Source organism: Phocaeicola sp. HCN-40430, assembly GCF_037890285.1.
Classification (GTDB): Bacteria; Bacteroidota; Bacteroidia; order Bacteroidales; family Bacteroidaceae; genus Phocaeicola; species Phocaeicola acetigenes.
This window is the reverse complement of record NZ_JBBKBS010000014.1, coordinates 1-57,671: the sequence shown is the minus strand read 5'-3', so window position 1 is coordinate 57,671 and position 57,671 is coordinate 1. Positions and strand designations below refer to the sequence as shown.

Annotated in this window: 37 protein-coding genes, 1 tRNA gene and 2 pseudogenes (1 of these 40 running past the window's edge); 11 read left to right on the top strand and 29 right to left on the bottom strand. The window is 38.8% G+C overall.

The window, feature by feature from the left end:
• Together WKU26_RS07815 and WKU26_RS07810 are read left to right on the top strand one after the other, a co-directional pair.
• Positions 1-303 carry the final stretch of a corrinoid protein gene (locus WKU26_RS07815; protein ID WP_340321545.1) on the top strand. The gene continues 366 nt to the left of window position 1, outside the view, so 303 of the gene's 669 nt are visible here — the last part of the coding sequence; its start codon lies off the left edge, out of view; its stop codon occupies positions 301-303.
• A gap of 26 nt (positions 304-329) precedes the next feature.
• Complete coding sequence (locus WKU26_RS07810) at positions 330-1,322, top strand: uroporphyrinogen decarboxylase family protein (protein WP_340321544.1); 993 nt, start codon at positions 330-332, stop codon at positions 1,320-1,322.
• A gap of 156 nt (positions 1,323-1,478) precedes the next feature.
• Here the strand turns inward: WKU26_RS07810 and WKU26_RS07805 are convergent.
• From WKU26_RS07805 to WKU26_RS07755, 11 genes and pseudogenes are all read right to left on the bottom strand, one after another.
• Positions 1,479-2,699, bottom strand: a pseudogene (locus tag WKU26_RS07805) (IS256 family transposase).
• A gap of 117 nt (positions 2,700-2,816) precedes the next feature.
• Positions 2,817-3,929 carry a glycoside hydrolase family 76 protein gene (locus WKU26_RS07800; RefSeq protein WP_340321543.1) on the bottom strand — a complete coding sequence of 371 codons (1,113 nt, stop codon included), beginning with the start codon at positions 3,927-3,929 and terminating at the stop codon, positions 2,817-2,819.
• Positions 3,930-3,934: 5 nt separating this feature from the next.
• A complete protein-coding gene (locus tag WKU26_RS07795) occupies positions 3,935-5,395 on the bottom strand; it encodes a glycoside hydrolase family 125 protein (protein ID WP_340321542.1) in 1,461 nt (486 codons plus the stop codon).
• Positions 5,392-7,707 carry a GH92 family glycosyl hydrolase gene (locus WKU26_RS07790; protein ID WP_340321541.1) on the bottom strand — a complete coding sequence of 772 codons (2,316 nt, stop codon included), beginning with the start codon at positions 7,705-7,707 and terminating at the stop codon, positions 5,392-5,394. Before WKU26_RS07790 ends, WKU26_RS07795 begins: the two co-directional genes overlap by 4 nt.
• 7 nt (positions 7,708-7,714) lie before the next feature.
• Positions 7,715-8,689 carry a metallophosphoesterase family protein gene (locus WKU26_RS07785; protein WP_340321540.1) on the bottom strand — a complete coding sequence of 325 codons (975 nt, stop codon included), beginning with the start codon at positions 8,687-8,689 and terminating at the stop codon, positions 7,715-7,717.
• A 74-nt stretch (positions 8,690-8,763) separates the two neighbouring features.
• On the bottom strand, positions 8,764-11,628 hold the full coding sequence (locus WKU26_RS07780; protein WP_340321539.1) for a glycoside hydrolase family 2 TIM barrel-domain containing protein: 2,865 nt from the start codon (positions 11,626-11,628) through the stop codon (positions 8,764-8,766).
• A 16-nt stretch (positions 11,629-11,644) separates the two neighbouring features.
• Positions 11,645-12,988: an alpha-L-fucosidase gene (locus WKU26_RS07775; protein ID WP_340321537.1), complete on the bottom strand. Its 1,344-nt coding sequence runs from the start codon at positions 12,986-12,988 to the stop codon at positions 11,645-11,647.
• A 20-nt stretch (positions 12,989-13,008) separates the two neighbouring features.
• Entirely contained in the window at positions 13,009-15,297 is a 2,289-nt protein-coding gene (locus tag WKU26_RS07770; RefSeq protein ID WP_340321536.1) for a GH92 family glycosyl hydrolase, read from the bottom strand.
• A gap of 60 nt (positions 15,298-15,357) precedes the next feature.
• Positions 15,358-17,358 (bottom strand): RagB/SusD family nutrient uptake outer membrane protein, encoded by a 2,001-nt coding sequence (locus tag WKU26_RS07765; RefSeq protein WP_340321535.1) that lies wholly within the window; start codon positions 17,356-17,358, stop codon positions 15,358-15,360.
• 21 nt (positions 17,359-17,379) lie between these two features.
• The gene (locus WKU26_RS07760; protein ID WP_340321534.1) at positions 17,380-20,643 is read right to left on the bottom strand and encodes a SusC/RagA family TonB-linked outer membrane protein; all 3,264 of its coding nucleotides are present in this window, start codon (positions 20,641-20,643) and stop codon (positions 17,380-17,382) included.
• A 23-nt stretch (positions 20,644-20,666) separates the two neighbouring features.
• Positions 20,667-21,629 (bottom strand): uroporphyrinogen decarboxylase family protein, encoded by a 963-nt coding sequence (locus WKU26_RS07755; RefSeq protein WP_340321533.1) that lies wholly within the window; start codon positions 21,627-21,629, stop codon positions 20,667-20,669.
• Between the two features lie 252 nt (positions 21,630-21,881).
• Between WKU26_RS07755 and WKU26_RS07750 the strand changes: the two genes are divergently transcribed.
• On the top strand, positions 21,882-22,757 hold the full coding sequence (locus tag WKU26_RS07750; protein WP_340321532.1) for an AraC family transcriptional regulator: 876 nt from the start codon (positions 21,882-21,884) through the stop codon (positions 22,755-22,757).
• On the opposite strand, the gene WKU26_RS07745 is transcribed toward WKU26_RS07750, so the two are convergent.
• Both WKU26_RS07745 and WKU26_RS07740 read right to left on the bottom strand, forming a co-directional pair.
• Positions 22,754-24,268, bottom strand: a complete 1,515-nt coding sequence (locus WKU26_RS07745) for an ASKHA domain-containing protein (RefSeq protein ID WP_340321531.1) — start codon at positions 24,266-24,268, stop codon at positions 22,754-22,756. The genes WKU26_RS07750 and WKU26_RS07745 overlap by 4 nt on opposite strands.
• 19 nt (positions 24,269-24,287) lie before the next feature.
• Positions 24,288-24,935 carry a vitamin B12 dependent-methionine synthase activation domain-containing protein gene (locus WKU26_RS07740; RefSeq protein WP_340321530.1) on the bottom strand — a complete coding sequence of 216 codons (648 nt, stop codon included), beginning with the start codon at positions 24,933-24,935 and terminating at the stop codon, positions 24,288-24,290.
• A gap of 211 nt (positions 24,936-25,146) precedes the next feature.
• Here WKU26_RS07740 and WKU26_RS07735 point away from each other — a divergent pair.
• Positions 25,147-25,841, top strand: a pseudogene (locus WKU26_RS07735) (transposase); the annotation flags it as partial.
• Between the two features lie 249 nt (positions 25,842-26,090).
• Here WKU26_RS07735 and WKU26_RS07730 read toward each other — a convergent pair.
• Positions 26,091-26,162, bottom strand: a tRNA-Arg gene (locus tag WKU26_RS07730).
• Between the two features lie 225 nt (positions 26,163-26,387).
• Between WKU26_RS07730 and asnA the strand changes: the two genes are divergently transcribed.
• The gene (gene asnA, locus WKU26_RS07725; protein WP_340321529.1) at positions 26,388-27,428 is read left to right on the top strand and encodes an aspartate--ammonia ligase; all 1,041 of its coding nucleotides are present in this window, start codon (positions 26,388-26,390) and stop codon (positions 27,426-27,428) included.
• A gap of 54 nt (positions 27,429-27,482) precedes the next feature.
• Positions 27,483-28,145: a uracil-DNA glycosylase gene (locus WKU26_RS07720; RefSeq protein WP_340321528.1), complete on the top strand. Its 663-nt coding sequence runs from the start codon at positions 27,483-27,485 to the stop codon at positions 28,143-28,145.
• A 90-nt stretch (positions 28,146-28,235) separates the two neighbouring features.
• On the opposite strand, the gene WKU26_RS07715 is transcribed toward WKU26_RS07720, so the two are convergent.
• Both WKU26_RS07715 and WKU26_RS07710 read right to left on the bottom strand, forming a co-directional pair.
• Positions 28,236-31,016, bottom strand: a complete 2,781-nt coding sequence (locus WKU26_RS07715; RefSeq protein WP_445323227.1) for a putative LPS assembly protein LptD — start codon at positions 31,014-31,016, stop codon at positions 28,236-28,238.
• An 85-nt stretch (positions 31,017-31,101) separates the two neighbouring features.
• Positions 31,102-31,638, bottom strand: coding sequence for an HD domain-containing protein (locus WKU26_RS07710; protein ID WP_178265636.1), 537 nt, complete (start codon positions 31,636-31,638; stop codon positions 31,102-31,104).
• A 60-nt stretch (positions 31,639-31,698) separates the two neighbouring features.
• On the opposite strand from WKU26_RS07710, the gene WKU26_RS07705 reads away from it, so the two are divergent.
• Positions 31,699-32,880 (top strand): exo-beta-N-acetylmuramidase NamZ family protein, encoded by a 1,182-nt coding sequence (locus WKU26_RS07705; RefSeq protein WP_340321527.1) that lies wholly within the window; start codon positions 31,699-31,701, stop codon positions 32,878-32,880.
• Between the two features lie 99 nt (positions 32,881-32,979).
• On the opposite strand, the gene ffh is transcribed toward WKU26_RS07705, so the two are convergent.
• Both ffh and WKU26_RS07695 read right to left on the bottom strand, forming a co-directional pair.
• Positions 32,980-34,305 carry a signal recognition particle protein gene (gene ffh, locus WKU26_RS07700; RefSeq protein ID WP_340321526.1) on the bottom strand — a complete coding sequence of 442 codons (1,326 nt, stop codon included), beginning with the start codon at positions 34,303-34,305 and terminating at the stop codon, positions 32,980-32,982.
• Positions 34,306-34,370: 65 nt separating this feature from the next.
• Positions 34,371-35,693 (bottom strand): MATE family efflux transporter, encoded by a 1,323-nt coding sequence (locus WKU26_RS07695; protein WP_340321570.1) that lies wholly within the window; start codon positions 35,691-35,693, stop codon positions 34,371-34,373.
• Between the two features lie 343 nt (positions 35,694-36,036).
• Here WKU26_RS07695 and WKU26_RS07690 point away from each other — a divergent pair, with 343 nt between their 5' ends.
• Complete coding sequence (locus WKU26_RS07690; protein WP_340321525.1) at positions 36,037-37,389, top strand: OmpP1/FadL family transporter; 1,353 nt, start codon at positions 36,037-36,039, stop codon at positions 37,387-37,389.
• An 89-nt stretch (positions 37,390-37,478) separates the two neighbouring features.
• On the opposite strand, the gene ettA is transcribed toward WKU26_RS07690, so the two are convergent.
• The 5 genes from ettA to WKU26_RS07665 form a co-directional block, all read right to left on the bottom strand.
• Positions 37,479-39,167 (bottom strand): energy-dependent translational throttle protein EttA, encoded by a 1,689-nt coding sequence (gene ettA / locus WKU26_RS07685; RefSeq protein ID WP_340321524.1) that lies wholly within the window; start codon positions 39,165-39,167, stop codon positions 37,479-37,481.
• Between the two features lie 21 nt (positions 39,168-39,188).
• Positions 39,189-40,352: an MFS transporter gene (locus tag WKU26_RS07680; RefSeq protein WP_340321523.1), complete on the bottom strand. Its 1,164-nt coding sequence runs from the start codon at positions 40,350-40,352 to the stop codon at positions 39,189-39,191.
• 83 nt (positions 40,353-40,435) lie between these two features.
• Positions 40,436-41,257, bottom strand: coding sequence for a 3-methyl-2-oxobutanoate hydroxymethyltransferase (panB, locus tag WKU26_RS07675; protein ID WP_340321522.1), 822 nt, complete (start codon positions 41,255-41,257; stop codon positions 40,436-40,438).
• Between the two features lie 68 nt (positions 41,258-41,325).
• On the bottom strand, positions 41,326-42,579 hold the full coding sequence (locus tag WKU26_RS07670; protein ID WP_269877784.1) for an Nramp family divalent metal transporter: 1,254 nt from the start codon (positions 42,577-42,579) through the stop codon (positions 41,326-41,328).
• Positions 42,580-42,758: 179 nt separating this feature from the next.
• A complete protein-coding gene (locus tag WKU26_RS07665) occupies positions 42,759-44,021 on the bottom strand; it encodes a putative DNA modification/repair radical SAM protein (protein ID WP_269877783.1) in 1,263 nt (420 codons plus the stop codon).
• A 112-nt stretch (positions 44,022-44,133) separates the two neighbouring features.
• Between WKU26_RS07665 and WKU26_RS07660 the strand changes: the two genes are divergently transcribed.
• The gene (locus tag WKU26_RS07660; RefSeq protein ID WP_340321521.1) at positions 44,134-45,033 is read left to right on the top strand and encodes a DMT family transporter; all 900 of its coding nucleotides are present in this window, start codon (positions 44,134-44,136) and stop codon (positions 45,031-45,033) included.
• A 748-nt stretch (positions 45,034-45,781) separates the two neighbouring features.
• Here the strand turns inward: WKU26_RS07660 and WKU26_RS07655 are convergent.
• Entirely contained in the window at positions 45,782-47,425 is a 1,644-nt protein-coding gene (locus WKU26_RS07655) for a fumarate hydratase (RefSeq protein ID WP_340321520.1), read from the bottom strand.
• A 201-nt stretch (positions 47,426-47,626) separates the two neighbouring features.
• Between WKU26_RS07655 and nagA (WKU26_RS07650) the strand changes: the two genes are divergently transcribed.
• Both nagA (WKU26_RS07650) and nagA (WKU26_RS07645) read left to right on the top strand, forming a co-directional pair.
• Positions 47,627-48,793 (top strand): N-acetylglucosamine-6-phosphate deacetylase, encoded by a 1,167-nt coding sequence (nagA, locus tag WKU26_RS07650; RefSeq protein ID WP_340321519.1) that lies wholly within the window; start codon positions 47,627-47,629, stop codon positions 48,791-48,793.
• Between the two features lie 24 nt (positions 48,794-48,817).
• Positions 48,818-49,987 carry an N-acetylglucosamine-6-phosphate deacetylase gene (nagA, locus tag WKU26_RS07645; protein WP_340321518.1) on the top strand — a complete coding sequence of 390 codons (1,170 nt, stop codon included), beginning with the start codon at positions 48,818-48,820 and terminating at the stop codon, positions 49,985-49,987.
• A gap of 106 nt (positions 49,988-50,093) precedes the next feature.
• Here nagA (WKU26_RS07645) and WKU26_RS07640 read toward each other — a convergent pair whose 3' ends face one another.
• The 5 genes from WKU26_RS07640 to WKU26_RS07620 form a co-directional block, all read right to left on the bottom strand.
• Positions 50,094-50,300, bottom strand: a complete 207-nt coding sequence (locus tag WKU26_RS07640; RefSeq protein ID WP_178265624.1) for a twin-arginine translocase TatA/TatE family subunit — start codon at positions 50,298-50,300, stop codon at positions 50,094-50,096.
• A gap of 190 nt (positions 50,301-50,490) precedes the next feature.
• A complete protein-coding gene (locus tag WKU26_RS07635; protein ID WP_178265623.1) occupies positions 50,491-51,699 on the bottom strand; it encodes an ROK family transcriptional regulator in 1,209 nt (402 codons plus the stop codon).
• Between the two features lie 459 nt (positions 51,700-52,158).
• On the bottom strand, positions 52,159-53,598 hold the full coding sequence (locus WKU26_RS07630) for a sugar porter family MFS transporter (protein ID WP_340321517.1): 1,440 nt from the start codon (positions 53,596-53,598) through the stop codon (positions 52,159-52,161).
• 14 nt (positions 53,599-53,612) lie between these two features.
• Entirely contained in the window at positions 53,613-54,725 is a 1,113-nt protein-coding gene (locus tag WKU26_RS07625; RefSeq protein ID WP_340321516.1) for a DUF4434 domain-containing protein, read from the bottom strand.
• A 24-nt stretch (positions 54,726-54,749) separates the two neighbouring features.
• Positions 54,750-56,621 carry an FAD-dependent oxidoreductase gene (locus tag WKU26_RS07620; protein WP_445323228.1) on the bottom strand — a complete coding sequence of 624 codons (1,872 nt, stop codon included), beginning with the start codon at positions 56,619-56,621 and terminating at the stop codon, positions 54,750-54,752.
• Positions 56,622-57,671: the final 1,050 nt, after the last annotated feature.

Sequence of the window (57,671 nt, the reverse complement as noted above, 5' to 3'; positions counted from 1 at the left end):
TCTATGATGGTGGAAGGCAATGGATATGAAGTGATAGATTTGGGAGTGGATGTAAAGGCCGAAAAGTTTGTAGAGGCTCTTGAGAATCATCCGGATGCATTCGTTTGTATGTCGGCATTGCTGACCACAACAATGACTAATATGGAGCAGATAAATGCTTTATTGAAGGCGAAAAAACCAGATGTGAAGACATTTATCGGAGGAGCTCCTGTAACAGCAGAGTTTGCAAAACAGATTGGTGTTGACTATTATACCGACGGTCCTCAAGAACTGGTTGAGATATTGAATAAATTGAGTGCTTGATATTAAATTAAAACGAAGATAATATTATGAGTCAATGGACAGATGAAATATTTGCAACATCTCAAAGAGTAGCCATTCCGGTAATGACACATCCGGGAATAGAAGCCTTGGGCTACAAGGTAATTGATGCGGTAAAGAGTGGTGAGGTACACTATCAAGCTATTAAGTATCTGGCAGACCATTATTCCTCTGCTGCTTGTTCTACAATTATGGATTTGACGGTGGAAGCTGAGGCTTTTGGTTGCCAAATTGAGTTTCCTGAAAATGATATGCCACATGTTTTAGGCAGATTGGTATATGATGAAACTTCAGTAGAGGCTTTACAAGTTCCGAATTTGCATATGGGGCGTGTGCCTGAATATTTAAAAGCAACTCGAATGGCAGTAGAAACAATTACTGATAAACCAGTATTGGCCGGTTGTATAGGTCCTTTCTCTCTAGCAGGAAGATTGTATGATATGTCTGAAATAATGGTTGCCATTTATACTGAACCTGAAGTGATTTTGACTCTCTTAAGGAAATGTAATGAGTTTATCATTAGTTATTGTCGTGAGTTGAAAAACTTGGGTGCTTCGGGAGTGTTCATCGCTGAACCTGCAGCAGGGTTATTATCAAATGATGATTGTATGATATATTCAACAGTATTCATACAAGAACTAGTAAAAGAATTACAAGATGATAAATTTGCTGTAATTTTGCATAACTGTGGAAATACGGGACAATGTACGCAAGCAATGATTGAAAGTGGAGCTGCTGCCTTACATTTTGGAAATGCAGTAGATATGATGGAGGCATTAAAGGTTTGTCCTGCTAATATAGTTGTGATGGGTAATGTTGATCCTGTGGGAGTCATAAAACAAGCTTCTCCAGAGAAAGTGAAAGAAGTGACATTAGGATTGTTACATAAAACATCTGATTATAAAAATTTTGTATTGTCTTCAGGATGTGATATTCCTCCACATGTATCGCTGGAGAATATAAATGCATTTTTTAAAGCTTTGGAAGAATATAATAGGTAACAGATAATATATATATGATTGTTCAATAGGTATTTTTATATGATAAAAGCAGGGCAATTTTTCTATTTTTGAAATTGGGAAATTGTACCCTGCTTAAATTAGACATTGTCCAAAATTTTGTGTAAATGGAAACAGGATTCAGTTGTAAGTTTGTTCTTATATCTGGATTCTGTTTTCAAACATAAGCATAAATTGATTCATAATCAAACCCCAGTTTGAAATAGGCATTGTCCATTTCTTTTCAATCTCCATAAGCGAAAGAAATACGGTCTTTTTTACAGCATCATCCGAAGGGAATGAAAGCTTTGATTTGGTGTACTTTCTGATTTTTCCGTTTAGATTCTCAATGAGATTGGTTGTGTAGATTATTTTTCTGATTTCCAGCGAGAACTGGAAGAAAACAGCCAAATCATCCAAGTTGTTTCTCCATGAAAGTATAGCATAAGGATGCTTTCATACCCATTTCTTTTCCAGATTGTCAAATTCTGTGGCTGCAACCTCTTTGTTGGGTGCATTATAGATATTCTTCATATCCGCTGTAAACTCTTTTTTGTCCTTATAAACAACATATTTACAGGAGTTTCTGATCTGATGCACCACACAGATTTGAGTGGATGACTGAGGGAATACGGTACGGATGGTATCCGTAAATCCATTCAGGTTATCGGTACAGGTAATCAGTATATCCTGCACTCTACGGGCCTTTAAATCGGTCAGGACACCCATCCAGAAAGAAGAACTTTCCGATTTGCCAACCCACATGCCAAGGACTTCCTTCAGACCGTTCTGTTTCAGTCCGACGCAAAGGTAAACGGTCTTGTTTATGATTTTGCCGTTATCCCGTACCTTGAAGACGATACCATCCATCCAGACTATCAGATAAACAGGATCCAGAGGGCGGTTCTGCCATTCCTGGGCTGCCTGATTGACTTTGTTGGTAATGATGGAAATGGCCGATGTAGAGAGCTCTATTTCATAAATCTCACGCATTTCTTCTTCTATATCAGAAACACTCATTCCTTTGGCGTATAAGGAGATAACAAGCTTCTCTATCGAAAGTCCACGGCTTTCATGTTTGGGCACGGCTATCGGCTCAAATTGACCGTTACGATCACCGGGTATAGAGATGACAGCTTCTCCATGTTCGGTCTGGATTTTCTTCGGATAACTTCCATTACGGGAGTTACCGGTGTTATTTCCTGCCACAGAATTCTTTTCATAGCCCAAATGGGCATCCATTTCGCCTTCAAGCATCTTCTCCAGCACTTGGGCATGCAACTGCTTCAGAAACTTACTCACATCGGCTTCTGTTTTAAACTGCCTAAGGAACTCCTTGCTCAACACCTCATCGGGCACTACTTGATTCTTTTCTTTCATAATCTTCTTCATTTTGCAAATCTATAAAATAAAAAATACGAGACTCATTTCTGAATCCCGTATTTCCATTTACACAAAATATTTTATAGTGCCTTTTTATCAGACAGCAATAAATTTTTAATCAGATAAATTGAAAGCCTCTATAATACATTCTAATGCGCTTGAGTTTGCTGCAACTCCTTTTTCTTTAAACGGACCTTCCCAATGACAACCAAAACTTCGAGAAACCAAGTTATAGTTATTATTTAAAATGGAATCAGCATTAGTTAAAATAAACTGTTTATACTCTTCATTTTTAGTAACACTATATAAAAAAGCCAGATGACGAATAAAAATTCCTTTAAATTGAACTCCATCATTACCTTCTGCTATATCAATTCGCTTCTCTGATAAAACGCCATTTACTGTTACAAATTCCTTTTTTATTGCAGAATCGGCCAGCCTCACCGCAATGTCTAAAAACTTTTGTTCTTTTGAATATAAATACATTTCTGTAAATACAGCAATAGCTACTCCTTGATTATATGTATAATGACCCTCTCTATTGGGAGAACCATCTTTACTTAGTCCATCTTCTATAATCTGCTTATCTTCATTGTATAAACCAGTAGAAAGGTACCAATCGACTTCTTTTAAAAACCAATGAAGATACACATCTTCTTCTGTCAACTTATATAAACGAATAGCAGTCAACGCAAATAAATTATTAGCTATTGAATTTTTATATTCCAACGGATTCTTTTTCCAATAAATACCACCTCCTAAAGTATCATCCCAACCAGTTGTCATATCTGCAAATATAACTTTGGCCATTTCCAGATATTCTGCATTACCGAACACTTCAAAAGCCTTAATCCAAGCGAGAGCCCACCAACCTTCATCATCATAAAAATCATTTATAAAGGAATCAAAATAACAAATAAATTTTCCATCACTCCCTTTAAGTTCATAATGCGACGCTCTCTGATAAACATCATCAACCACAGTCAAAATTTTATCATATTCTCCTGAAACTTCTGCATATCGGATTAAAGCAGTCAAGACATTAGCTGAATTCCACCAGCCAGCAGTATTCCAAACACTACTTGAATCATTTCTATGTTTTAAAGAATACTCAACACCTTCATTCATTTTTTCTTGATAAACATAACTCTGCTTTTCTGTACATGCAAAAAAAACAACAGCAAGTAAAAATACTCCCCAAAATTTTATTCCAATAATATTTTTCATCTTTATCATTTTAATTCATTCAACAATTCCAATTTTCCATCCTTTATTAATTTTAAAACCAACTCTCCAAACAATGTATTTTGCCATGCAAACCAAGCCCGAGTAAAGTTTGCCGGATTATCCTTGTGAAAAGATTCATGCATAAATCCTGTATTATTATCAGTATCAATCAACATTTGCATACAATGTTTAATTTCTTCATCACACTGACTTGTAAATGCCTTCATCATAATACTCATTGGCCAAATCATATCATAGCCAATATGGGGACCACCAATTCCTTCACCAGCAGACCCCTTAAAGAAATATGGATTATCCTTACTCCATACATACTTTCTAGTATTTTGATAAATAGGATCATTAATATCTACATCCCCCAAGTAAGGTAAAGCCAGCAAACTTGGCACATTTGCGTCATCCATCAGCAAATGATTTCCAAAGCCATCAACTTCAAAAGCATAAATAGTACCATATTTAGGATGGTTATAAGTAGCATATTTTTTCAGAGCTTCTTCTACTTCAGTAGCCAGATTTCTGCACTCTTTTGCCAGTTCATTTTTATGATTCACTTTTTCCAAAATTTCAGCAGCTTTCCGCAAGGATGTTACAGCAAAGAAATTAGATGGAATTAAAAACTGAAGTGTAGTAGCATCATCAGAAGGTCTAAAGGAGGAAACAATCAAACCGACAGGATTCACTGGAGCCCCCAGTCCATTATTGTTCAATGTGTCAAGAGCTCTTTCAGTTTTTCTTTGAAAGCTGTAATTTCCAACTCCATCCTTACGCTGTTGTTCTTTGAATGTCTTTAAAATATTTTCAATAGCCATGATCCAGTCAGCATCAAAGACACTATCATCTCCTGTGATTATCCAATAATGATAAGCCAGTCGTAACGGATAACACAACGAGTCTATCTCCCATTTACGCTCATGAAGTTCTGGTTTCATATCTGTCATATCAGTATCCCATCCACCTCCGGTTGCTCCATCATTAAACGCATTGGCATAAGGATCAATATTAATACATTTAAACTGGCGACGTATAACACCTTCAATCATTGATTTTAACTTTGGGTCTTCATTTGCAAACTGCACATATGGCCAAACTTGAGCCCCAGAATCTCTAAGCCACATAGCATGAATATCACCTGTATAAACAAATGTATCCGGTTTTCCATTCTGAACTCTATAATGAACTGTTGTTTCAAGAGTGTTTGGAAAGCAGTTTTCAAACATCCAGATCAACTTAGGGTTTGTCAGCATCTTTTTTACTTCTTGAATTTTTTGTTCTATTACTTCAGAAGTAAATAACCTTTTATTTACAGGAGGACGTTGACTCACATATATTTTATCAGACTGAATCTTATCCACTCTAATATTATCATTCAACATAGTAAAACCAGCAGCATACACACCTTGCCCAACTAAAGTTGCTGCAATAAAACCTAAACAATGTAACTTTTTCATAACTGATTAATTTTAAAATTCATAACATTTTTTTCTCCTTTATAAGGCTTCATTACAAAACGCAAAACTCCTCCATTCATAATATCTGAATGAGAAATATAGTTTTTATCCCAAACTTCTCCATTCAAATAAACTTTATCTACTAAAATATTTTGTTTTGAGTAATTTTCTACTTCTATGTAAAAAGACTTCCCATTAGACAGTTTAATTTGTGCAGACTCTATCTGAGGAGCCCCTAATATATACTCACCATTACAAGGATTCACAGGATAAAAGCCTAAAACCGAAAAAGCATACCAAGCAGACATTTGTCCACAATCATCATTCCCCTGAAGTCCATCTGGTGCATTCCTATAAAATTTATCAACAATTAAATTAATAATCAGATCAGTTTTAAAGCCATCTGAGGTATATTTATACAAATACGGTACATGGTGACAAGGTTCATTTCCATGCCAATACTCTCCCAAACAACCTGTAGCAACTTCTGTTGCAGAAAAATACGGATGAGTTTTTGCATAAAACATTGAATCTAATTTTTCTTTAAATGGCTCTTCTCCCCCCATTAAATCAATCAATCCTAAAATATCTTGTTGTACATGAAATAAATAATGCCAAGGATTACCTTCGGTATAATCAGAAAAAGGAACCCATTCGCCTACAGCAAGAGAGAAATCATCTATTTTTCTAAATTCACCAGAAGCATATCTTCCACACATGAATCCAATTGATTTATCATAGACATTCCTATACAACTGAGAGCGTTTACTAAAATATTTATAATCCTCTTCTTTTCCAAAAAGTTTTGCACATTGCGACAATGCATAATCATTCAATGTACCCTCTAATAGGCGAGATACAGTTTCTCTATTATCATCAATAGCTGATAATTTTACATCCAAAGGAATGTATCCATATTGATTTATTACCTCTACATGATTACGATAATGAGACTGTTTCAATGTTGTTTTCATCGCACTATAAAGCTCATCATCAGAATAGTTACAAGGTTTTATTCCTTTTAGGCGAGCATCAGCCAGCACACTTACAGCATGATTGGCAATCATCGTATGGACTTCTTTTCCCCATAGCCCCCAGCGTGGTAAGTATGGATGTGCCTCATTGGGATTATTTTTATCAACAGGTTTATGATAATAGGCCTCCAATAAAGAAGCACCCATTTCAGAAACCTTCTCAGGAGTCAGTATTGTATACAATGGATGTGCTGCACGATATGTGTCCCAAAGTGAAAAGGTTGAATGAAATTTTCCACTTCTTGCTGTATAAACAGAGTCATTTTCAGCACGATATTTTCCATCTACATCTGCTAAATTATTAGGCTGTATATACAAGTGATAAATGGAAGTATAAAAAGATATTTTCTTTTCATCATCAACCGTAATATCCACACTTGAAAGTATATCGTTCCATTCTTTTTCAGCAGCCTCTTTTATAGAAGTAAATGTAGTTGTTTCTGGCACTTCCTGCTCTAAATTATTCAAGGCTCCTTCGATACTAGTTGTAGACAATGCGACCTTCACCAATAAATCTTTATTGCCACTCATATCAAACTGCAAAAGATACCGCGGAGCTTTCTCTTCTTTTCCATCTGGAGCATCGAGCATCTTTTTTGAAATAATAGGACGACTAAATTTTATAACATAAAACAATTTACGATCAGTCCACTGTTCCGCTTTTCTATAGCCTACTAAAGTATGCTCATCAATAAATTCTTGAGAAGCTTCCAACACATTGTCACAAATAGTTCTTATATCCCATTTCACCCCGTATTGCAAATCTATCAAAAGATTTGCAGATTCTGGCTCCTCAAACAAATACTCATGAATTCCCACATGGGGAGTAGCAGTTAGGGAAACATCAACTCCATGATCTTTCAAATATACATGATAAAAACCTGGTGAGGCCTGTTCTGAAGATTTATCATATTTTGATTTAAAATCTGATCGCTTAGTACCTATAGAATCCTTCATACAAAAAGGCATTAATAAAATATCTGCCAAAGAAGGACATCCCGTACCATTTAAATGAGTATGAGTAAATCCTATTAAATATGGATCATTATATTGATATCCAGCAACACGAGCGTTTTCATATCGAAAATAATAATCAGTATATGATTCAGGACTTAGCTGTACCATTCCCATTGGAACTGTTGCTCCCGGGAAACAATGTCCCTCACCTTGAGTTCCAATAAAAGGGTTTACATACTGAGTATAATCTTTCTCTTCTACCAAGTTTGAAGTACAAGCACACAATAAAAAGGCAATAACTGAAATTAATATTTTCTTCATCTTTTTTTTATCTTATAAGATCTATTGGATAAATAACTGTATTTACTTTTTGAAGATTAGCTAAACGAATCCATGTAGTAAACTTTCTTTCACCCTCTTTTAACTCTATAATTCTAGCGCCAGCTCCTTCTGGTATATCACAATAAGTGCTACTACCACCTGTAAAACGCCCATAAGCCAATGCTATACCATTCCACACAGTAATAAAATCATTTACATGATCATGCCCGGCAAATACCCCCATCATATCACCACACTGTATCATGGCTGCAAATAGTCCTGTATTCATTTCCGGAGCACATACAGGTTCTCTACGAACACCTATTAATGGAGATTTTTCATTGGCTGCTGCATATTTATATTCTGGCAATGGTATATGTAAAAAAGCCAAAGAAGGCAAACGCAAAGGATTGTAAAACTTACTACTTTTCAGATACCATTCTACCTGTTCTGGCTTAATCCACCCATAAGAATTAAAGTTTTCTATATCAGAGTATGAATGGCTATCAAAAAAATAAAGAAAAGCACCCTCTTTGTCAGATCCGGATTCTATCACTGGCAAAACATAATTACTCATACCAGGCACACCTTCTACTGTAGTTGTCAAATTTCCTGGAATGGTTTTCAGATGCTCTAAAATTTCTTCTTTAGTTTTTCCGTATTCACTGTCATGATTACCAAAGATTGTTGCAAAAGGGATTTTGCGCAATACAATAGGTTCAAAAACTTCATCAATACCCTTCATCACAGGAGTACCATGTATATAGTCACCTGTTATGACTACAAGATCTGGTTTCTCTGTATCAAGTATTCTCTCCATTCCTCTTTTTATCATAGGTGTACTTTCATGCCCGGGAGTCCAATGAATATCAGTAAACTGTACTATCTTGAATTTCCCGTCCTTTCCAAACTTCAAATTATTCTGAGCACACAAAAATATCACATTAATAAAAAAAAATAAAAGAATAAAAATGTTTCTCATACTATGAAGGAATTAAAAAGAGATGCTGAAACTCATATTATACTCCAGCATCTCTTCAAAATCAATTACTTAAATCAATAATTTCTAAACAATATACTTCCAGATACTATATCACCTTTTTTCAGATGACGATATTCTTTCTCTGCAAAAGGAACGATAAAGCCTTCTTTACCTGGATTTACATAATCTGCTACCAAAACTCTTATTTGACCATTTTCTCTCCATGTTCTTACTGACTGATTTCCGTCAGAAACAACTTTCCAACATTTTGAATCATTTTCAGAGGAGGTTAAAGACGCCTCATAAATGTTCTCCTTGGTCGATCTGAATATATTTGATCCGGCCTCAGTCTGATCCTTACCCCAATCCACTACAGGTTGTACAGAAGGACCAGCCAATCCACTTACAGAAATTGATGAATCAAAAGCTTTGGCAGAACCTTCAAGAGCTCCAATATGATCAACAGGATATACATTCCAGTATCCCTCACGCTTCCATTTTAACACATCATAATCACCAGGTAAAGTAAAAACAATACCTATCTGACGAGGTGAAACCGGTTCTTTAGCTACAAATTTATAATCAACCTTTACAGAACCATCTGAAAGGAATGAATATGTATACTTTCCTTTTGCTTCCTTATAATACCCAGATACCTCAATAACCACTGATTCTTTAGATTGCTTAACCTCATAATTTTCAGCTATCCATCGTGTACATGTAGGGTTATATGGATCAAAATTCTGACCTTCACCAGTCATCTGAATACCTCTACCTTCGCTATTCAAAGGAAGCAACATCAATGTCGGATTATAATTTATCTTTCCGTTTTTCTTGTCAAATGTATATTCAAAGACTTTAGAACTTACTGTTATAGAGTTATCTGTTTCTTTAACTGATAGTTTATAAGTCTTTTCTTTTATTCTATTTATCTCTTTCAACTGAATCTTGAAATTATATTCATCAATCGTAATTCCATTCCAGTCAATAACTTCTATTGCCAAAGTTTCATCAGAATATGCTTCTTCAGGCAAAGTAATTGTCAGGTTAGATTCACTTCTTGGGGCAATATTAGCTTCAAGACGACCGTTCGAATTTTCTGTTTTCCACAAAATCTTGACATCTGAAAGATTAGTGAAATTAAAACGGTTTTCAACAAAAAATTTCACTTCACCATCTGCATTTATATTACCTTCCTGGAAAATCTTAACAGGACTGTAAGCCTTTTTCATATTCCAATATTCAGGCTTCGGCCTACGCCATCCATCTATAGGTCCCCATGTTCCATAACCAACAGTTTTTCCATTTGGCAAGAAGAATGTATCGTCTATACCAGCCCAAATAGCTCCACCTAGAACTCCCTGGCTATGATACATATCGGTATACATTTTATCAAGTATTTCTCCCCACATATTTCTCAAACCAGGATCGGAAGAAAGTTCCAAACGATTATATGCATTCAAATGACAATATTCATCAAATACTATAGGACGTTTTTCGTTTCTATACTTATCTGGACCTGAAGGACCTGGATAATGATGATTTCCTATTTCTAAGTCATTCCCATCTGAAGAAGGTTCCCATTGACTGAATACACGTGGACGGGTTGGATCCATTTCTTTAATCAGTCTTGCAGCATTCTGAAAGTATTCCTTATACTTACGAGATTCATTTCCCACAGACCAAATCAAAACAGAAGGATGTGAACGATCACGATTAACCATCTCAATATGCTGATTTTCCAATGCTTTATGTCTATCAGATTCTTCAACATTTGTTTCATCTGCCCAACAGAAAGGAGCCTCAACTTCAACAAACATTCCAAGTTCATCACATGCATCCAACAGATTTTCATGAGGCGGATAATGAGATGTTCTGATATAATTTACATTACCTTCTCTGAAAATTCTAACATCTTTTTCCCATATATCACCTATTACAGATCGACCTCTTAAAGGCATAACTTCATGGCGGTTAACTCCACGCAATTTAACAGGCATATTATTGACATATAGCTGATTTCCTCTTACTTCAATCTGACGGAAACCAACCTTTCTAGTAGTTTCATGCAATACATTTGAATTACCATCAACAAGCTTGCATGTCATCACATAAAGATACGGATGTTCCTGATTCCATTTAATCGGGGATTTTACATTAAAAGCGATATTTTGTTTTACCTTTTTACCACTTTTTAATGACACTGGATACTTTGATTTTCCTATATTTATTTCTTTTCCAGACTTGTCCTTTAATGTAAATTGAAGGAACAGCCCCTCTCTATCTTTATCAGATTCATTTGAAAGTTCCACTTCTGTACACAACTCTGCATCATTATAATATTTGTCGAACTGAGTTGATACATGAAACATAGAAATATTAGAAGTTTCCAATGGGAACAAGAACAAATCTCGTGTTATTCCTCCCAAATCGTGAACAGCATATTTTGAAGCATTAGCCAGTGAATCAGCTAGTCCGTAAGATTTGACTCCAATAACAATTTTGTTATCCTTACCATATTCAACAAAATCAGTAACATCATACTCAAACGAAGTAAAACCTCCAAAATGACTTCCTACAGAATCACCATTAATAAATATACGGCTTTCACTATATACACCATTACAACGCAGTTTGATACGTTTTCCATTCCAAGATGCAGGGACAGTAAATGAACGTTTATATGCAGCTTCAGTACCCCTCTCTACAGTAAAGCCCTGCATACACCATTCTCCTGGAACTTCTATAGATTTCCATTTACCTACATAATCCTGCTTCCAGAAATTATCAGATGGTGAGTCACTAAAACTCCAAGCACCTGTCAAATCAACTTTATTCTTATTAATTTCAACAGGCAAAGGAGAAAGTCTTGGCACATTTATCTCTGCCTGCAAGGTAATACTAAGTAACAAACAAATAATAAATAATATATTTCTCATATTACAAGAATCAGCGTTAGAATATAAGTTTTACAGTATCTACAAAACGGGTTCTACTTTCCGGTTTAATCTGCAAATAAACAGCTCCATCCTTACAAGTAAAATCTACCTCTTCACCAGTTCTAAGCAATATGGCCTTTTTTGGAGTTCCATCAGTCACAACCTTAACTTTTTTATGGAAATTAGGATAAACATGTACATATACATTATTATCTTTTAAAGTGACAGGTTGATTTGATTCTTCCGGGAAATTACCAGGTTTAGTACCAAAAATGGATTCTCCTGAGTGTTTCATCCATGCAGCTAAATCTTCCCAAGCTTCTAATGCTTCAACTGGTATACTACCATCTTTATATGGACCTACATTAGCCAACAAATTACCTCCCCATGCACGCAAGATAACAAGTTTTTCCAATACATCATTTGCAGAGTCCATTCTATCACTATATGAATAACTCCACCAGCGACTAGGCCAACAAGGATCACAAGTTTCAAACCATCCGGTAAAGCGCTTTGAAGGTAATACACCCTCTGTATCACCATAGTCACCACCAGGACCATTTCGTCTGTTAATTACGATTCCGGGCTGCAACTTGCGAACTTCATCATTTGAAATTTCACCTTTTCCTCCATCAAACCAGATAAGGTCAATTTTACCATAATTTGTAAGCAACTCACGCACATGATTGGCAACCAATTCCTGTCTTGCTTTCTCATGTGATTCTGGTTTAACAGGTAATTTGTCGATTTGCTTGTGATATATATCCAGTATTGTTTCTCCCGACTGATCCCAATTGATATATTCTGCATCAAACAACCAATCTACAGGAGAGTAATAAAAGCCCACTTTAATATTATGCTTTCGGCAAGCATCAACATATTCTTTTATGATATCTCTACCTCCCATTTTAGTCTGCACTCCGAAAGTACTGTACTTGCTCGGCCAGAAAGTATATCCATCATGATGCTTTGTAGTATACACTGCATATTTAAAACCTGCTTTAGCAGCCTTTTCCATTATATCATCAAAATCTAGTTTCTCAGGATTCCAACCATCCGCCATAGCCCAATAGTCTACCGGAGCAATTTCACCATCTTCCCATCTTTTATTTGCAAACATTCCCCACGATAAATCTATACCTCCATGATTTGCAGCAAGTCCGAAATGTATAAACAGTCCTAGTCCTGCTTCAGGAAACCATTGTGCATCAGGGTGTGTATTTCTCATTGGAACAATCTCACCATCCTGACTAGGAACCTGACCCAATATAACATGCTGCGCATTTGCAACATCATTCTGTGCATTAAGTGCTCCCAAACTAAACAAAAAGCTTAACGCTACCAATAGTTTTCTCTTCATATTGTCAATTTATTTTATAATTAATCATTTCTTTCGCTATCAAGTGTAAACGAATAAGGATAGTCACTGATATCAATACCTCTCGTTATATTCGGCATTGTATCCATGTTATAAATAATCCTTCCACCGTTTCTCAAATCTTTAAAAGTAAAATAATTCTTTGTATAATTATTACCATTTATTGATACCGACTGTATGTAGGGAGTATTTTTAGCATTATTCTCAGCAACGAGCTCAAGAATTTTTCCCTCAGGTAATTTCACTGTAACTTTAGGGAATAATGGAGATCCTATTACATACTGGTCAGTACCGGGACAAACAGGATAAAATCCCAAAGCAGAAAATACATACCATGCAGAAGTCTGCCCGTTATCTTCATCACCACAATATCCGTCTGGGGATGGAGTATAAAGTTTATCCATCACCTGACGTACCCAATATTGTGTCTTCCATGGTGCTCCACTATAATTATACAGATAAATCATGTGCTGTATAGGCTGATTGCCATGTGCATAATTACCCATATTCATGATTGTCATTTCTCTGATTTCGTGAATTACATGTCCATAATAACTCTCATCAAACACAGGAGGAAGCACAAAAACCGAATCCAGCATAGTTGTAAAAACATCATTACCTCCCATCAAGTTTATCAATCCTTGAGGATCATGAAATACAGACCATGTATAATGCCAACTATTTCCCTCTGTAAATGAGTCACCCCATTTGAAAGGCGAGAACGGAGTTACAAATTTACCGTTTTTACATTTACCCCTCATAAGTTTAGTTTCCTCATCAAACAGATTCTTATAATTAAATGCACGCTTGGCAAACTTATCAATTTCCTTTTTCGGTTTACCTAATTCCTTGGCAAGTTTCCAAATACACCAGTCATTATAAGCATACTCCAAAGTACGGGCAGCATTCTCTTTTATGCCAACATCGCAAGGTACATAGCCTAATTTATTATAATATTCATGGCCTAACCTACCTGTTGACAATATTGTTTCATGCACATTCTCTGTTCCATGAACCAATCCTTCATAAAGTGAATTTATATCTTCTACACGTATGCCTTTCATATATGCATCAACCAGTACAGATGCCGAATTGTTACCAATCATACAATCCCTCTGACCCGGACTTTGCCATTCAGGAAAGAAACCACTCTCTTTATAAGTATTTATCAATCCCTCCTGCACTTCCTTGTTCACTTCTGGATATACCAGATTCAATAAAGGGAAAAGACATCTGAAAGTATCCCAAAAGCCAGTATCGGTATACATATAGCCATCACAAATTTCTCCGGTATGAGGACTATAATGCACTATTTCATTACTTGCATTTATTTCATAAAATTTTCTCGGAAATAACAAAGAACGATACAAGCATGAATAGAATGTTTTCAGTTTAGTTTCAGAATCACTTTCTACATCTATCCTTCCCAAAACAGAATTCCATGCTATACGTCCCTGTTCTACAGTATCATCGAAGCGTTGTCCCAAAACCTCTCTTAAATTAAGCTTTGCCTGCTCAATACTGATAAAAGATGAAGCTACATTTACATGAATCTTCTCACCACGCTTGGTTGAAAAACTAACGATACCACCTACATGCTCCGAAGATACTTCTGTAACTTCGTCATTCAACTTACCATCAGAAAATGTCTTGCCAAGTCTAAAAGGTTTGTCAAAAGTAATCACAAAATAATTCTTAAAATTGCTTGGGGCAAAACCTGCATTCTTAGAAGAGTAGCCTATTATCATTTGCTCATCTTCCAAAATCTTGATATAAGATCCCATATCAAGTGCATCTACAACAATACTACTTTCTTCACTTTCCGGAAAAGTAAACCTGAAAGAAGCAGCACGTTCGGTCGTTGTTAGTTCGGCCAATACATCATGCTCAGACAAATAAACTTGATAATAATGTGGACTGGCAATTTCTGTCTTATGGGAAAACCAGCTACTCCTGTCATCTTCATTAAAAGCCATTTTACCAACTACAGGCATAATTACAAACTGTCCGTAATCGTTTACCCATGGACTAGGCTGATGCGTCTGTTTAAAACCTCGAATTTTATTAGATCCATATACATACTGCCATCCATCTCCCATCTTACCGGTCTGAGGAGTCCAAAAGTTCATTCCCCATGGTCGTGCAATAGCCGGATATGTATTACCCGTAGAAAGTTCGAAAGAGGAAGCCGTACCCATCAAAGGATTTACGTAATCAACGAAATTTTTGGTGGATGCCTTAGCCGAAAATATCGAGAAAATTAAAAATACACTTAAATATAAAAACTTCATACATCTTCATTTTTTAATCAATACAGGCAGGACAACTTTATATCCTGCCTGTAAACTCTTTTACTTCAGTGCCGGAGTATTTGCTCCCAGTCCCCAGTATGGATTTTGATAAATAGGTGAATCAGCATAAGGCTCAGCTTTACTTGCTGATGAAACTATAAAATGCTTGACAGCTATCGGTTCAAGATAATGTGCCATATGCCATGTATAGCCATCATATGCCTTACTAGATTCATAAATTTCGTATGGACGAAGATAGTCTCCCCTCGATGGTGATGACACATTCGATTTATCTCCAGCATCATATACCAAGTTATAATTATGTTCTTTGTATTTTTCAGGATATTCAGTATTCCACAGTTTGAATCCTTCAATATGATATTTTTTGATCATCATTTGTTCCAAAGCTCTCCAGCGCTTTAGATCACTATCACGGAAACCTTCTCCCAAAAATTCATCTCGACGTTCACGGCGGATATTATACAAAGTTTTATCCGTCAGCACCTGACCGGCTGAATAAGCACCCCAATCCAGTTCTGCCTCTTTCTGCATATCTGTATTCTGAATAGTCTTATTAAAATCTTCATCCACTCCGGCTCTTCTTCTTAGAGCCTTCCAATATTCTTCACATTTACTATCCAAATGACCGTTACGCTCATAATATGCTTCCATATAGTTAAGGTAAGCTTCTGGAAGGCGGAAAATATGTACACCATTTACTCCATGCCCACCACTCACATAAGGATGATCCCAATACCAATATTTTCTAGAAACATACCCAGTAGTATAACGTTGGTTTTCTGCACCATTAGTAATATCAGGAACTTCACCTTCTTGTACTATACCATGAGTACCCTGACCTACATTCAGCCAAATATTTACCATACCTGGACGTTTGATAAACAAACTAATACGGTTATCACGGTTTTCCAAAATATTTTCTATTGTATTGTCACCCTTATACAAATCTGATACATACCAAGGAAGACCATCTGTCATCAAATACGACTGAATATAACCACGTGTAACACCATATCCATTACAAGACTGTGTAGCATCCATTGTTCTATTATGTCTTACACCTTGCGCCTCATCATAATCACGCCACAACAATATTTCATTATACCCGGACATATCCATTGCACTGAACATTACAGTATATGGATTATCACCGTTGGTACCATCCATAATTACTCCATTATTAGGTGTCAAGTCGGCTGTAGAATATTTTGAAGCTACTTTGTCAGCCGCATCAATTGCCTGATCAAGAAACCAGTTAATTTCATTATCGATACTTCCGCTTGGATACTGATAATTCTTATTATACTCCTTCTCCTGTCCGGGCCATCCTTTACCATTAGGAACAAATGCAGTACCCTTAAAATACTTCAACCATGTTCCTTCAAATAAAGCAACCCTCGATTTCATAAGATAAGCAACAGAGCGGTATAATCGATTTTTCTTCCCATCCGGTGCAATCTCTTTCATATATCCAGCAGCAATATCCAAATCTTTCAATATAAATCTGGCAACTTCATTGCGAGGCATACGTTTTGATTTTTCAACCAAAGGTTTCATTTCATCTGGCAAGACTTCTGTGATAATAGGGAAATCACCCAAAGCTTTCAATTTATTAAAATATTCACAAGCACGCAAAAAGTGAGCTTCACCTATTAAATGTTTAATATTTTCTTTAGATCCTGACAGTTGTCCAGCCTCAAATTTAGGTTCTACATTACACAAAAAATAATTCAACTGGTAAATATTAGAGAACTCCCAAACCCCACCATTTTCGGCAACCTTATAGTCGCCAGTTGTGTATTTGGTCCAGTAATGAATACCAGCCTCATTATCTGTACCTTTATCAAGACCAACATCCCCCCAGTTATTAGGAATCAATCCGTATCTACTCATGATATATGCTTCCAGCTGTGATTCTTCATTCAAGTAGTTTTCAGGAGTAACTGACGACAATGGGGTTACATCTAACAAATCATTACAACTAGCCATTCCAATACCAAGAAACAGAACAGCCATATTTAAATATTTATTTGTCTTCATAATTAATTGTTTAACTAATGATTAAAAAGTTATAGAAGCACCAACAGAATAAGTTGCAGCTAAAGGATAGTGTATTGCACCACCATATGACATGAATGTTTCAGGATCATAAAATCCAGGAAGTTTGGTTCCTGTCCACAAATTCTCACCTGTCACAAACACACGTACATTGCTTAAATGTAATTTAGTAATCCAATTAGCAGGAAGAGTATAACCTAAATTCACATTTTTCAAACGGATATATGCACCATTTAATAGGTAACGTGTCTGAGCATGTTTGTTCTTATCTGTATCAAATAAAGGACGCGGATAATATGAATCCAAATTTTCACCCAAATAATGATCTGGATCATTTCTGAAATAATCCATATGTTCTTTATAAGAAGTAGATCCCCATAAACTTTCAGCTCCCCAAAAATCCCTGTGCTTAGTAAAATAATCCCTCTTCATTGTTCCCTGGAACATCATAGAAAAATCAAATCCTTTATATTCGGCTCCCATACTGATACCAAAATTATAACGTGGAGTTTCATTACCTATAACCTTCATATCACCATGGTCTTCCATTGTCGAGTTACCCCAATCAATTTTTCCGTCACCGTTCAAATCACGATACATGATATCACCTGCCCCCCATGTTGTCTTACCCTGTGAGTCCATTGCTCCTTGTCCTCCATTGGGAAGGCTTGCCAAATGACGATCCATTTCTTCTTGAGTTTTGGCTATACCAACAGTTTCAAAGCCCCAAATTTCACCCATTTCCTTACCTGAATATAAACTGGTTACATTACCAGAACTATTTGGATAGTTTGTAACTATAGTTTTAGAATCACTTAAATTTGCATTAACATAATAACTCAAACCATTAGGCAACTGATCTCTCCAAGAAACAGAAAGTTCCCAACCTTTTGTTTCTAAATCAGTATTATTTGTTTTCGGTACAGCAACTCCCAATACATCCGGTAATTCTGGAGCAGGACCAACCATATTGTTAGTTTCCCTGTTAAATATATCTAGCGACATATTCAAACGGTTATTTAGCATAGCCAAATCAAAACCAAAATTCAATGTATTAACTGTCTCCCAAGTCATACTCCGACTTATCAATGCTGGAGCAGAAGCCGAATTAGGGCGTTTGCCATTGACCAGCCAATCGCCATTAGCGTTACCTATAGGCATAACAGCGTATGTAGGATACCAATTATCAGTGTTCTGGTTACCAAGTTGGCCATAAGAAGCACGCAACTTCAATGTATGAATTTTATCTGCCAAAGGTTCAAAGAATTTTTCTCGTGCTACATTCCATCCTAATGAGAATGACGGGAACATTTTCCATCTTTTATCTGCTCTAAAACGAGATGTTCCATCATAACGCAAGTTTACCTCCAGCAAATATTTTTCATCATAGTTATAGTTTATACGACCAAAATATCCGGCAGTAACCCATTTATGATATGCTCCACCTACAACAGGAGGAATTGCCTTACCATCAAAACTCATTCCGGAAGTTGTATCAATAGATATCAGATTTGGAACAATAATACCTTGACGTAAAGCATTAAATTTATCTGATTTATACATTTCAAGCTGAGTACCTAGCATAAATTTAAAATCATGCTTGTTCAGTGTATGAGAATATTCAGAATATGCATTCATATTCAAATATGAATATCCGTTATACCCTTCTTTTACGTAATCACTATCAAATCCTCCCATTGTATACAACTGACGGTTACCCTGCGGATCGTACGTATAGATCTTCTGCTTATCGTAAGTTTCCCTCTGAGAAAAATGCTTATAGTTAATATCACCTATAAACTTCCAGTTCTTGATAGGCTCAAATGTAAGATTCAATTGCTGAATCAGCTCATGTCCTTTCTGTTTGAAACGGCCACCGTCTCTAAATGGAAGAGCATGAGTAGCATATGCATACAAGTTTCCATTAGGGTCATAAGCTATTAACGTAGGCCATGTCTGACTTGCATATCCCCAACTTGCAAAGAATGTCTCCATATGACTAGGTGCATCATAATCAGTAAGTCCATAGCGGGTAGAATATGTCATTGACAGCTTATCAGAGAAATCAATCGTTGCCTTTAAGTTCGATGTAAAACGTTGATTCTTTTCAGGATTAAGTTTAACAATACCATCCTGTCCCATATAGTTTACAGAAGCATAAATCTTAACTTTTTCAGAACCTCCTGTAATACTAAGATTATGTTCTTGTGCAAAAGTTGTGTTGTCAAATAGCACATCAATCCAATCCGTATTAGCAAAGCCGTCATTATACAAGTCTTTCCAGTTGCCTGTATTAGGATCGATTTCAATACCATCATGACGTTTTCCATCCATGTAGTCCTTGATTTTCTGCATCTGTTCCGGCTCAAAAAATGGTGTCTGACCTGAATTTGATGCAGCATCATTATAAAATGTCGCAAAAGTATATGAATCTACCGATTTAGGCATTCTGCTTACTCTATTCCATCGGAAAGAGTTGTTGTAATTAACCTGAATTTTACCTGATTTTCCTTTCTTAGTTGTAATTAATATAACACCAAAAGGAGCTCTAGAACCATAAATAGAAGATGCTGCTGCGTCTTTCAAAACTGATACAGATTCAATATCTTGAGGATTCAATCGATTCAAATCTCCCTCCATACCATCAATCAAAACCAAAGGTGCTGCACTGGAACCTTCACCAATGGTACCGATACCACGCACATTAATAGATGGAGACTCGTTCAGATAGCCTGAAGTCTGCTGAATATTCAAGCCCGGCATTGCTCCTTGCAAAGCCTGAGACACATTTGCCACTGCTCTACCTTCAAAAGCTTTTGAATCTACATTTGAAACAGCTCCTGTAAGATTGACCTTTTTCTGAGTACCAAAACCTACTACAAGCACTTCCTCCAAAGTTTGAGTATCTTCTTTCAAAATAACATTCAAAAAAGTTTTACCAGCCACCGAAACCGTATAATCAGAAAAACCGATATACGAAATTTTTAACACAGCATTTTCAGGAACACTTAATTCAAAATTACCATCTAGATCTGTAATTGTACCGATAGTACTCCCTTCCACCATAACATTTGCCCCTATCACAGTTTCCCCGGAAGAATCTTTCACAACTCCAGAAATTTTTTTTGTCTGCTGTTGTTCCAAATAATTTACTGTACTTACATTCTCTACAGTAGCATTGACCTCAATAGTCGGCACCAACAAGGCCAATAGCATAGCTGAAACCGTAGCTTTTCCAGCATTCATTCGATTTTGTTTTTTCATCATATTCTATTTGGTTAAAAATAATATTACTCTACTCCGACAGTCTTCATCAGATGGAAAAAATTTTCTAAAGGAGTATCAAACTGCACATGATGAGTAGGTGCACAAATCCAACCTCCCCCTTTTCCTATAGAATTCTTCAGCCATTTATACTCTTTCTCTATCTGTTCTGGAGTTCCCATTGGCAAAGTAGATTGTACAGCTACCCCACCAAAGAAACAAAGTTTATCCCCATATTTTTCCTGAAGAATTTCCGGATCCATACATTCTGTTTGAATAGGATTCAATACATCCAAACCTATTTCTATCAAATCCGGAATAATATCATAATTACACCCATCTGTGTGATAAGCTACTTTTATATCCGGTTTGATAGATTTTACCGTATGAATAATATCAGCCATTCTATCCTTAAAAAATTCTCTCCATAGATCCGGATCAATCATCATGGCATCCTGAGCTCCCATATCATCTCCCAACCAAATCATATCCACACCTATTTCAGCCATTTTCTTGGCTACCTCTTTATGATATCCCCCCGTTTCATCCAACAAATGATTTACCAAATCAGGATTAATGTAGAAATCAGTCATTAAGGTATCTAATCCACGTAAAGCCCATGCTGATTCAAAAATAGTACAATGAATACGTCCTATTATATAATATTCATCTCCATACTCTTTTACTAAACGTTTAATAGTATGATACAACTCTGGTCTATGTGGATCCGGCGCTTTATAATTCATTGCCTTTACATCATCATCCCGCAACGGGTTACGGGCAATATTTGTATAATGTCCTGTTCCAAACGGAGTTTCATATGGATCAATTTTCCACTCTACCCCCCATTCATCAGTATACGGTTCATCTTTCAAATAATAACTAGTAGACCATCCAACACTAGCCTGTAAAATATCCTGACCTGTTAACTTTTCCAGTTCATACCCATACCATTCCCTATGATGTGGTTCTGTTTTTTGCTTAGGCAACTGAAAATGTGTTCTTAAACGATCTGCAAACTCTGGAGTAAAAGTCGCTTGAAACGGAGGCCTATCTACCTCTTCGTGGTTAAGGGCCCTAATAACCCTATCTCTATGCTTCATAATATTATGTTTTAATTTTTTCACAAAGGTAGATATTGATTATATGACAATTTTAAAATATATTTGCAGTATATTATTGTATTTTTGCAAGCAAAAGAAACCGACACCTCTTTTATCTATCCTTAAATTCATTACATTATGAAAGAAGTTGCAATTGAAAATATAAAAAAAGAAATAGGAAGCAGTTTTTCTGTCATTGCATATAGTAACCCTTATTTTGCAGCTCCTTTACATATTCATCCTGAATACGAATTAATTTTAATAGAAGAAGGGACAGGACTTAGTTTTGTTGGAGATGCTGTACATAAGATGTCACCGGGTGACTTTATGCTGATTGGCTCTAATCTACCTCATCTTTGGTTAAGTGCAGATGAGTATTATGCACCCAATACCTCTTTAATATCACGTTCCGTATACACTCAATTCAATGAATCTATATTCCCTGCAGACCTACATAACATTCCAGAACTTTCAAATATTTATTCTATACTTATAGAATCTAAACGTGGAATAATTTTTAGTGGTAATAATCTCAACTTACTAAAAAACAGATTCAGAACACTAATCCAAAGCAATGGTTTTAAAAAAATACAAGGTCTATATTCATTGCTACAAGACCTTGCAACCTCATGTGAATATCAATACCTCACCACAAATCAGTTTGAGAATTCCAATGAAATATCCGACAACCCTATTGTAGAAAAAGTCAATCGCTTTATCAATACTAATTACCAAAATAATATATCGTTAGAAGATATTGCAAATTATGTAGGAATGAATGCCAGTGCATTATGCCGATATTATAAAAAGAATACCGGCAGAAAAATATTCGAATATCTTTCAGAACTTAGAATTTCTTACGCAGCCAAACTACTTACCAACAAAAACATTACAATCAGTCAAGTTGCATATGATTGTGGGTATAACAGTTTGTCTCATTTCAACCATCAATTTAAAAGTTTAACAGGACACTCACCTAGTGAATACACAAAAAAAATAAAAACCAGAACTTAATATGGAAAAAATATCTGCTCACAAAATACATCTTGAAACTCTTTCTTCGTTTCCAATGAACAAAACTCTTTATTCCTCAAAATAGATACAATCTTCTCCCGATTGGAATCGAATAGAAATTGTCTGCACCCAGAAAGTGAAGCATTACTCAATCGAACTATTTTTGAATTTTCAAACTTAGTAAACAAACCCAGTTCCTTGATTTTATCTACATTTAGATAATTTCCCAATCCACCGGTAAAAAACACTTGTGAAATTTGTGAAACAGATATATTATATTCCTTCAATAATAGCTCCACGCCTGCTGCCAGTGCAGCCTTAGCCAACTGAAACTCACGAATATCTTCAATAGTTAAAGTTACCTCTTTGGTCAAAGAAATTTCTCTTCGAGTCAAATCGGTCATAGCTCCTGTCACATCAATATCTCCATGACGCAACAACCAGTGAATCACTTCTATCAACCCACTTCCACAGAGCCCTTTTGCCTGCTTATCTCCGATTATCTCATATTTACACGTATGCTCCCCTATTTCTTCTACTGCATAAATTGCTCCCTCTATCGCACGCATTCCACACGAAATATTGATGCCTTCAAAAGCAGGTCCGGCAGCTGTAGAAGTATATAAAACATGATGTTTATTACCTAATGCCATTTCCCCATTCGTACCCAAATCTATCAGCAGCTTGTACTCTTCTTCTTGAACCATTCCACAAGACTGTATTCCACACAAAATATCACTCCCTACAAAATGGCTGAGATTAGGTAGAAATTCAACTGGACAAGGTTTTATAAAATCCCATTCCAATGCAGTCGACAACAGCACATACCCTTCATTACTATCAGAATGATAAGGAGCTGTAGCCAGTGAAGCCACATCATATCCGGCAAATAAATGATGCATCACTGTATTACCCGCCAAGACAACTTTCTGAAAAGAAGAAATAGAATTTCTTATAGTCAGCGTATAAAGCATTTTGCCGATACAACCTCTCAATATATGACAAAGTTGCAATAAGTTTTCCTTTTTCTGCATTGCATATTCAATACGAGAAATAATATCTGCACCATAGGATATTTGTGGATTCACCTCTGAACAAGTATCCACAACTTGTCCATTCCCTAAATCTACCACTTGTGCAACGATGGTAGTAGACCCTACATCAACCGCCACACCATACCCACTTTCAGGTACAAAGTCAGACACCCTGGCCTCATCTGTCTGTATCTGCATACCGACTTGTGGTATTTCTAACACTAAATTATCTTCCACCTTACTCAAACAAGCCAACCTCCACTCTTCCGACAATCCTTTTTTATTTAGCCAAGAAACTTGCTTTTCATCCATAGATACATTCCCCGATAATAATCTTACCTTACAGTTCCCGCAAAGTCCTTTTCCGCCACAAGGAAAATCTATATCACAATTGCGCAAAACCTCCTGTAAAGAAGTTCCTGCATCCACAATATAAGTCAGCCCTAAAGGTTCTATTCTTACTTGATATTTTACCATACTATCAGCTACAATTCTTTTACCACTTTAAAGAACGATAAACACAATGTTGTAAAGCACAATCAGCACAACCACTTTTCTTATACTTTACCTTATTACCTATTCCAATCACTCCACTCAGTGATTTAACTGGATGCATCAACATAGAAGAAGACAATGTAACCTGCAACTTATCAACAGGCAATAAGTCTAAAAGAAAGGCCTGCTCAGAGATACTCCATCCACAGTAACCAGGCCCCCAATTGGATGTTATCTTCAGGTTTTCTTTCCGATATAACACAGCCAAATCCTGTTTCATCTTTTCTACTACACAATCCAATGCCCAATTAGCCAATTTATCACACCAATAAGCCTTTAAAAAATCATATTCCTTATTATATTGAGTTATCAAATCCGTAATTTTGTCCCCTACTGTTACTACAAAAAATACCAGCTGAGTACTTTCTTCCAAAGCCTTACATACTTTACCCCCACAATGAAAGACTTTGTTCTGAACCATAAATCCGGTTTTATCCAAACTGTCTACCCGATAAGACTTCCATATAACTTGAGGTACAAGCACTTTATTTACCAAGCTTACAACCTCCTCCAGTTCCGATTCAAAATCAGTACTCAACTCCAAAAGCTTTTCAGCTTCCTCTAATGATATTTTAATTGCATATTCCATAAACTAGATTAACGCTACATTCAAAGTGCAAATATAATCTGATTTATTCTTATATTTATTCAGTCTATTTGCTGTTATTTAACTAATTATAAATACCTGTAAATTTGATTATCAGAAGATTAATACATCATTACAACACTGAATTACAAACAGTAATCGATATGTCCACGAAAGCAAAGTTATAGAATTATTTTGTATGGCAGACAATTTCCACACGTTTTTTGATACAATAATGACAGAATATACGCCTGAAAACACAACGAAACATGACTCTACAACGATGTTCTCGATCCATTATGAACCAAATACTTATTATATATCCGACAGGGATTATGACTCTTTTAAGGAACTATATCGGATTCACCTGACAGGTTCCTTTTTCGTTGTCAGAGCTAAGACGAACTTGAAATGCACAACGGTTAAATGGAAGCGCAGGATGCCTAAACATGTACCGACCGATGCTGAAGTAAAACTGACGGGGTATCTCTCAGAAAAGAAATATCCCGAGTCATTCCGACTCATTCGTTACTACTATGAAGAGGATGACCGTGAATTTACTTTCCTAACAAATGCAACACATGTCTCTGCATTGGATATTGCCAATCTCTATAAGGTTGGTCGAGTTCTTTTTTTAAATGGCTAAAACAACACCTTAAAATAAAGAGGTTCTGGAGTACAACAGAAAACGCTGTCCGTATTCAAATCAGTGTGGCGATCATCATTACTTACTGTCTCGTAGCTATAGTTCAACACGATATACAATTGAAACGCTCAACTTACGAAGTTTTACAGATTCTAAGCATCTCTCTAACGGACAAAACTCACTTACGTAACCTGTTCGATAAGACCAACCTCAATGATGTCAATGAACTCGATTGTCTCCTTTTTGAAGGACTATTTGATTAAATTTTTAACTTGTCCATTTTTATTGGACACTAATGACATCTTTTAAATATTGATCTAAATTAGAACATATTTCTAATATTTCGCTTACTTCATAATCTGCTAAATTAGCAGAGATTAAATCTTGGAAAATCTTCTTAGAATCCATTTATTAATAAAATAAAAAAGATATGGTTGACATTTGGTTGACGATTTTTCAACACCAAGCACAGTAAAATATTGATTTTTCAGATTATTACAGAAGATAATAAGTACGCCCGTGGGGAGTCGAACCCCAATCGATGGAACCGGAATCCATTATTCTATCCATTGAACTACGGGCGCATTATTTTAATGCGACGGCAAATGTACAATTTATTAATGTTTTCTCCTAATATTGACTCAAGAAATTCTTCCTTATCCTTCTCCTTCATCTCCTGAAATATAATCAAAAGTATACCTTCAAAAAGCAAAACACAAACATTATGATATAATAATTTAAAAATAAATTGCATTTTAACAAAATAAACTTACCTTTGCAAACACAATAACTATTAAGAACAAATAATCATGAGCTATTTGATAAAACCAGCCAACTATAAGCCTCTACTCGACATGAAACAAACCGAGTTAGGTATTAAACAGATAAAAGAATTTTTCCAGCAGAACCTTTCTTCCGAATTACGCCTGCGAAGAGTAACAGCACCACTTTTTGTATTGAAAGGAATGGGAATCAACGATGACTTAAGCGGAACAGAACGTCCTGTAACATTTCCAGTCAAAGAACTGGGCGACCAACAGGCGGAAGTGGTACACTCATTAGCCAAATGGAAACGACTGACACTGGCCGATTATCACATCGAGCCGGGATACGGTATCTATACAGATATGAATGCCATCCGTGCCGACGAAGAATTGGGAAATCTTCATTCTCTTTACGTGGACCAATGGGACTGGGAACAGGTTATCACTCCCGAGCAACGTAACATTGATTTTTTGAAAGATATCGTCAGACGTATCTATGCAGCCATGCGACGTACCGAATACATGGTTTGTGAAGCATATCCTCAGATCACTCCTTTCATGGCTCCCGAAGTACACTTCATACACGCAGAAGAACTGTTACAGATGTATCCGGACAAGTCTGCCAAAGAGAGAGAAGACCTGATTACCAAACAATACGGCTCGGTATTTATCATCGGCATAGGTGGAAGCCTGAGCAATGGCAAACCGCATGACCTGCGTGCCCCCGACTACGACGACTGGTCTACTGTTGATACAAAAACAGGACTTCCGGGACTGAACGGTGACTTGCTGATATGGAATGAGGTACTGGGACGCGCCATCGAACTGTCTTCCATGGGTATCCGTGTGGATCAAATGGCTTTGACCAAACAACTCCAGATTGCCCATAAAGAAGAACGTGCCCAGCTTTATTTCCACAAGCGTTTACTGGAAGGCTCTCTTCCTCTTAGTATCGGAGGCGGTATCGGACAGTCACGCTTATGTATGCTATATCTTAAAAAGGCCCATATCGGTGAAATACAAGCCAGCATTTGGCCGGAAGAGATGCGGGAAGAATGCCAACGCTTGGGCATGAATCTTATTTAGTTGATAAATTCTTCCAAAATCACTACCTTTACCCGGACAAATAGAAAAACAACTATGAATGTACAAATAGAAGCTACATGGAAAGAGGTCTTGGCGCCAGAATTTGAGAAAGATTATTTCATTAAACTGACCGATTTTGTTCGCCATGAATACCAGACAACCGTAGTCTATCCTCCGGGAAAACTTATATTCAATGCATTTAATCTTTGCCCATATCCCAAGGTAAAGGTAGTGATAATAGGACAGGATCCTTACCACGGACCGGGACAGGCACACGGACTTTGCTTTTCGGTAAACGATGGCATAGCATTTCCTCCTTCTCTCCAGAACATCTTTAAAGAAATACAAGACGATTTGAGAACTCCGATACCGACAAGTGGAAATCTGACCCGCTGGGCAGAACAAGGGGTATTACTTCTGAATGCAACACTTACCGTACGCGCCCGTCAGGCCGGCTCTCACCAGCGCAAGGGATGGGAAGAGTTTACAGATGCTGCAATCCGGGCTTTGGCCGAAAACAGAGAACATCTGGTATTCATCTTATGGGGATCTTACGCACAAAAGAAAGGAGCTTTTATCGACCGTAACAAGCATTTGGTGCTGACTTCTGTTCACCCCTCTCCTCTGTCTGCTTACAATGGGTTCTTCGGGAACAAACATTTCAGCCGTACCAACGAATATCTTGTTCAGCACGGAGAACAGCCTATCCAATGGTGATTTCCACATCATATAAAAAGGATTCCGCCTTACATACTGTATCAACAGGGTGTAAGGCGGAATCCTTTTTATATCATTACCGAGAAATACTTAATACCAGGTAACGGCTTCACTTGAGTTACTACGCTGATCCCATTTCAATGCATCGGTCAGCATATTCGAATTGGCACGTATAGAGAAATTGTATGATGTATACGGACCAAATATCAAGCCACAACTCATGGTAAAACAGTGCAAGTCGCGGGTTATATTCATCGTTGTATACGAAAGTTCCTTCTGCGTAAAATCATAACCAGTAGCATAGGTCATATTCCAACGGCTTCCCAGCTTTAAGTTACCCGATACATTCAAAGAATGAGTGAGCGAATAAGGGTAACGCATCGTCTTAATATTAATCTGCTTGCTACGGTCTTCACGAATGCTATAACTGTAACTTAAACTTACGCTCCATGGAAGTTTGAAGGCCAGATAACCGTCAGGGTCAAGAGTAGCCTGTTCGGTCTTTCTCATGTTAGAGCCATTATTGGTCTTTTCTTCGGTATCCTCTTCTTCATCTTCATCCTCCTCGTCACCATTCTTTTTCTTATCCTTCTCTTCCTCTCCCTTTCCGAACAGTTTCTTAAATGTATCATTGTTCAATGTATACGAGAATGAACCACTATACCCTTGGAAACGTCCGAAACGACCATACGACCATTCTGTACGATCACTCACTACTACATTTCCGTTTTCATCGAACTTATAGGCATAAGTGGCGAAGCTTGCATTCATATTAAAGGTATAATTCTTGGTCAGCTTCAAACGGACATTCATGCTTAAATCGCTCCAACGTTTCCGGGCAATATCATAAGACAAACTACCGCTCAACTGGTCAATCAAACTGATTTTCTTATAGCCGGTAGTATCTTTATCCGATTTCATCTTCATTTCGATGTTGTTATCCAACGAGAAACTGATGTTTTGCGATACACCTTTCATGGTAGGATAACTGTAAGCAGCTCCTTCGTACGGAGAATACTCCTGCATACGCACCTCACCGTTTTCATCGGTATAGGTATAACTGTCGTAATAACCAAACTTCGCCTTACTGAAGTCGGGGGTATAAGCATAGCTTACAGAAGGAGTGATGACATGACGGATCTGTATTTCCTTTTTCTTCATGAACAAAGGCTTATACATACCATACAGTTTCGTATTCATCGACATAGACAGATTATAATCGTATACACGATTAAATCCGTTGATGGTATCTTTCACTACCTGACGTGTATCCTGGTCGTAGCTCTGCTTTACCTTTCTCAAGTACCAGCGTTCGGTATAGTTGAACGAAGGAGTAATGTTTATGTACTTAAAAAGGTTGAAAGTAGCCTGTATGGGGATATAATGCTTCATACCGTTATCCCACTTAGACAAAGGAGTCTTGAACAGCAAGTTGTCTTTCGTATTTACCTTGTTGGTCATCGATCCTGTATACTGCAATGAGATTTTCTCATACCAGCGGTCACCCATCGAATTCTTTCTCTTAAACGGATAGATACGGTTCAAGGAGATATTCAAATCCGGAAGGGTCATTGTCAACGATGAATCCCGGGTATTCTGGGTAATATTGAAGGTACTCGAAATATTCAGACCAATCTCAGGAAAAGTTCTTGAGTAACTTACACTGGAGGCCTTGGTATTATTCGAATAACTGTTGGCATTATAAATTGAATTCAAGCTGGAACGGTCGTAACTACTGGTCGAAAAATTGACACTGGCAGAGAATGTACTGTTCGGGTTGGCCTTGGCATCCTGACGATGACTCCACTGAATACGGAAGTCTTTCGACACACTGTAATCCGGCATATTCTTCTCTCCCAACTTGGTAACCAAATAACTGGCATTGAAATAACCACTGTATTTATAGCGTTTATTATAGGTCGATGCAGCCGAAAGTCCCCAAGAGCCTTTCGTAAAGATTTCTCCCAAAACCTTCAAATCCATCTGATCGCTGATAGCAAAATAGTATCCTCCATCGCGCAAATAAAAACCACGATTCATTTCATCACCGTAAGTTGGCATAATGAACCCCGAAGAATAGCTACTACTGAAAGGGAAGAATCCAAATGGAATGGCCAACGGAAGAGGCACATCCTCTACTACCAACTGAGCCGGACCAAAAACCACATCCTTTTTAGGACGGACTTTTGCCATAGACAGTTTCAAATAAAAATGTGGATGATCCGGATTGTCGCAAGTGGTATATTTACCATGACGCATGTAAATATCGTCATTGGGACCTTTCTTGGCATCTTCACTGGTCACATAACCTTCGCCTTGTTGCGTCACAATGCTGTTGATAAACCCTTTCTTCGTCTTGAAGTTATAACGCATGGTCTTAGACTCATACGGTGTTTCCCCATCCTTGAAAACAGGTGTTCCCTGTTCTACTCCTGTAGTATCGGCTACTCCTCGTGCATATACCGTACTGCTGTCCATGTTCATTGTAATCAGGGCAGAAGTCAGTTCTATATTCTGATAGTTTACCTTTCCATTTCCAAACAGGTGCGCAAATCCTCCTTTGGTAAAAACAATAGAATCGGATGCCTCGTAAATAACCGGAGCATCAATCGGCTGTTTCTTGGGCGTAGTATCCTTTGCCAGTGTATCCACTGCCAATGTATCCATTTGCAACGAATCAAAAAGCAAAGAGTCTTTTTGCAAAGATTTATCCACACGTATCCCTACCGCCTGTGAATCAAGAGATGTTTCTGTTTTTTCCTTTCGATGTTTTCTGCCCTTTACACGCTGAGCCTCAGCATAAAAAGCAAACAGAAAACCTGCCAGAAATAATGATATTAATAGATATGTTGTTTTTTTAAACGACGTCATTCATTCATTTTTTACGCAATGCGGTACAAAAGTAAACATTATCCTCTAAATAAATGCGAAACACGCTGTTTTTAATGTATTTTAGTTACAAAAACAGCTTACACCACTCATCAAAACGTTTTCCGCCTTCTTCTCCAAAACGAGCCACACTCTTCCGTGCCTTTTCTATTGATTTTTCCTTATCCAATTTAGTTTTTGAAAAGAACTTATCTGCAAAGCATATAATTTGTTCTTCCAGGCTTACCGGCAACATCTCGCGATGTGGAATAGGTAACTCCTGTTCTATGATATTCTGCAAAGAGATTCCTGCTCCGGTATGACGTTCGCACACTAAAGCATGACGGGGAAACCCTTCGGCTGCCACCAGTTCTGCTCCCAAATATCCATGACAAATATAAGGATGCGTTCCGTAACAACCGATACCCGAAGCATCTGTAAGAAAGATACCGATATCGTGCAGCATGGCAGCTTCTTCAATAAAAGACAAGTCTAACTGCAATTCCGGATGATTACGAGCCATAGCCAGTGCCTTGTCTGCCACCGAACGGCTATGTACCAACAAAATATGTTTCAACTCATTATCAACCGGGTAGTATTTATCAATCAAAGCCAAAGGATTCATTTTTTCTTGGTTCAGTTTTTATTATCTTTGTACAAAACTACTAAAAATAATCGGTTTACCATGAAATATAAGCTGCTATTCATTAACCTGTTCTTCTTTCTTTGTCTTTCATGTATTCCGGCATGGGCCCAAGTACGTTGCGGAGCCGACCGTACAGAGCTGACATTGCCTCTGCTGAGGGATAAACAAATTGCCTTGATTGTCAATCAGACTTCTATTACGACAAACGGTATCCATTTACTGGACACATTACTCCAATCGGGTATACATGTCACTAAAATATTTGCACCTGAACATGGATTCAGAGGAACAGCTGACGCGGGAGAAGTTATCAAGAACGGCACTGATCTGAAAACTGGCTTGCCTATTGTATCATTGTATGGAAAAAACAAGAAGCCACAACCCGAACAACTGAAAGGTATTGATGCCGTGGTATTCGACATTCAAGATGTTGGCGCCCGATTCTACACTTATATCAGTACATTATATTATGTGATGCAGGCTTGTGCAGAAAATGATAAAGAACTTGTAGTTCTCGACCGCCCCAATCCATGTGATTATGTAGATGGACCTGTACTGAAACCTGCTTATAAAAGTTTTGTAGGAATGCTTCCCATTCCGGTCTTGCATGGCTGCACAATGGGAGAAATGGCACAAATGATAAATGGAGAAAAATGGCTGGGCAACGAACTACACTGCAATCTGACTATCGTACCGGTAGAAGGATGGCAGCATGGAGAAGCCTATTCACTACCCGTGAAACCTTCTCCCAATCTTCCCAACGATCAGGCTATTGCTCTCTACCCATCGCTCTGCCCGTTCGAAGGAACCTCTGTCAGTGTAGGAAGAGGAACTCTTCATCCTTTTCAGGTATTGGGTACCCCCCTTCTTTCTCTCTCAGACTCCTGCTTTCGCTTCATACCACGTGCATTGGAGGGGTTCGATAAGAATCCGCTACACAAAGACCAATATTGCTATGGCGACAACTTGCAACACGTCGCTCCTCCCAAAGGATTATCGCTTCAATATGTAATAAACTGGTATCAGAAATACAAACAACAACACAAAGAGAACGAATTCTTCACCCGCCCCCGATGGTTCGACTTACTGATGGGAACCGATCTGGTACGTAAAGGGATTATACAAGGAAAAACAGAAGACGAAATTCGAATTGCCTGGCAACAAGAATTAAAAGAATACTGCAGGAAACGGGCCTTGTATCTGCTATATACAGAACTATAAAACAACAAAGAAGCCGATACTATTCATACGAATAACATCGGCTTCCATATTTTACACTATCCTTACAGCAGACAGTGCAAGTTATGAAATAGAAAATGTTTATCTTTTTTTCATCTTCTGCATCATGCCCGCCATTTTGCTGCCAGTTACCATCTTCATCATCTTACGGGTAGAATCAAACTGCTTGAGCAAACGGTTTACTTCCTGAATGCTGGTACCACTACCTTTGGCAATACGAGTACGACGGCTTCCGTTCAGAATTTCCGGATGAGTACGTTCTTCCGGAGTCATTGAGTAGATAATAGCTTCGATGCTCTTGAATGCATTGTCATCAATATCAATATCTTTAATAGCTTTTCCTACACCCGGAATCATGGATGCCAGTTCTTTCAGGTTACCCATCTTCTTGATCTGGTGAATCTGAGTAAGGAAGTCATTGAAGTCGAACTGATTCTTCTGGATCTTCTTCTGCAGGCGTTTTGCTTCTTCCTCATCGTATTGTTCCTGTGCACGTTCTACCAGTGAAACAATATCACCCATACCCAGGATACGGTCTGCCATACGTGCAGGGTGGAACTGGTCAACAGCATCCAGTTTTTCGCCTGTACCCACAAACTTGATAGGCTTGTTTACAACTGTGCGGATAGACAAAGCAGCACCACCACGAGTATCACCATCAAGCTTAGTCAATACCACACCGTTGAAATCAAGACGTTCGTTGAATTCACGTGCTGTATTTACTGCATCCTGACCGGTCATGGCGTCTACCACAAACAAAGTTTCATCCGGATTGATGGCTTTCTTGATTGCTTCGATTTCGTTCATCATCTGCTCGTCGATAGCCAGACGACCGGCAGTATCGACAATCACCAAGTCATAACCTTTTGCCTTTGCTTCCTGAATAGCATTCAATGCAATCTGTACAGGATCCTTGCTGTCCAATTCGCAATATACAGGTACCTCAATCTGCTGTCCAAGCACCTTCAACTGCTCGATAGCGGCCGGACGATATACGTCGCAGGCTACCAGCAACGGCTTGCGGTTCTTCTTCGCCTTCAACATACGGGCCAACTTTCCTGAGAAAGTAGTCTTACCAGATCCCTGAAGACCAGACATCAAGATAATGGCCGGACGGTTTTTCAGTTCAATTTCGGCAGTTTCACCACCCATCAACTGAGTCAACTCGTCGTGTACGATTTTGACCATCAACTGGCTGGGTTTAACGGCTGTCAGCACGTTCTGTCCCAATGCCTTTTCTTTTACTGTATCTGTAAAGTTTTTTGCTACTTTATAGTTCACATCGGCATCCAACAATGCACGACGTACATCTTTCAAGGTTTCGGCTACATTGATTTCGGTAATCTTGCCCTCACCTTTCAAAATCTTAAACGACCGTTCCAGTCTTTCACTTAAATTGTCGAACATATCTCTTATTTATCTTAATTTCTTCTTTTACAACGAGGTGCAAAATTACAAAAAAATCATTATACTCAAATCTTTTTATTCTGCCATTTTGCTTTTTTCAGATAAATGATGCTACCAGCCAGCATCAGAGCATAATAAATCAATTCTGTAGTAAAGCAAACATCTACAGGTGCCCTCCATACCATTCCCACTACTACAATATACAAGGCATAAAACACTTGTACAAAGACCTCCAAAATCAAAGCAGCCTGCGTATTACCCGTACCGGATATTCCATTAAAATACACATTGGCCATTGAGGCAATCAACATAGCTCCACAAACCACATACAATGCTGATACCGATTCCCGCAGCAAAGCTTCTTCATTAGTATAGACCGACAAGATTACCTGCGGAAAGAGTACACAAAGCGCTACACATCCTATCATTATAAGGAACGACATTCTGGAAATCTTATGCAGTAAACGCACAACTAAGGAAGCACCTCCCGAACCAATCAGATTACTTACCAATGTATTGGCTGTAGTAGAAAGAGCCTGTACCGGAATAAGTAATACAATGTATACACTACGTACAATATTGGCAATAGCCAACTGACGTTGCCCCAAACGTTCGAGTGCCATGAAAAATACAAACCAGATGGCCATCGCTAAAAAATATTGTACCATCGTAAAGCAGGAAATACGTAAAATACGCATGACCATAGCCGGTTCAAAGCGGCCGAAACGATTTAAACCATATTTCTTACGATCTACCTTACAATAGGTATAAATAAAGAAAAACAGCATAGAAGAAGCTTCCGCTATAACAGAAGCCAAAGCCGCTCCACGTACTCCCATCTCCGGAAATCCCCAAGCACCAAAGACCAGTACATAATCTAAGAACACATTAATTACAGCCATTACAATGGCATTCATTGTCAACACTTTGGTCTGAGTAATGCCGATATACAAGGCACGAAACATTACGTTGACAAAAGCAAACAAGAATCCCCATATACGCCAGGTAAAAAACTCGTATGTGGCATGAAAAATATCGTCCGAAGTAATCAGCATGCGCACCAAAGGAGCTGCAGACAAATACATGACTCCCAATAATACCACAGCCATTACAAAACTAAAGACAGTTCCCTGCCACATCACCGGTCCAACAGAGCGGTAATTACCTTCACCATTGCGTCGGGCTATCAGAATCTGAGAACCTACACTAAAACCAAACGCGACTGTATAAATACATATATACAGCAATCCTCCCATCGCAGCAGCTCCTAAGGCTACTTCACCTACATGCCCCAGAAAAGCAGTATCGGTTACATTAATCACATTTTGTGCCAAAAGTCCGAGAAAAATCGGATAGGTCACATTCCAGATTTCTTTATTGGTATACATCATGTACAAATGATTTAAATGGCGGTAAGATTGCACAAAGATACGGTTTTTATGCGTATTTATCATCAAAAGGAATAAAAGAGATAGATTGATATAAGAAGCCTCATTCTTGAAAATCCCAAAATATTCACCATATTCCATTGCCTTAAATATTCAAACAATTTCTTTCTTATTTTGTCAAGCAATGTTTATCCATCCATTCCATCCCTAGCAAGAACAACAAAATAATTTCAATAAAAACTATTTCAAATAATATTATCAAACAGCATCATCTACACATAAATTTTGTTAATGTGCAATTTTATCCTATCTTTGCGCCGAATTTTTACTAAACACCTAACAAATGAGAAAAAAACTACTTATTAGCGCAGCTGCACTAATTGTTTCAATTCCAACTTTTGCAGGGGATTATCTGACAAATACGAATCAACATGCTGCCTTTCTGCGTATGGTAGCACGCGGTGCTTCTATCGATGTAGACGGAGTATACAGCAATCCAGCCGGTCTGGCTTTTCTTGAAAGAGACGGATTTCACCTCTCTCTGACTGGACAAAGTGCCTATCAGACACGTGGTATCCAGGCCAATTACACCACATTCAAAGGCATCAGCAACGGCAAGCCTGAACTGATGAATGCAAACGAATATTATGAAGGTACAGCATCAGCACCTTTCATACCTTCATTTCAGGGATTATATAAAAAAGGAGACTGGACAATCTCTGCAGGATTTGCGATCACAGGTGGAGGTGGTAAAGCCTCATTCGATAACGGTCTTCCTATGTTCAACTCACTCGTAAAGGCAGGTATTTTCCAACAATCTGTTGCTGCCGGTCAGCCTATTGGAGCAGAAATGGTAACAATAAACAGTGCTCTTGACGGTACACAGTATATCTACGGTACACAATTAGGAGTCTCATATAAAATAAATGACTGGCTGTCTGCATACGTAGGAGGACGAATGAACTATGTGAAGAGTAGCTATGAAGGATACCTTAAAGCAAATCTTATCAAGGAACTTGGAGGAGCAGAACTGATGACTATGGACTTGGACTGCCAGCAAAGCGGATGGGGTGTTACTCCAATATTGGGTATAGATGCTAAGCTTGGCAAACTGAATCTGGCAGCAAAATACGAATTCAAGACGAATCTGAATATAGAAAACAAAACAAATACGCTCAATGTTCCTGCCGGAATTCCTGACGAGGTAATCAAACCTTATGCCGATGGTGAACAAACCCCAAACGATATTCCCGCATTTTTGAGTGTAGCAGCGCAATACGAAATCCTGCCTACGCTACGTGCTTCTGTAGAATATCACTTCTTCGATGACAAACAGGCTGGCATGCTGAACAATCGCCAAAAAACTCTTAAGCACGGTACACATGAATACCTTGCCGGTATAGAATGGGATGTTATCAAAAGACTTACTGTCAGCGGTGGTTTCCAAAAGACTAATTACGGTTTAAGCAATGATTTCCAGACAGATACAAGCTTCTATTGCGACTCTTATTCAATCGGATTCGGTGCAAGAGTACACTTTACTCAATCACTCAACATGGATATAGCATACTTCTGGACCAACTACAGTGACTATACTAAATCTACAGACAACTACAACGGAACAAAAGTTCCAGGAACCGATACTTACAGCCGTACCAACAAAGTATTCGGCTTAAGTTTGAACTATATGTTCTGATTCCAGACACACATCACAAACATCAATAAAAAAAGCTGTTCCCTCAAAAGGAACAGCTTTTTCCATATAATGAAACAAGATATTTATACTTAATCTTCCATCAGTTTACGGTAACGTACACGTTTAGGCTCTACATTACCCATACGCTTCATCTTGTTTTCTTCATACTCCGTATACGAACCTTCGAAGAAGAACACTTCACTGTTTCCTTCGAATGCAAGAATATGAGTACAAATACGGTCGAGGAACCAGCGGTCGTGGCTGATGACTACTGCACATCCGGCAAAATCTTCCAAACCTTCTTCCAATGCACGCAATGTATTCACGTCGATATCATTGGTCGGCTCGTCGAGCAGCAACACGTTACCTTCTTCCTTCAAAGCCATTGCAAGATGCAGACGGTTACGTTCACCACCCGAAAGCATACCACAAAGTTTTTCCTGATCGGAACCAGAGAAGTTGAAACGGCTCAGATATGCGCGAGCATTTACATCACGGTTTCCCATGCGAATCAAATCGTTTCCACCACTGATAACCTGATATACAGTCTTGTTCGGGTCAATATCCTTATGCTGCTGGTCTACGTAAGCCACCTTTACAGTTTCACCCACTTCAAAGTTTCCTTTATCCGGAGTTTCAAGTCCCATAATCAAACGGAACAAAGTAGTCTTACCGGCACCGTTCGGACCAATTACTCCTACGATACCGTTAGGAGGAAGCATGAAGTTCAAGTCATCAAACAGCAACTTGTCTCCGTACGCTTTTGCCACATGTTGCGCTTCAATAACCTTATTACCCAGACGAGGACCGTTCGGGATGAAGATTTCCAGTTTTTCTTCCTTTTCCTTCACATCTTCATTCAGCAACTTATCGTATGAATTCAGACGAGCTTTACCCTTAGCCTGACGAGCTTTTGGAGCCATGCGTACCCATTCCAACTCACGTTCCAGAGTTTTACGACGCTTGCTTGCAGTCTTTTCTTCCATCTCCATACGTTTGGTCTTCTGCTCCAGCCAACTTGAGTAGTTCCCTTTCCATGGAATACCTTCCCCACGGTCGAGTTCCAGAATCCATCCAGCTACATGATCCAGGAAGTAACGGTCGTGTGTTACCGCAATTACCGTTCCTTCATACTGCTGCAAGTGCTGTTCCAGCCAGTCGATACTTTCAGCATCAAGGTGGTTGGTAGGCTCATCGAGCAACAAAATATCCGGTTTCTGCAACAACAAACGACACAAAGCCACACGGCGGCGCTCTCCTCCGGAAAGGTTCTTCACCGGCTGGTCTTCGGGCGGACAACGTAATGCATCCATTGCACGTTCCAGCTTGGAGTCGAGATTCCACGCATCAGTTGCATCGATAATATCTTGCAGTTCGGCCTGACGGGCAAACAAAGCATCCATCTTCTCCGGATCTTCATAATACTCCGGCAAACCAAACTTATTGTTTATTTCTTCATATTCAGCCAATGTATCTACAATAGGCTGTACTCCTTCCATCACTACCTCTTTGACGGTTTTTGTATCGTCCAAATGAGGCTCCTGTGCCAAATATCCTACTGAATATCCCGGAGAGAATACCACCTCTCCCTGATAGTTCTTATCCAATCCGGCAATAATCTTCATCAACGTAGATTTACCCGAACCGTTCAGACCGATGATACCGATTTTAGCACCATAGAAAAAAGAAAGGTAGATGTCTTTCAATACCTGCTTGTTGTTTTGGAATGACTTGCTCACTCCAACCATTGAAAAGATAATTTTTTTATCGTCTGCCATATTCTTTTTATATTAAATTAGTCATTCTTTTTCGTCTATTCTCTTTACAAAATACCGATGCACATACCCTTCGTACAGCAAAACTCCAGCCACACAAATACCCAAAGCCCACAAATGCACCTGTTCTACTCTACAGGCATCGGCACACATTCCAAGTAATACACCACCGGCAATACCAGCTTCCCATAGCAACTGATAAGTATGATATCCCGTGCCACGTTCGCAATGACGCGGTAAAAGAATCATCATCCTAAGGAACTGACCGATAGAGAATCCTGTACCGACACCGATAAGCAATGCTCCGGCATAATATGGAGAGTCACCACTTTTCATCCACCAGACAAGCAAACCGGCTGCTGTACACAACTGGCCGATTAGAATCTGTATACGCCCATTCAAAGGAGCTGTATAAATCTGTCTGATTAATAAATAAATCAGAAATCCCCCTCCTATGCAAAGATAAAAAAAAGTATCGGAAACCGTAACGAACAAGATTCCTAAAATAACAGGTACAGAGAGCATATTTATTCCCGGCACCAAAGTACGGAAAAGCAAAAAGCGGTCGAAAGAAAGCAGAGGAAGATTCAACGGTGCCCTGAAGCAAACCACCACCCATGAAACAAGAAGTGCTGCTATACCGCACAACGATGCTGAGACATACAATACGTACTGGAACATGAGCCAATGTCCGATTTCCAATCCCAACAACACCCCTATCAGCATTCCTAAAATACTGCACCAGGCAAACACCCGGTTGGCTGCATTCCTTTTATTACTGGGCGTTACATCAATAGCCAATGTAGCCCCTGTGGCCATGACAGCAATTCCCATCAGCATCCCCTGCAACAGGCGGAGTCCGATTATCATCCACTCTGCGGTAACATAAGGATAAGCCAAAGTCAATATTCCCAGCAGAAGAATACTTCGAATCGCTACTCCCTTACGACTAAAGGCATCGACCAGATAATTGTTTAATGCCCCTGGTAAAAAAAGAGCAAGTCCGAAGACAGCCAGCATACAACCCGATTGTATTTCTGAATATCCCCACTCTCGCACTACCCATTGATGGAGCAAAGGAAAAAGAAGATACACAGCTGTATAAAACAGGAAGTTTGCTACAATCAACAGGCAAAAATTACGATTCCATAAAGTAACTCCCGAGAACGGATTCAACGATTCGCTCATATATAGTAGGATTAAAAATATTCAGAGAATAACAAAAAGCATTTACATTGTAGCATTCCGTCATTCTCTGAAAGTTTATATACTTAATATTGTTCTGATTCATTGGGGAAATCGCATGCCTTCACATCTGCCACATACTGCCCGATAGCATCAGTCATCACGGTATGCAAATCGGCATAGCGACGCAAGAAACGGGGACTGAACCCTTTCGTCATTCCCAACATATCGGTTACCACCAATACTTGCCCGTCGACTGCTCCTCCTGCTCCGATACCAATCACCGGAATAGTCAGTTCGCTTGCCACACGGGCTGCCAATTCTGCCGGAATCTTTTCCAGTACCAAAGCAAAGCAACCGGCTTCTTCAAGCAAATGAGCATCACGTATCAGTTTTTCAGCTTCTTCTTCACCTTTGGCACGTACCCCGTAAGTACCATATTTATTAATAGACTGAGGCATCAGTCCCAGGTGTCCCATTACCGGCATACCTGCTCCGATAATACGGCGGATGGTATCAATTACCTCTTCGCCTCCTTCCAGCTTCAACGCGTCAGCTCCGGTTTCCTTCATCATACGGATGGCGTTACGTACACCGTCGAAAGGATCGGCCTGATACGAACCAAAAGGCATGTCTACTACAACCAACGCACGCTTCACGCCACGCATTACCGATTTTCCATGATAAATCATCTGATCTACGGTGATAGGCAATGTAGTCACATTACCAGCCATTACATTGGATGCCGAATCACCCACTAATATCACATCAACTCCGGCTCCATCAACAATCTGTGCAATGGTATAGTCGTATGAGGTCAGCATTGATATTTTTTCTCCACGCTGTTTCATCTCAATAAGGCGATGTGTGGTTACTTTCCGCGCATCTCCCGAAAGATATCCTGCCATATATATTTCCTTTTAATAATTAAAAAACGGGGACAAAGTTAGCTGATTCTAATGAGTTTGGCAACAAATCAACTGAACAATAGCATAATATTTAAGACAGAGACTACAATAGCTATTGTATATAAGACAAATGTGCTCCAACGGGAATTGGCATATTGCCCCATCACACGCTTCGAAGAAGTCAGCCCCACCTGTAGAAAAACAGTAAACGGAAGCTGCATGCTCAGTATCATCTGAGAAATAATCAATCCCTGGAAAGGATTTTCTATAAACATGATGATAACCAGTGCTATTCCCAGTGAAAGAAGAACTCCCAGGCGGGAATGTATATCCTTAATGTGATAAGACTCTCCAAAGATACCGGCAAAGATAGAGCCTGCCGCCATTCCGCTGGTAACGGTAGAAGAAATACCTGCCATCAGCAATGCCAGTGCAAAGATGATACCGGCCTGATTGCCCAACAAAGGATCGAGCAAAGACTTTGCCTGCTGCAACTCCTCTACCGGAGTCTGATGTGCAAAGAAAGTAGTGGCCGCCAAAAGAATCATGGCACTATTAATAGCCCAGCCTACTCCCATAGAGAACAAAGTATCATAAAACTCATATTTCAGAAGTTTCCGGATAGAAGCCTCATCCTTCCGGTTGTATTCACGACTCTGCACCACTTCCGAATGCAAAAACAAGTTATGAGGCATCACAACAGCCCCCAGCACGCTCATAATAATCAGCAGACTGCCTTGCGGAATACTGGGTACCACCCACGAACGTGCTGCAAGTCCCCAGTCAATATCTACCAAAACCAACTCATATAAAAAAGACAAGCCAATGACAGACACAAAAGCAATAATTGCCCGCTCTATCCGCTTGTAAGAGTTCGTAAAAAGCATAATCACTACCAGTACCGTAGTCAGAACAGATCCCCAGATAATGGGAATATCGAATAGCATCTCCAGCGCGATGGCTCCTCCTAAGATTTCTGCCAGAGAAGTAGAAATAGATGCCAGTACCGCACTTCCCAATATAGGTCTCGCCACCCATTTGGGAGTATATCGGGTAGCCGCCTCACTCAGGCAAAGTCCGGTCACAATTCCCAAATGGGCCACATTGTGTTGCAACACAATCAGCATGACAGTAGAGAGTGTCACTACCCACAACAGAGCATATCCATAGTCCGACCCTGCTGCAAAATTGGAAGCCCAGTTTCCCGGATCGATAAACCCTACCGTCACCAGCAATCCCGGACCTATATACTTAAAAAAGTCCAGACCACCCAAATACCGTTTGTGGTCTTTCCGTTTCAATTCTTTTATCAGATTCCACATAAGCCTTCAGTTTTCTATTTCAGTTTGGAAATATTCAATGCACCCGGTTCTTTCTATAAAAGAAGATTCGAAGGTTTCATAAATTCACAGATTTAAGAAACAGCTTAACCGGCATTATTATTACAAGGTTCTATTAAATACTAAACAGAATACACGCACAAAGGTTCAAATAAACCTTATCAGTCGAAGGTAAAATTAAAGCTCAGCTGACCATCGTCTTTTTTAGGTGACTTGGGCAACAGCAGACGCCGGATGGCAGCAGCACCCAACTCCTGTATTGTTTTTTCCGGCAGTTCATTGCAAGTGATGAAATATTTCGCCTTTTTCATCACTACTCCCATCTTTTTCAACTCATAAAAACCGATACGCGAGAAACGGCGGGACAATACTATGAATTTGGCCGACTTTACCCCAATACCGGGCACGCGTAGCAACATCTCGTAATCGGCAGTATTGACATTCACCGGAAAACATTCCGGATGCCTCAACGCCCAAGCCAGCTTCGGGTCTACTTCCAAATCCAGGTCGGGATGCCCGTCGTCTACCAACTCGTCCACCTTAAACTGATAATAGCGCAACAGCCAGTCGGCCTGGTAAAGTCGGTTTTCACGAACCAAAGGCGGCTGCTTCAGTGCCGGCAAACGCTTGTCGTACGTATTGACTGCCACATAGCCGGAATAATACACACGCTTCATGGTAGAGTTTCCATAAAGCGAAGACGACACTTTCAGAATATCCTTATCTGTTTCGGAGGTGGCACCCACAATCATCTGTGTACTCTGTCCGGCCGGTGCAAAGCGGGGAGCACGACGATAACGGCGACGTTCTTCAGCACTCTCCAGCACCCCTTGCTGGATATACTGCATGGGAAGATATACACTCTGATGGTCTTTTTCCGGAGCCAGACGTTTCAGGTTTTCTTCCGTCGGAATCTCCAGATTCACACTCAGACGGTCGGCATAACGTCCCGCCTCAGCCACCAGTTCCCTACTTGCTCCCGGAATACTCTTCAGATGGATATAACCATTGAAGCGATGCACTTCCCTCAAATCTTTTGCCACACGCACCAGCCGCTCCATGGTATAATCGGGATTACGCACCACACCGGAACTCAGAAACAGTCCTTCGATATAGTTGCGGCGGTAAAACTCCATCGTCAGCTCCACCAGTTCGGACACAGATAAGGTAGCACGCGGAATATCATTGCTGATACGGTTGATGCAATACGCACAATCGTAAATACAATAATTGGTGAGCATCACCTTCAGCAAGGAAATACAGCGTCCGTCTTCCGAAAAGCTATGGCAGATTCCCCAGCCCCCTACGGTATTTCCTACTCCTCCCTTCGTATTACGGCGAACCGTACCACTGGAGGAACAAGACACATCGTATTTGGCCGATTCTGTCAGTATCTTCAGTTTTTGTATTACTTGCTCGTTCATATCTCGCCTTTTCTTCCGCTATGAAGTTTCAAAAATAATGAGACTTAGTCTCTTCTGCAAATCTTTCGGATTTTTATCGTAACTTTGCAGGCGTTTTATCAAGCGTACTTTTATGTGGTTATTATTAGCATTCTGCTCGGCAGCACTGCTGGGCTTCTACGATGTATTCAAGAAAAAATCATTGGCAGGCAATGCCGTACTTCCCGTACTGGGATTGAATACACTTTTTTCCAGTCTGATATTCCTTCCGTTTATCCTGCTTTCGTATCTGAAACCGGAAAGTCTGCAAGACACTATTTTTTTCGTTCCCGAATCGGGATGGGAAGTGCATAAATTCATTATTCTGAAGTCGTGCATCGTATTGAGTTCATGGATTTTCGGCTATTTTGGAATGAAACATTTGCCGCTTACCCTTGTAGGTCCTATTAATGCGACCCGACCGGTTATGACACTGGTAGGTGCCATGCTGATTTTCGGCGAACGGCTCAATGTATACCAATGGATTGGTGTCATTATGGCCATTGTATCCCTGTTCCTGCTCAGCCGCTCCGGAAAAAAAGAAGGCATCAACTTTACACACAACAAATGGATTTGGTTTATTGTTCTGGCAGCACTATTCGGTACAGCCAGCGGATTGTACGACAAGTATCTGATGAATCATTTCAACAACATGGTGGTACAGTCGTGGTACAATATCTATCAGTTGTTTATGATGGGAGGAGTCATTCTCTTTCTTTGGCTTCCCAAGCGTAAAACTACCACTCCTTTTCACTGGAACTGGTGCATTCTGCTGATATCCGTTTTCCTGACCGCTGCCGACTTTGTATACTTTTATGCCTTGAGTATGGAAGATTCTATGATATCCATTGTATCGATGGTACGACGGGGAAGTGTAATTGTCTCCTTCTTGTTTGGAGCCATGATGTTCCACGAAAAGAATCTGAAAAGTAAAATCATCGACCTTGTGTTTGTACTGATTGGTATGTTCTTCCTGTATTTAGGAAGCAAATAAACTTACCTGTCATCAGATAACACAATGATGCAAAAAACACTCTTTTTCTGTCTTTATTAAAAGAATATACATTTTCAGCTAACGCGTATTTGATACAAAATCCTCCTTCACACATAGAAAAGGAGGTTTTTTTATTCCAAAAAGTCCTTATATTCTGCTATAAAGCATATTTCAGGCAACTCGTAACAGGTGTAAATGCGACTTGTATCGGTAGCTTACGGTACCTGTAACACCGACCAACGATACTTGTATCATCGGGCAACGGTATTAATAGCGTAATCGGATGCATGCAAACAGAGTATTTTATACCTCATTTTAAGCTCCAAGTCTGTTTTTCTTTCCTTTTTCGCTTATAAATTTTCAATAACATATCGGTTTTATTTCCTGTTCTTTTACAGAAGAAAGACAACATTCTGTTTATTTATCGACTTTTATTAAAAGAAACACCTAATACAGCTATCTTTCTGAATTTTCACAAAGCCTTAAAACGGCTGTTTTTCCCATTACATTCGCACCGGAGCTCAAATATCGCCGTGTAGAGCCCTCTGTTTTGACATTTTGCAAAAGCCATACCTGCCGTTTTTTCTTCACTTGTCCGCTGACATTTTGTAAACAGATACTCCGGCACTTTCCTTCCCCTTTCTTCCTCGTAAAAACAAGGCTGCCATCCTCCGTCTTCAACAGACAGAGAATGGCAGCCGATATCAATAACTGCTGTGCCCTACAGGGGCAGACAGAAAGATTTTACTTATTTGCAGTTACCCGCGCAACGAGGTTTGATTTGTTTGAAGAAATCGTTACCCTTGTTGTCTACCAGGATGAATGCAGGGAAGTCTTCTACTTCAATCTTCCAGATAGCTTCCATACCCAGTTCCGGATATTCTACACATTCGATGCTCTTGATGTTGTTCTGAGCCAGGATAGCAGCCGGACCACCGATAGAACCCAGGTAGAAACCACCGTGTTTCTTACAAGCATCGGTTACAGCCTGACTACGGTTACCCTTAGCCAGCATAATCATAGAACCACCGTGGCTCTGGAACAAGTCTACATACGAATCCATACGTCCTGCAGTAGTCGGACCCATAGAACCACAAGCCATACCAGCAGGAGTCTTAGCCGGACCAGCATAGTAAATAGGATGATCTTTGATATACTGTGGCAAGTCTTCTCCACGATCCAGACGTTCTTTCAGTTTAGCGTGAGCAATGTCGCGGCCTACAATGATAGTACCGTTCAATGAAAGACGAGTAGAAACAGGATATTTATCGAGTTCAGCAAGGATTTCTGCCATCGGACGGTTCAAGTCGATTTTCACTGCACTACCTTCACCAGCCTGACGCAATTCTTCCGGAATCAGTTCACCCGGATTAGAATCCAGTTTTTCAATCCAGATACCGTCTTTATTGATTTTACAACGGATGTTACGGTCTGCCGAGCAAGAAACGCCCAAACCTACCGGACAAGAAGCACCGTGACGAGGCAAGCGGATGATACGTACATCGTGTGCATAGTATTTACCACCAAACTGAGCACCCAAGCCAATGCGGTGAGCTTCTTCCAATACTTGTTTTTCCAATTCTACATCGCGGAATGCACGTCCGTATTCATTACCAGTAGTAGGCAAGTTATCGTAGAAACGGGTAGAAGCCAGTTTTACAGTCAGCAAGTTCTTTTCAGCAGAAGTACCACCGATTACAAATGCAATGTGATAAGGAGGACAAGCAGCTGTACCCAGAGTTTTCATCTTTTCTACCAGAAACGGAACCAATGTAGCCGGATTCAAGATAGCTTTTGTTTCCTGATACAGGTAAGTCTTGTTGGCAGAACCACCACCTTTTGTTACACAAAGGAATTCATACTCCATACCCTGAGTAGCTTCGATATCAATCTGAGCCGGCAAGTTGCAACGAGTATTTACTTCTTCGTACATAGTAAGCGGCGCATTCTGAGAATAGCGAAGGTTTTCTTCTGTATAAGTTTTGTATACACCTAAAGACAAAGCTTCTTCATCGCAATATCCAGTCCATACCTGCTGTCCTTTTTCACCATGTATAATAGCTGTTCCGGTATCCTGACAGAAAGGCAATACACCTTTTGCAGCTACTTCTGCATTGCGCAGGAATGTCAATGCTACATACTTGTCGTTATCGCTTGCTTCCGGATCGGTAAGGATTTTTGCAACCTGTTCGTTGTGCGAACGGCGCAACATAAACGAAACATCACGGAAAGCGGCATTAGCCATTGCTGTCAAACCTTCTTTTTCAATCTTCAAGATGGGTTTTCCTTCAAACTCGCTTACTGATACATAATCTTTGGTAAGCAAATAGTATTCAGTTGTATCTTTACCGTGTTCGAACATCGGCTGATACTTGAATTCAGGTGTTGCCATAATTATCTCTGTTATTAATTAAATGTTAGTTATCGTGGAAGCAAAGGTACAAAGTATTATCGAAATTTTTCCTTAATGAAGGATAAAATCTTTATGAATTATAAATCCGGTACGAAACAATTGCTTTTTTTCTTTCCAACATCAATGAAATGGCTAACTTTGCAGGAAATTAATTTATCAACATAAGTATATAAAAAGTCCATGTTAACTCAAATTATCAATGCACGCATCCTTACTCCACAAGGATGGTTGAAAGACGGGTCCGTATTAATACGCGACAATAAAATTCTGGAAGTTACCAATTGCGACTTAGCTATCGTAGGCGCCAAACTTATCGATGCCAAGGGTATGTATATTGTTCCCGGAGGAGTAGAAATTCACGTACACGGCGGTGGAGGAAGAGACTTCATGGAAGGTACAGAAGATGCTTTCCGCGCTGCCATCAATGCTCACATGAAGCACGGTACCACAAGTATATTCCCGACCTTATCTTCGTCTACCATCCCCATGATCCGTGCAGCTGCTGCTACAACTGAAAAGTTGATGAAAGAGCCTAACAGCCCTGTGCTCGGACTCCATCTGGAAGGACATTACTTCAACATGAAAATGGCCGGAGGACAGATGCCGGAAAACATCAAAAATCCTGATCCGGAAGAATACATTCCATTATTGGAAGAAACCAACTGTATCAAACGCTGGGATGCCGCTCCGGAGTTACCCGGTGCCATGGTGTTCGGTAAATACATTACTTCTAAAGGTGTATTGGCATCAGTAGGACATACACAAGCCGAATTTGAAGACATTTATACTGCTTATAATACCGGATATACACATGCCACTCATTTTTATAATGCAATGCCGGGATTCCACAAACGCCGTGAATACAAATACGAAGGTACTGTGGAAAGTATCTACCTGATAGATGATATGACGGTAGAAGTGGTAGCAGATGGTATTCACGTACCTCCTACTATCTTGAAACTGGTTCATAAGATTAAAGGGGTAGAAAGAACTGCACTGATTACCGATGCGCTGGCCTGCGCTGCCAGTGACAGTCAGGAGGCATTCGACCCTAGAGTTATTATCGAAGACGGTGTATGTAAACTGGCCGACCGTTCGGCATTGGCCGGCAGTATCGCTACAATGGACCGCCTGATCCGTACCGTGGTACAAAAGGCTGAAATTCCTCTGGAAGATGCAATCCGAATGGCATCGGAAACGCCTGCACGTATCATGGGAGTATTGGATAGAAAAGGTACACTGGAAAAAGGAAAGGATGCCGACATCATTGCTTTGGACGACAACCTGAACGTAAGAGCCGTATGGGCTATGGGAGAATTGGTAGAAGGTACCAATACTCTTTTTTAACAGAAACGAAAGGAGGATATAATTATGCTTACACAAATAATTAACGGACATATCCTTACCCCACAAGGATGGATGAAAGATGGCTCCGTACTTATCAACGATGGAAAGATTCTTGAAATTACCAACAGTGACCTGGCTGTCATCGGTGCTAAGGTAATTGATGTAAAAGGAATGTATATCGTACCTGGTTTTGTCGGTATGCATGTACACGGAGGTGGAGGACATGATTTTACGGAAGCTACAGAAGAGGCCTTTACCTGTGCGGTAAATGCTCACCTGAAACATGGAGCTACTTCTATATTCCCTACGTTGTCTTCTTCCAGCTTCGAGACTCTTTCACAGGCAAGCCAAGTCTGCGAAAAACTTATGTCTCAATCCGGTTCAGTTATTCAGGGATTGCACATCGAAGGCCCTTATTTGAACAAGAAGATGGCTGGCTCACAATGGGAAGAATTTCTGAAAGAACCTAATCCGGATGAATATATTTCTCTATTGGAGAAAACACACTGTATCAAACGTTGGGATATCAGTCCGGAACTTCCTGGAGCACATGATTTCGCTCGTTATACCTCATCCAGAGGTATTCTGACTGCTGCTACCCATACGGAAGCAGAATTTCAGGATATCAAAGAAGCTTTTGCCGCTGGATTTACTCATGCCGCTCATTTCTACAATGCAATGCCTGGTTTCCACAAACGTCGTGAATACAAATACGAAGGTACTGTAGAAAGTGTATATCTGATTGATGATATGAGCGTGGAAGTGATAGCTGATGGAATTCACCTGCCTGCTACGATCCTGAAACTGGTATACAAACTGAAAGGAGTAGAAAAGACTTGTCTGGTAACAGATGCATTGAAGTATGCGGCTTATGATGGTGAAATATCAAGTGACAGCCGTTATATCATTGAAAACGGAGTATGCAAGTTGAAAGATCATTCTTCACTGGCAGGTAGTCTGGCAACAATGGACACATTGGTACAAGTCATGGTAAAGAAAGCTAATATTCCATTGGCAGATGCAGTGAGAATGGCTTCTGAAACACCGGCACGTATCATCGGTATCTCTGATCAGAAAGGTAGTCTGCAAAAAGGTAAAGATGCTGATATCGTAATTCTGGATAAGGATATCAATGTGCGTTGTGTATTCTCTAAAGGCGAAATTGTAGACGGTACTTGCACTATTATTCACTAAACTGAATATTTTACTCAATAAAGACAGGTACGGTGTATTTCTAAAAGGGAATAAGTAACTTTTTAGAAATACACCGTATCTGTCTTTATACAATATTTCACTCCGTCTATTCTTTTTCAGATACTTTTTTCTCAGGATTTTCTTTAGTAATACTCTCTATATCATTCATACCATCACGAAAACTTTTTACACCCTTTCCAAAGCCTTTCATTAATTCCGGAATTTTCTTTCCTCCAAATAAAAGCAATATAATCAAGACTATAAAAATCAATTCCTGGGCACCAAACCCAATAAATAACAAAAGCGTGCTCATATATATAAATTTAAGCTATAAGTATAGAGTATATTTTTAAATAATTAATAAACCTAATACAAAAATAGGATTTATTTTATAATACTACCTAGGATTTAAGCCTAAAACAGTTAATATTCTATCGGGTCAGAAAAAATTTACCTGCTTGCCCAAATAGATTTTCCAGACAAACAGGTTATTCTATCGAAGACTACTGTTCAAACATGCTTCTGCGGGCCAACATACAGGCACCAACAACTCCTGCCTTATCTTGCAACTGCGACAACACAATAACTGAATCTCTATTTACCAAATTCAAAGAATACTTTCGTACAGCACTTTTAATAGGTTGTAAAATATAATCACCTGTCTGCGCCAAAGCTCCTCCAATAATTACCATTTCCGGATTCATCAGGTTAATCAAACCAGCCAGATAACGCCCCAACTTCTGACCAATTTCCTCTACCAATTCAATACAAAGCAAATCTTCTTTATTCGTAGCTTCTATAATATCTCTCAATGTCACTCCTACATTATCATTCAGTACGGCTTCCGACAAAATAGACTGTTTGCCTTCACGTACACATTGCACCAGATTACGGTATAAAGCAGCACCCGATACCTCTGTCTCCAAACATCCCCGCTTTCCACAATGACAAAGAATTTCATTATCGAATACATTAAAATGTCCGAATTCTCCGGAAAATCCTGATTTTCCAGTATAAATACTACCGTTTACTATCAGTCCAGCTCCTAATCCCCAACCAATATTGATAAATATAACATTGCGTTCTCCTTTTACAATACCCTTAACAATTTCACCGTAAGTCATGGCACGGGTATCATTATCAATTGTTACTTTATAACCTATTTTTTCGGTCATTATTTCGGCCAAAGGACGTTCCTCAAAATTGAATAAACTAAAACTATATCCTAATTCGGGATTGACACGCCCTGAAATATTAATCCCCACATTCAAGATTTTTTCCTTATCAATATTGGACTGGGATATAAAGTCTACAATATAACTACACAATCTGTTTAAACCCTCTGGAGTATTTTCTGTTTCATAGGGAATTCCCATTCTTAAATCGACAAAATCTCCCATAAAGTTCATCAAGCCAATATTCAAACTAAATTTCTTGATATCAACCCCAACAAAGTATCCAGCATCTGTAGTCAAGCCATATAGAGTGGGAGGACGTCCCTCACTTGCTTCCTGTTTACCATAGCTCATAAGATAGCCATCTTCACACATTTCCATAATAAACTTTGTAACAGTAGGTACACTCAGATCGAGTTCTTTAGACAAGTCGGGAATGGTAGACGAACGATTATACATATAATAAGTAATAATCCGCTTTTTAGTCTGCGCACTTTTTGAACCTCTCTCAATTTCTTTAAGCAGATTTTGTGTCATAACTATTTTATTTTACTATTTATTACAAAAATACGACTTTATTTTATAAATAAAGAATGTTTACAAAGTTAAAAATTAGAAATAAAAACAAAGGAGAGCATAGTTCTTTACTAAAAGGATGAATAAAGTTAAACAATTTAAAATACCATAAAGGCTTCATTCCTTTTCATCTACAACAATAAAATATTACATCCAAAGAATATTGCTTCATATAAATGTCACAGTAAAAACAAACATTAAATAAAAATGGACAAAACCAATTAGGGATTCAGCACTATCCTACCCTCTCTTTACTAAAAAAGGCCACAAAATAATCTTCAGAAATATCATATTCGGATTTGACAAACGGCAATCTAAAGCCATAAAGACAAACAGTTCAGCAAGAAGAATCCTGCCAAACTGTTTACCGTTTACCTTAACCCTTAAAACTAATCACTTATCAACCAATTCAATTATTCCTTATCGTTTCCTTTTAATTACTTCTTTTCTTTTTGATCCATTCTTCCAATATAATTCTATTTCTTCCAAAGACTTTCCAGCCGTTTCGGGCATCAATTTCCAAACAATAAGAATGTAAGGTATACACATTACAGCAAACAGGAAGAAAGTTCCACCCGGTGTCAGATGAGTCAGAAGCCACGGAGTTAACTGTCCGACTAAATATGTCCCGACCCACAAAGACAAACCAGCAATAGACATTGCTAAACCCCGTACACGGGTTGGATACATTTCGGATAAGAGCACAAAAATAACAGCACTGATCGATCCTGCACAAAAAAATACATATGCAAGAAAGAAGACCAGCATAATAGTGCTGGACAGCTGGAGCTGTTCACCTAAAATAAAATAAAGACCAATCATTATCAAAGAGAGTATCATCCCAGATACACCATAATAAATCAGTTTTTTACGGCCTATTTTATCGATTATAAGCAGTGCCAAGATGCTGGTCAGTGTATTTACTAATCCTACAAGAACTTGATAGTACAGAGAATCTCCTCCCGACAAACCTGCATTTTCAAAAATAGAAGGCCCATAGTACAACACAGCATTTACTCCCATGAACTGTCCTAAAATAGCAATACACACGCCTATTATTACAGCTTTTAAAATGCCTGGCTGTGATAATACCGACCAGTCTGAATTTTTACTTTCGGTTTTTAATACAGATTCGGTCATTCCGATATGCTCTTCTACGGTCTGCACAGAGCGATAAATACGAAATAAGATGCCTTTTGCTTTTTCTTTTTTATGAGAGACAATCAGCCAGCGCGGACTCTCAGGTATAAAGAATATTACCAGCAAGAATAAAAGAGCGGGAACAGATTCCATACCCAACATTCCTCTCCAGACTTCGGATACCATAATGTATTGAAGTATCGGTGTTTCTAAAAGCGGATTACTTTGGGAGTAGAGCAAAAGATAATAATTGACAATATATGCACTTAAAAAGCCTATTGTTACGGCAACCTGATACAATGATACAAGTCTGCCTCTATACTGTGTAGCGGCAACCTCTGATATATACAACGGAGAAACTATGGAAACAATACCTATTGCAACTCCTCCTAAAATTCTTGCCCAGACAAGGTGTACAAAGTCAGAAGCTATCGCACACCAGATTCCGGAGGCTGAAAACAGCAAAGCGGAAAGAATCATGACAAGCTTGCGCCCCCATTTGTCACTAAGAATACCAGCCATAGACACCCCGACAATGGAGCCTACAAGGGCACATCCTACATACCATCCTTGCTGCCAGTCATTTAATTTAAATTGTTCTGTTACTTGTCCTATTGTTCCAGAGATAACTGCTGTATCGTATCCGAATAATAAACCTCCAACAGCGGCAACCAAAGACAAAAAGAGCATGTAGCCCATATTTAATTCTAAACTACGCATAACTCTCTGATTATTTATTTTATATCAAAATATTCTTTATAACGATTGTATAAATGCCCCGCCTGAAGATAAGCCGACTGAGGACTCATGAAATGAGAGAACTCAAAAGTAATGGCTTTGTCATATCCGGCACGTTTGGCAGCTTCGAGCTTCATACGTAATTTATCAAACTTTATCGGGAAGAAGCGGATGGGCATATCACGGTCGAAAGATTCTGCATTCGTCCAACATTCCATACCATATTTATCGGCTAACTTCTTATTTACAGAGAAAAAAGCATCCAGTTCATCGTAATCAATATGTCCGTCTTGAAATGCACAAGCATCTACTACATCATGGATTCCATCGAATATTTCATTCCAGTCGCGCTCATGTTCTTGCACAGAGATAGATTCTTCACGGGTCAATTTACCTGTGCCCATTACTGCTTTTTTTCCATCAATCCAGGGGGATATAAATGTAGGCAAGCCATTGGAAACATCTTTACATTGTTTTCCCATCGTATGAAAAGCGTCTATAGCACCTTTGGTCTGACGGCTAATTTCACCACTGATATACCACCCTCCAAAGCTTTTATACTTTTCTCCATACATTTCCCAGGCTTCATCTATTACATATTTATTGTCTTCAATCTCCCAAGTCAAGTCGCCGGTATCCCAATATCTTCCAGAATCATACAAGCCAAAATAAAACTTCATTCCATATTTCTCTGCAAGACGCAAATACATATCAACCAGATCTACTGAAGGCATATAGCATCCCTTCTTCAATAAGTATTTTGAAGGATAAGTGATGAATTTACGATATCCTGAACGAATGAGAATAACTGTATCAATTCCTATACTTTTCATATATTGAAAATCCAAGTCCCATTCGGCCTCTCCCCAGTTTTGATGAGGTATATCGTGTGAAATTTCATCCAGAAATGTTCCGGTTATAGGCAGACCATTCTTCTTGGGAACAATTAATGTGCTCGGCTTTCCCGCAACAAGGTTTCTTCCATTTATTTTATTCTTTTGGGAAGCAGTAGTATCTTTACAACTCTCAAAAAGAGCCGGAATTGCTAAAGCAGATGCACTAGCAAGCAATGATTTCTTTAAAAAGTCACGTCGGGTAGTATTTTTCATAATATCAACAATTTATATAGTAACCTATTGAATAAACTCTCCTTTTATATTCACAGCCTTTGAATGAAATGGATCTAGAATATGGTCAACAATCACAGCCATTTCCCCGCGTGTTATATCAACATTTGGATTCCATCTTTCTAACCCACAATCCAACCATATCTTTTCAAAATCAGAAGATAAGTCTTTTCCTTCTGATTTCGCTATGTCCTGAATCAACCCCATAAGTTCTTCTACTGATACAGGTTTTAAAGACTTCAAATCAACCTTATTCTTTATTTTCGGATAAAAATTACAAAGATCTTCCAACTCAGCAGAAAGCAAAACGGAATCAGCTCTTAGCCATGTTTGATTAGACCATCCAATATTTTTTCCCTTACCTCTTAATATTCCTGATGCACCAATTCTCTGATAAGATGCAAATTTTTTATCGGAAACCGGTACGTCTAAATAAGGCAGCAAATAACCTTTTGAATCTAAAATTATATCTTGTACGTCTCGTACTGAAACTTCGTCTATATCCTTATCCTGAGAAACAGCTAAGGCAGCTAAGGCACCGGCAGCTTGACCAATTTGAAGAACTACAGGTTGTAGACGAGTAGTTCCATTGACTATATTCGAAACTGATATTGATTTTTCAGCAACAATTAGGCCGTCAATATCCTTGGGTATCATCACTCCTAATGGTAAGCCATAGGAAGGTATTGGATGAAAATATAAATCGGGTAACTCTTCTCCTCCCCGATAACGAGTATGATGGTGATCAACAGGATAATCTCCTACTGCTATACAGGTGCGATAAAGAGGATATTGCTGGTCATAAGGATTCATTATATGATTCAAATTAAAACGTACCAGACCATGGATACGTCTGGATTCACGGTGATAAGGGATAAAAGGCAACTTATCAGATGTAGGATATTCATCATCAGCCAAACCTAATGTGTTATATCCCAATTCTTTCTGTAAGAAGTATATAAAACGTATTGTATGGTCTTTTGCAGCCTGAAGTGCTTCTTTACGTTCCTCTGGCAACATCTCCACCAGATTTATATAATAATCATTACCCTCTATGGGCCAGTTTATCATATATTTATTATTTGGCAGTTTACCATATGTGATCATTTTATCTTTAGACCATATTCTATCGGGCTCTTTTGGAGATTTACATAACTGATTTGCACAAGCGCATGCAAATTCAGTAGGAGAATAGCCTTTTGGCTCAGGGATAGTTACATCTACCCCATAATCTTTCAGAATAGCTACATAAGTCAAATCCTGTATGATCCCATTTGCATTATCAGGAGCAATGCTTTCGTTTGTTAAATCACGACTCTCCATTCCTATGTCATAGCCTACTCCACAAGATTTGGCTACATCTCCCAATTCTGTTGCATCGATTAAGACTTTAGAGACCACTATTTCCGTTGTTCCATCCGGCCTTAATAGTGTAACTTTCCAACAATTGTTTTCACGTTCTATATCCTTCCAAACTGTATCAAAATAAACATTCAAATTTTTTTCCTGATTCACCATTTCACAAAAGACTTGATTACCTACCGAAGGCTCAAACAGCACATTACTAACCCAGCCGGTTTTTAAAGAATCACGACTTCCATAATAAGCTATTAATCTGGATTGGAATTCTCCCCAAATTCCAGCAGGAAGATTATAGTTCCCATCAACAGCACTAACTCCTGCAGAAGTCAACATTCCCCCTAACCAAGAAGTCTCTTCTACTATTAAAGTATTTACTCCAGAGCGAGCAGATTGAAGTCCGGCAGCTACACCACTTGTACCTCCTCCTACAACTAAAACATCTACATTTAAGATAGGAGAATTTTCGGAACAAGATGAAATAAATAAGGAACAAAAGAATAAAGCTAAAGTTCTTATACCTTTTTTCATAGATTCATTAGACTAACTCATTATTTACCTAGGCAAATATATAAATTAATTTATTTATATTCAAATACAAAAAGCAATTATTTTATTTATACAAATGAAATAAAAAATATATTTCATTATAGATAGCAAACCTAATAATTACATTAATAAAGCTTATATTAAAATGATTGTTATGTGAACATAAAAAAATATCCTCATTTCAATGTTCAACCAAATTTTCAACCGGGAAAATATTTCAGCAATTTAATAGTACCATAAATATCCATCAAATAAATACTATCATTATAGAATTAACAAACTCTATCACAAAGTAATCTACTTTATAAAAGAAAAGATAGGGAATGATCACACCTTTGAAAATTTCGCTTTTCATAATAAATAAACTCTATCAAAAATTGAAACAAGGTATTTAAAATCAATGATAATAATGTTTATTAGTTTATGGTAAAAATATTTCCTCTAGACCATCTCTATACAAAAAGGAAGGAATACAAGTTTACTCTTTATATGATATCACCATCTATATTACAATAAGATTCATTTTTCATCGCAAATATCAAAACACCTATACGAAGAGAATAGATTAGAAATCTACAAGATATTTCAAGCCATTCTTAGGCTTTTTCATTCACGAATTAGTATATAGCTTATAAAACGACAAAAACATAAAAGACAGCCTCGTAAAACCAGGGAACAAGTCTTCAGAAGCAGAGGATGCATATACATATCCCCCACGGCCGGACAAGCCATGATTCATACACGCAGAGATTTCCGGGCTCCTACACGATTCTGCCTACAGCTGCCGGAAACCATGCATCAGACGGGATTTAAGAATAAAGCAGGACGTACTCAGGATTTTCCTCTTTACATAAAGGGGAGGATTATCCTTCAGCTGTCAGACACGACAAATGAAGAAGAAGAACGGGGCAGTGCCGGGCCGGAGAAAGGCCTGCTACGGGACAGCGGCGGCAGAGAAAAGGAAACTGGAGAGTCGCAGACATCCTGAGACAGCGGCAAAAAAGACATCGCCAGAAGGCA

Coding starts and splice junctions, on each gene's coding strand:
- WKU26_RS07810 (WP_340321544.1), top strand. CDS start 330: ATGAGTCAATGGACAGATGAAATATTTGCAACATCTCAAAGAGTAGCC.
- WKU26_RS07800 (WP_340321543.1), bottom strand. CDS start 3,929: ATGAAAAATATTATTGGAATAAAATTTTGGGGAGTATTTTTACTTGCT.
- WKU26_RS07795 (WP_340321542.1), bottom strand. CDS start 5,395: ATGAAAAAGTTACATTGTTTAGGTTTTATTGCAGCAACTTTAGTTGGG.
- WKU26_RS07790 (WP_340321541.1), bottom strand. CDS start 7,707: ATGAAGAAAATATTAATTTCAGTTATTGCCTTTTTATTGTGTGCTTGT.
- WKU26_RS07785 (WP_340321540.1), bottom strand. CDS start 8,689: ATGAGAAACATTTTTATTCTTTTATTTTTTTTTATTAATGTGATATTT.
- WKU26_RS07780 (WP_340321539.1), bottom strand. CDS start 11,628: ATGAGAAATATATTATTTATTATTTGTTTGTTACTTAGTATTACCTTG.
- WKU26_RS07775 (WP_340321537.1), bottom strand. CDS start 12,988: ATGAAGAGAAAACTATTGGTAGCGTTAAGCTTTTTGTTTAGTTTGGGA.
- WKU26_RS07770 (WP_340321536.1), bottom strand. CDS start 15,297: ATGAAGTTTTTATATTTAAGTGTATTTTTAATTTTCTCGATATTTTCG.
- WKU26_RS07765 (WP_340321535.1), bottom strand. CDS start 17,358: ATGAAGACAAATAAATATTTAAATATGGCTGTTCTGTTTCTTGGTATT.
- WKU26_RS07760 (WP_340321534.1), bottom strand. CDS start 20,643: ATGATGAAAAAACAAAATCGAATGAATGCTGGAAAAGCTACGGTTTCA.
- WKU26_RS07750 (WP_340321532.1), top strand. CDS start 21,882: ATGAAAGAAGTTGCAATTGAAAATATAAAAAAAGAAATAGGAAGCAGT.
- WKU26_RS07745 (WP_340321531.1), bottom strand. CDS start 24,268: ATGGTAAAATATCAAGTAAGAATAGAACCTTTAGGGCTGACTTATATT.
- WKU26_RS07740 (WP_340321530.1), bottom strand. CDS start 24,935: ATGGAATATGCAATTAAAATATCATTAGAGGAAGCTGAAAAGCTTTTG.
- asnA (WP_340321529.1), top strand. CDS start 26,388: ATGAGCTATTTGATAAAACCAGCCAACTATAAGCCTCTACTCGACATG.
- WKU26_RS07720 (WP_340321528.1), top strand. CDS start 27,483: ATGAATGTACAAATAGAAGCTACATGGAAAGAGGTCTTGGCGCCAGAA.
- WKU26_RS07715 (WP_445323227.1), bottom strand. CDS start 31,016: ATGACGTCGTTTAAAAAAACAACATATCTATTAATATCATTATTTCTG.
- WKU26_RS07710 (WP_178265636.1), bottom strand. CDS start 31,638: ATGAATCCTTTGGCTTTGATTGATAAATACTACCCGGTTGATAATGAG.
- WKU26_RS07705 (WP_340321527.1), top strand. CDS start 31,699: ATGAAATATAAGCTGCTATTCATTAACCTGTTCTTCTTTCTTTGTCTT.
- ffh (WP_340321526.1), bottom strand. CDS start 34,305: ATGTTCGACAATTTAAGTGAAAGACTGGAACGGTCGTTTAAGATTTTG.
- WKU26_RS07695 (WP_340321570.1), bottom strand. CDS start 35,693: ATGTATACCAATAAAGAAATCTGGAATGTGACCTATCCGATTTTTCTC.
- WKU26_RS07690 (WP_340321525.1), top strand. CDS start 36,037: ATGAGAAAAAAACTACTTATTAGCGCAGCTGCACTAATTGTTTCAATT.
- ettA (WP_340321524.1), bottom strand. CDS start 39,167: ATGGCAGACGATAAAAAAATTATCTTTTCAATGGTTGGAGTGAGCAAG.
- WKU26_RS07680 (WP_340321523.1), bottom strand. CDS start 40,352: ATGAGCGAATCGTTGAATCCGTTCTCGGGAGTTACTTTATGGAATCGT.
- panB (WP_340321522.1), bottom strand. CDS start 41,257: ATGGCAGGATATCTTTCGGGAGATGCGCGGAAAGTAACCACACATCGC.
- WKU26_RS07670 (WP_269877784.1), bottom strand. CDS start 42,579: ATGTGGAATCTGATAAAAGAATTGAAACGGAAAGACCACAAACGGTAT.
- WKU26_RS07665 (WP_269877783.1), bottom strand. CDS start 44,021: ATGAACGAGCAAGTAATACAAAAACTGAAGATACTGACAGAATCGGCC.
- WKU26_RS07660 (WP_340321521.1), top strand. CDS start 44,134: ATGTGGTTATTATTAGCATTCTGCTCGGCAGCACTGCTGGGCTTCTAC.
- WKU26_RS07655 (WP_340321520.1), bottom strand. CDS start 47,425: ATGGCAACACCTGAATTCAAGTATCAGCCGATGTTCGAACACGGTAAA.
- nagA (WP_340321519.1), top strand. CDS start 47,627: ATGTTAACTCAAATTATCAATGCACGCATCCTTACTCCACAAGGATGG.
- nagA (WP_340321518.1), top strand. CDS start 48,818: ATGCTTACACAAATAATTAACGGACATATCCTTACCCCACAAGGATGG.
- WKU26_RS07640 (WP_178265624.1), bottom strand. CDS start 50,300: ATGAGCACGCTTTTGTTATTTATTGGGTTTGGTGCCCAGGAATTGATT.
- WKU26_RS07635 (WP_178265623.1), bottom strand. CDS start 51,699: ATGACACAAAATCTGCTTAAAGAAATTGAGAGAGGTTCAAAAAGTGCG.
- WKU26_RS07630 (WP_340321517.1), bottom strand. CDS start 53,598: ATGCGTAGTTTAGAATTAAATATGGGCTACATGCTCTTTTTGTCTTTG.
- WKU26_RS07625 (WP_340321516.1), bottom strand. CDS start 54,725: ATGAAAAATACTACCCGACGTGACTTTTTAAAGAAATCATTGCTTGCT.